Origin of the sequence: Streptomyces sp. NPDC097617 (assembly GCF_044761485.1) — a bacterium.
Taxonomy (GTDB): domain Bacteria; phylum Actinomycetota; class Actinomycetes; order Streptomycetales; family Streptomycetaceae; genus Streptomyces.
In genome coordinates, this window is record NZ_JBIWCL010000023.1 from 114642 (window position 1) to 164863 (window position 50222).

The following is a 50222-nucleotide window of genomic DNA, read 5'->3' on the forward strand; positions in this document are numbered from 1 at the left end:
CCGTCCGACTTTCGTCGTGCGGGACGCGACGAAAGAGGGCGGCCGGGGCATGGTGCGGGTGTCTAGGGTCGGGCGGGTGGATGCGAAGGCGAAGACGCGTGCCGGCTGGGACTGGCTGACGGGCCCGGAGCCGTGGACCCGGCGGATGCTGGTGGGGGATCTGGCCCTCGGCGGCGTACTGGCCATCCTCGGGCTGGGCGTCGAGGAGGTCAGCAACGCCTCCGGGCGGCGGATGCTGCTCGGAGCCGTGGCCGCGGTGGTGTTGACGCTGACGCGCCGCAGGCTGCCGGGGACGACGCTCGTGTTCGCCTCCGGCGTGGTCACCTTCCTGCCCGGCGCCTTTTTCGTCCTGCCCCTGCTGGGCTGGTCGGCCGGCCGGCGGATCGTCGGCGTGGGCCGGGCGCTGGCCGCCTTCACGCTGGCCTTCGTGGCGGCGATCGGCTGCAGCGTGGTGGACCAGTGGTCGCAGATGCAGCCCCTGCTGGTGATCGTGTTCTCCACGCTGATGTTCCTGGCGACGACCGTGATGCCGGGTCTGGCCAGCCGGTACTGGTCGCAGCGCCGCACCCTGCTGCGCGCGCTCCAGGAGCGCAACGGTCAATTGCTGCGCGAGCGGGCCATGGTCGCCGGGCAGGCGAGGCTGCGCGAGCGCCAGCGCATCGCCCAGGACATGCACGACAGCCTGGGCCACCAGCTGGCCCTGATCTCCGTGCACACCGGGGCGCTGGAGGTGGATCCGCAGCTCACGGACCGCCAGCGCGATGCGGTGGGGGTGCTGCGGCAGGCCTCGGTGGCCGCGATGCACGAGCTGCGCGAGGTCGTCGGCATCCTGCGCGACGGGGTCGAGGCGCCCGCGCCCGCGGAGGAGGCCCAGCGCGCGGCGCGCGGGGTGGCCGGTATCGCGGGGGTCGTGGAGGCGGCGCGGGGCTCGGGCACCGACGTACGGCTGACCACCTCGGGCCGGCCGAGGCCGCTGGTCGCTGCGTGCGACCACGCCGCCTACCGGATCGTGCAGGAGGCCCTGACGAACGCGTACAAGCACGCGCCCGGGGCGCCGATCGCCGTGGAGCTGCGGTTCGAGGACGACTCACTGGTGGTGGAGATCGCCAACGGCCCGTCGCCCGGCCCGGCCGCCGACGAGGTGGTCTCGGGCGGGCAGGGCCTGACGGGGCTGCGCGAGCGGGCCCGGCTGGTCGGCGGGATGGTGCACGCGGGCCCCGCCGAGGGCGGCGGGTTCCGGGTGGCCGGGGTCCTGCCGTACGGGGCGGAGCCGGCGGGCGTGGTGGACGTGGCCGACGACTTCGGGCAGCAGGCGCACGCGTACGCGCGCGGTCCGCTGCCGGTACGCGGCGGCGAGCAGCCGATGGACTGGGCGGCGGTGGACCGGGAGCTGGCCGTGCGCGTGCCCAGCCGCTCCGGTGGTGTCGCGGTGGGCTGCGGGATCGCGTTCGCGGCGGTGGTGCTGCTGGTGATCGTGTTCGGGGCCGGAGTGGTGCTGCTGGTGGACACGGCGAGCGACGCGATGATCGACCGGGACGAGTACGACGCCGTGCACGTGGGTGAGGCGGAGCAGAGCGTCCGCGACCGGCTGCCCGCCGGGGAGAACTTCATGACGGCCGGGGCCGCCAGGAAGGGCCCGTCGCGGCCGCTCGGCTCGGACTGTCTGGCCCTGCTGGCCGAGGACCAGCCGAGCGGCCTGGGAACGGACCGGATCTTCCGGTTCTGCTTCCAGGACGGCAAGCTCGTGGAAAAGCAGGAGTACGAGGTCAAGCAGTAGGAGCGCGGGGTGACAGCCGAAGTGATCAGAGTGGTGATCGCCGACGATGAGCCACTGATCCGGGCCGGGATCAGGATGATCCTGACCTCGGCGACGGACATCGAGGTCGTCGCGGAGGCGGCCAACGGCAGGGAGGCGGTGGACCTGGCCCGCTCGCACGCGCCCGACGTGGTGCTGCTGGACATCCAGATGCCGGTGATGGACGGGCTGACCGCGCTCGGGGAGCTGCGGCGGGCCGTGCCGGAGGTGCGGGCGCTGATCCTGACCACCTTCGGCGAGAAGGAGAACGTGCTGCGGGCGCTTGGCGAGGGCGGCGCGGGGTTCCTGCTGAAGGACTCGGCGCCGGGCGAGCTGATCGGGGCGGTCCGGGCGGCCGCGGCCGGGGACGCGTACCTCTCGCCGGGGGCGACCCGGCACGTGGTCGACCAGCTCGCGTCCGGGAAGGCCGCCGTGCGCGGGGAGGCGGCCCGGCGTCAGGTGGCGGAGCTGAGCGAGCGGGAGCGCGGTGTGCTGGCGCTGCTGGGCGAGGGGCTGTCCAACGCGGACGCGGGCCGGCGGCTGCACATGAGCGAGGCGACCGTGAAGACGTACGTGAGCCGCATCCTCGCGAAGCTGGACTGCGACAACCGGGTGCAGGCGGCGCTGCTGGCCAGGGACGCCGGGCTGTAGATACGGTCAGCCCGTTCGGGCAGGGATCAACGGGATCGACGAAGTGAACGGGTGGGGGCGGCGTCTATGGCGGCGATAGCGGGTCAGCGGATTCCGGACGTGGCGGGGTTCGCGCCGAGGGCGGCGGCCGGCTCTCCGAAGGAGGAGGGCAAGGCGCTGCGCGCCCGTGTGGCGAGGTCGGCGCACGCCGCCTTCACGGCGCCGGCCGACCGGCCGGACGCCGTGCGCGCCGTCGAGGAGTCCAACGCCGGGCGGGTGCCCGAGCTGACGCCGATACGGGTGGGCCGGATGGCCGCGAACCCCTTCGCCTTCCTGCGCGGTGCGGCCGGGCTGATGGCCCACGACCTGTCCGGCGGACCGGTGACCGGCGTCGGCGCGCAGATCTGCGGCGACGCGCACGCGGCGAACTTCGGTCTGTACGGGGACGCGCGCGGGCGGCTCGTCATCGACCTCAACGACTTCGACGAGACCGTGTTCGGCCCGTGGGAATGGGACGTGAAGCGGCTGGCGGCCTCGCTGGTGCTGGCCGGCCGGGTGGCGGGCGCGGACGAGGACACCTGCCGGGCGGCCGCCCTGGACGCGGTGGGCGCCTACCGGCGCACCATGCGGCTCCTGGCGAAGCTGCCCGCCCTCGACGCGTGGAACGCCATCGCCGACGAGGAGCTGGTCTCGCACACCGACGCCCGCGATCTGCTGGGCACGCTGGAGCGGGTCTCCGAGAAGGCCCGCAACAACACCTCCGCCCGGTTCGCCGCCAAGTCGACGCGGATAGGGCCCGACGGCGGCCGCCGCTTCGTCGACGCGCTGCCCGTGCTGCGCCGGGTCGGGGACGCGGAGGCCGCGGCCGTGGCGGCCTCGCTCGGCCCCTACCTCCGGACGCTCCAGGGCGACCGGCTGCCGCTGCTGGCCCGGTACGCGATCCAGGACGTGGCCTTCCGCGTGGTGGGCACCGGAAGCGTCGGCACCCGCTCGTACGTGGTCCTGCTGCTGGACCACCGGGGCGAACCGCTGGTGCTCCAGGTCAAGGAGGCCCGGCCCTCGGTGCTGCTGCCGCATCTGCCCGGGCTGGGCTTCGCACCGGCCCCGGAGCAGCACGAGGGCCTGCGGGTGGTGGCCGGTCAGAAGCGGATGCAGGTGGTCTCCGACATCATGCTCGGCTGGACCACGGTGGAGGGCCGCCCGTTCCAGGTGCGGCAGTTCCGCAACCGCAAGGGCAGCGTGGATCCGGCGGCACTGGCCGTCGACCAGATCGACGACTACGGGCGGATGACCGGCGCCCTGCTGGCCCGGGCGCACGCGCACAGCGTCGATCCGCGGCTGCTGGCCGGGTACTGCGGCAAGAACGACGAGCTGGATGTGGCGATGGCCGCCTTCGCCGTGGCCTACGCCGACCGCACCGAGGCTGATCACGCCGATCTGGTGGCGGCGGTACGGGCCGGCCGGATCGCGGCGGAGACCGGAGTCTAGGACGCGCGGGCCCCTTCGCGGCGGGCGATGTTTCACGTGAAACATCGCCCGCGCGGACGGGCCGTAGGCTGGCCGGGTGAGCGAGCAGACCGAGCAGCCTGAGCAGACCGTCCCCGGTGATTGCGGTGACTCCTCCGTCACGGGCGGGGAACACACCGAGGAGCGCCCCGAGGCGCGCCTGGAGCGGGCCGTACGGGCCGCTGAGCAGGCGCTGATCGAGTTCGAGATCGCGGTGGAGACCTTCCGGGTCGAGGTGGAGAATTTCTCCCGCCTGCACCACCAGAAACTCGGCCCCATGTACACGCGTCTCGACGAGCTGGACGCGTTGATCGCCGAGGCGAAAGCGTCCCGCAGCGGCGACCCCGAGGACCTGCGGCGGGCGAAGGAAGCGCGCTCGCTGGTCATGCCGATGCCCGGGGTGGACGAGCTGTTCCACGACTGGCTGGGCTCGGACGGTATCTCCGACGACGCCTCCGCGATGCTGACCGACCGCCCCGTGCGGCCGCCGGAGCGGGTGCGCCCCTCGGAGGAGGTCCGCCGCCTGTACCGCGAGCTGGTCCGCCAGGCCCACCCCGACCTCGCCCAGGAGGAGACCGAGCGCGAGCGGCGCGACGCCTTCATCGCGCGGGTCAACGCGGCCTACGGGCGGGGCGACGAGCGGCTGCTGCGCGAGCTGGCCGAGGAATGGGCGGCGGGACCGGCGCCCGAGGCCACGGCGCCGGGCGAGAGCGAGGAGCTGTACGCGCGGCTGGAGTGGCTGGCACGCCGCAAGGAGCTGCTGTCGCTCGTCGCGAAGGAGCTGGAGGAGAGCGCGATCGGGTCGATGCTGAGGATGGCCCCCGAGGACCCCGACCGGCTGCTGGAGGAGATCGCGGAGCAGCTGCTCGCGCAGGTGTCCGAGCGCGAGGCGGAGCTGGCCGAGGCGCTCGCCGCCGAGTGAGCCCGGTCTGCCCGTACCGGGTGGTCGGATAGGTTGTCAGCAGATCCGTGAAGAGAGAAGGCGACAGCTATGAACTTCGGACCGCTTCCCTCGGTGGACGCCGCCGCGGTGCCCTCCGAAGGCTTTGTCCTCGACGTCCGTGAGGACGACGAATGGGCGGCCGGCCACGTCGAGGGTGCCCTGCACATCCCGATGAGCGACTTCGTGGCCCGCTTCGGTGAACTGACCGAAGCCGTCGAGGACGGTCGCCGGGTGCATGTGATGTGCCGGGTCGGCGGGCGCTCCGCGCAGGTCACCCAGTACCTGGTGCGCCAGGAGATCGACGCCGTGAACATCGACGGCGGGATGCAGGCCTGGGACGGTGCCGGGCGCCCGATGGTGACGGACAGCGGGAACCCGGCCTTCGTGCTGTAGCCGACCCTGCCTGCTGCCTGCTGCCTGCTGCCCAGCGGCCCGCTGTCCGCGGCTCAGGCGAGGGGGTGGGCGGCCAGCAGGTCGCCCAGGGCCTCCTCGTGCGCTGCGGCCGGGCCGAGCTGGAGCTCCAGCTGCTTGGCCCAGGCGTGGTAGCGGTGCAGCGGGTAGTCGGTGTCGGCGCCGAAGCCGCCGTGCAGGTGCTGTGCGGTCTGGACGACCCGGCGCACGCCCTCCGAGGCCCAGATCTTGGCGACCGCGACGTCACCGGAGCTCGGCAGCGGTCCGCCGGCGCCGTCGGTCGCGGCATCGAGCCGCCAGGCGGCCTGCCACAGGGTGACCTCCATGGCGCGCAGGTCGATGTACCGGTCGGCGGCCTGGACGGCGACGGCCTGGAAGGTGGCCACGGGGAAGCCGAACTGCTCGCGCTTGGCGGTGTACTGGCTGGTCATGGTGAGGACGTTCTCGCCGAGTCCGAGCGCCAGCGCGCAGGTCCCGGTGGCGAGGAGCTGGCGGAGCCGCTCCCAGGCGCCCGGGGTCCGGATGAGGTGGGTCCCGGCCACCCGTACACCGTCGAGGGCGAGTTCGGCGAGCCGCTCCCCGCTGGTGGAGACCTGTTCGGCGAGGGCGAGGCCCCCGGCGGTGCGCGGGACGAGTGCGAGGACGGCCTCGCCCTCACCCGTGTGGGCGGGTACGGCGATCCAGTCCGCGCCGTGCGCCCAGGGGACGGCGGTCTGGGTGCCTTCCAGGATCCACGCGTCGCCGTCGCGGCGGGCGATGACGGCCAGTTCGGCCGGGTCGTGGCCGGAGCGCCCGTGGGCGGCGGCGGTGAGTACGAGCGTGCCGCGCCCGGCGCCCGGCAGCAGGGCGGCCGCCAGTTCGGGGCTGCCGTGGGCCTGTACGGCCATGGCGGTGGCGCAGTGCTCCAGCAGCGGGACCCGCGCCAGCACCCTGGCGGCCTCGCGGAGCACCAGGCACAGGGCGATGGCGTCCAGGCCCGCTCCGCCGTGCTCCTCGGCGAGGACCAGGCTCAGCACGTCCGACCCGGCGAGCTTGGCCCACAGCGGGCGGTCGAAGTCCTCGGCGACGGCCCCCGGGGTCAGCGCGGGGCTGGGCACGCCGTCGGCCGCGACGTCCGCGAAGACGGCCCGGGCCGCCTCGACGGCGGCCTGCTGCTCCTCGGTGAAGGTGAAGTCCACTGCCTGTCCTCCCGCACGTTCGGGTCTGACGGTGTCGCTTCTGACGGTCTCGCGTCTGACGGTGCGTCAAGATAGAACAAGTTCTTGAAAATGGACAGGCCTTGAAAACGGTCAGGCCCCTGTCGTGGGACAGGGGCCTGACCGGAGGGACCTCGTTCCGCTCAGCGGTCGAAGTCGATCTCCACTTCCTCGGTGACCGGGTGCGACTGGCAGGCCAGGACGAACCCGGCCTCCGTCTCCTCGGCCTCCAGCGCGAAGTTCCGCTCCATCCGCACTTCGCCCGAGACCACGAACGCCCGGCAGGTGCCGCAGACCCCGCCCTTGCAGGCGTACGGGGCGTCCGCGCGGTTGCGCAGCACGGCGTCCAGCAGGGACTCGCCGTCCTGGACCGGCCAGGTGCCCGAGCGGCCGTCGAGCCGTGCGGTGACCCGCCCGTGCGCGGCGGCCGTCCCGGCGGTGGCGCGGGCCGTCGGCGCGGTGTCCTCGACGTGGAAGATCTCCTCGTGCACCCGGGTCCGGGGGACGCCGAGCGCGGCCAGGGTCCGCTCCGCGCCCTGCACCAGGCCGTACGGGCCGCACAGGAACCAGCCGGTCACCTCCGTCACCGGCAGCAGCGCGGGCAGCAGGGCCGCCAGCCGCTCCTCGTCCAGCCGCCCCGAGGGCAGCCCGGACTCCTGCTCCTCCCGGGACAGGACCGTCACCAGCTGGAACCGCGCCGGATAGCGGTCCTTGAGGTCGGCGACCTCCTCGAGGAACATCGTCGAGGCCGCCGTACGGTCGCTGCGCACGAGGCAGAAGCGGGCGTCGGGTCGGGCGGCCAGCAGGCTCGCGGCGATCGACAGCACCGGCGTGATGCCGCTGCCGCCGACGATGGCCGCATAGTGCGCCGAGGCCGGGGCGGCGGTGGGCTCCAGCACGAAGCGCCCGGCCGGGACCATGACGTCCAGCACGTCCCCCGCGGCGATCTCCTTGTGCGCGAAGGTGGAGAACTCGCCGCCCTCCACCAGCCGCACCCCGACCCGCAGCCACGCCGGGCCGGGGCCGGCCGCGGACGGCGCCGCGGAGCAGATCGAGTAGGTGCGGCGGACCTCCATACCGCCCTCGGGGGCGGCGCGGCGCAGCGTCAGGTGCTGGCCCGGGGCGTGCCGGTAGTCCTCGCGCAGTTCCTCGGGAACGCGCAGGGTCAGTGCCACCGAGTCGTCGGTGAGCCGGTCGACTGCCGCCACCGTCAGCGGGTGAAACGCGCCGTGGCGGGGGGCGGCCATCTAGAGCTCCTTGAAGTGGTCGAACGGCTCGCGGCAGGCGGTACAGCGGCGCAGCGCCTTGCATGCGGTGGAGGAGAAGCGGCTCAGCAGCTCGGTGTCGGTCGACCCGCAGTTCGGGCAGCGGACCGACAGGGTGAGCAGGACCGGTCCGCCGGCCGCGTGCGGCCGGGGCGGGGCGATGCCGAACTCGGCGAGCTTGCGGCGGCCCTCCGCGCTGATGTCGTCGGTCGACCAGGCGGGGGCGAGCACCGTGATCACCCGCACCTCGGGGATGCCGTGGCCGGTCAGGGCCCGCTCGATGTCGGCGGACATGGCCTCGATGGCCGGGCAGCCGGTGTAGGTCGGGGTGAGGGTGACCTCGGCGTGGCCGTCCTCGTGCATCCGCACCCCGCGCACCACGCCGAGCTCCCCGAGGGTGAGCACGGGCAGCTCCGGGTCCGGGACGGAGCCGGCCAGCGTGGCCAGCTCCGCCTCCAGGCGGGTGGTTCCGGCGTCGGCGGTCACCATGACGCCCCCGGGTGGCTGCGGTGCAGGTGCTGCATCTCGGCGAGCATCCGGCCGAAGGATTCGGTGTGCAGGCCCTGCCGGCCGGCTCCCGCCGCCCAGGCGCCGGTGCGCGGTCCCTGGGGCAGGTCGAGCCCCGCCCGGTCCAGTACGCCGGTCAGGGCGGCCAGCCAGCGCTGCTCCAGGGCGGCCGGGTCCAGGCCGTCGAGTCCCTCCACCGGCTGGAACATCTCGCCGGTGAACTTCCACAGCGCGTCGAGGGCGGCCCGCATGCGGTTGCGGCTCTCCTCGGTGCCGTCGCCGAGCCGCAGGGTCCACTGCTCGGCGTGGTCGCGGTGGTACGCGGTCTCCTTGACGGCCTTGGCCGCCAGCGGGGCGAAGGGGCCGTCCCCGCGGGCGAGCTCCCCGTAGACCTCGTGCTGGTAGAAGGAGAAGTAGAGCTGGCGGGCGATGGTGTGGGCGAAGTCGCCGTTCGGCTGCTCGACCAGCTGGAGGTTGCGGAAGGACCGCTCCTCGCGCAGGAACGCCAGCTCGTCCTCGTCGCCGACGAGGGACAGCAGGATCCGGGCCTGGCCGAGCAGGTCGAGCGCGATGTTGGCGAGGGCGACGTCCTCCTCCAGGACGGGGGCGAACCCGGCCCACTCGCCGAGGCGGTGGGAGAGGATCAGCGCGTCGTCGCCGAGCGCCAGTGCCGCGGCGGCGGTGGCGCCGGTGAGGCCGGTGGTGGTGTCGGTGCCGGTCACAGGTGGCTCACCCCCTCCGGGATGTCGTAGAAGGTCGGGTGCCGGTACGGCTTGTCCGCGGACGGGGCGAAGAAGGGGTCCCGCTCGTCCGGCGAGGAGGCGGTGATCTCGGTGGAGGGCACCACCCAGATCGAGATGCCCTCACCGCGCCGGGTGTAGAGGTCGCGGGCGTTGCGCAGGGCCATCTCCGCGTCGGGGGCGTGCAGGCTTCCCGCGTGCGTGTGCGAGAGGCCGCGGCGCGAGCGCACGAACACCTCCCACAGGGGCCAGTTCTGCGTCATACCCGTGCCTCCTCGTTCTGTCCGGCGGGGTTCGCCGCTTGCTGTGCCGCTTGCTGTGCCGTCTGCTTCCGCGCGTAGGCCGCGGCCGCGTCGCGCACCCAGGCGCCGTCCTCGTGGGCCTTGCGCCGCTGGCCGATCCGCTGCTCGTTGCAGGGGCCGTTGCCCTTGAGCACCTCCCAGAACTCGGCCCAGTCGATGGCGCCGAAGTCGTGGTGCCCGCGCTCCTCGTTCCACGTGAGGTCGGGGTCGGGAAGGGTGAGGCCGAGGGACTCGGCCTGCGGGACGGCGATGTCCACGAACCGCTGGCGCAGCTCGTCGTTCGAGTGGCGCTTGATGCGCCAGGCCATCGACTGCGCCGAGTGCGCCGACTCGTCGTCCGGCGGGCCGAACATCATCAGCGACGGCCACCACCACCGGTCGACGGCGTCCTGGGCCATCGCGTGCTGCTCCTCGGTGCCCCGGGAGAGGGCGAGGAGCAGTTCGTACCCCTGGCGCTGGTGGAAGGACTCCTCCTTGCAGATCCGGACCATGGCGCGCGCGTAGGGCCCGTAGGAGCAGCGGCAGATCGGCACCTGGTTGGTGATCGCTGCGCCGTCCACGAGCCAGCCGATGGCGCCGACGTCCGCCCAGGTCAGGGTGGGGTAGTTGAAGATCGAGGAGTACTTCTGCTTGCCCGAGTGGAGCTTGTCGAGCAGCTCGTCGCGGCTGGTGCCGAGGGTCTCGGCCGCGCTGTACAGGTACAGCCCGTGGCCGGCCTCGTCCTGCACCTTGGCCATCAGGATCGCCTTGCGGCGCAGCGAGGGCGCGCGGGTGATCCAGTTGGCCTCGGGCTGCATGCCGATGATCTCGGAGTGGGCGTGCTGAGCCATCTGACGCACCAGGGAGGCGCGGTACTCGTCGGGCATCCAGTCGCGCGGCTCCACGCGCTCGTCGGCCGCCACGGCCGCGTCGAATGCCGCCGCGAGCTGTGCGCCCAGGTCAGCCGTCATGCCTGTCCCGTCCGTCCCGTCTGTCCCGAGGGCCGTGTCCGGCCCCGATTCCGGGGTCACTGCCACCATTCCGGCCCCCTCTGAGAGTCCGCTGTCCGCCCGACCGACCGATCGTTCGGTTCATCCGCTTCAATGGTGAGACGGCGGCCCGTAGGGTGTCAACCTCTGAGGTCAACCCTGTGGATGCCGGACGATCGGGTGGGGATGGATTCGAACGAGCACGAGCCCGCCGAAAGGGCCGCTCCGCCACCCCCGCGGGCGCCCGGAATGGCCGGTCTGTCCACCCCGTTCCGGGTCGTGGCAGCCCTGGCCCTCGGGGCGATCGGGGTGGCCGCCTGCGCGCACCTCGCGCTCGTCTTCCTGCACGTGGCCCCGACCAACACGCTGAGCAAGCAGCACGCGCAGACGATCGACGGCTGGATCTACCCAGAGTTCGAACAGAACTGGAAGCTCTTCGCCCCGAACCCGCTCCAGCAGAACATCGCGGTGGAGGCGCGCGCGGAGGTCCGCGGCGCCGACGGCGAGGTGACCGCCACGCCCTGGAGCGACCTGAGCGCCGAGGACGGTGCGGCCATCCGGCACAGCCTGCTGCCGAGCCACACGCGGCAGAACGAGCTCCGCCGGGCCTGGGACTTCTTCACCGGCTCCCACGACGAGGACAACAAGCCGAACGGCGATCGCGGGCAGCTGTCCGAGGAGTACCTGCGGCGGATCGCGGTGAACCGGCTCTCCCCCCGGTACCCGGACGGGACCGTGCTGCGGATCCAGCTGCGCTCGGCGACCACGGCGGTGCCCGCGCCGCAGTGGAGCACCGAGACCACCGACACCCAGACCTACTACCGGGAGCTGCCGTGGTGGACGGTGTGAGGCGCGCCCGCGAGGCGGCGGGCCGACTGGCCGCGCAGGTCACCGGGCAGGTGCTGGGCCCGTACCAGAGCGCCGTGGTCCGCATCGGCTTCGCCGCGACCTGGCTCTTCTTCCTGCTGCGGGAGTTCCCGCACCGGGCCGAGCTGTACGGGCCGGACGGGCCGTGGAGCTGGGCGCTGGCGGAACGGCTGATCGACTCCAACCACGCCTTCACGGTGCTGATGTGGTCCGACTCGGGACTGTGGTTCGAGATCGTCTACGCGGTGTCCGTACTGGCGAGCCTGGGGCTGCTGCTGGGCTGGCGGACGCGGGCGACCTCGGTGCTCTTCATGATCGGAGTGCTGTCGCTGCAGAACCGCAGCGTGTTCATGGGCGACGGCGGGGACAACGTCATCCACCTGATGGCGATCTACCTGGTGCTGACCCGGTGCGCGCAGGTGTGGTCGCTGGACGCGCGCCGGGCCCGTACCTGCGGCTCGGCGACGGCCGGGGCGGCCGGCCCGGTGCTGTGGGGCGTGCTGGGGGCGGTGTTCGCCTTCGGCGCGGCGACCGGGCGGTTCGGGTACGGCTGGCTGGCGGCGTTCGCGGTGGTGTGGGTGGGCTGCGGGCTGTGGTGGATGGTCGACCGCTACGAGCCGGAGGGCGAGGGGCGGGCGGTACTGGACGTCCTCGCCAACCTGCTGCACAACGCGGGCATGTTGGTGATCATGGCCGAGGTCTGCCTGATCTACGCCACGGCGGGCTGGTACAAGATCCAGGGCTCCCGGTGGCAGGACGGGACGGCCCTGTACTACCCGCTGGGGCTGGACTACTTCACCCCGTGGCCGGCGCTGTCGGCGCTGGTGGCGGGCAGCGGGACGCTGGTGATGCTGCTGTCGTACGGGACGGTGGTGGTGCAGGTGGCGTTTCCGTTCACCCTGTTCAACCGGCGGATCAAGAACGTGCTGCTCGCGGTGATGATGCTGGAGCACGCCGGGATCGCGGTGCTGCTGGGGTTGCCGTTCTTCTCTCTGGCGATGATCGCCGCGGACGCGGTGTTCCTGCCGACCGGGTTCCTGGTGTGGCTGGGGGTACGGGTCGCCGCGCGGCGGCGGCGTGCCGTGGAGCCGGCGGCGGATCCCGCCGAGCCGGTGCCCGTGGCGGTGCCGGGGCCGCGCTGACGGTGCCGCGCCGACGGTGCCCTGCGGCGCCGCTCCACCGGGCTCCGCCCCGGACCCCGCGCCTCAAACGCCGGCGAGGCTGGATGTGGCGGAGGGTTCCCGCGCGGACCTTAGGGTCGGGGTATGGACGAGACGGTGCGGGAATGGCGGGAGGCCGAGCGGGCGGGGGGTCTCGTGCTGCTCGACGGATTTCACGCGGTGAAGCACGCCCTGCGGTTCGGGGCCGATGTGCGGATGGTCATCGCCGAGGATCCCGCCGCCGTACGGGCACTGGCCCGGGAACTGGCTCCGGACGTCGAGGCCGCCGTGGAGCGGCTGGTGCGGCGGGCCGACCTCAAGGAGGTGCTGCCCCGCGTGCACCCCACCGGGGTCGCGGCCCTCGCGGTACGGCCCGACCGGGCGGCCGGCCTCGCCGGGCTGGGGCGGCTGCCCCGGCCGGCGCCCGTGGTCGTCCTCGACAATCCCCGCAACCTCGGCAACGTCGGCGCCGTCGTCCGGCTCGCCGCCGGCTTCGGCGCCACCGGCGTGGTGACCCGCGGCGACCTCGACCCCTGGCACCCGAACGTGGTCCGGGCCGGGGCCGGTCTGCACTACGCCACCACCGTCGAGCGCCTCGAGTGGGACGAGCTGCCGCCCGGCCCGCTCTACGCGCTCGACCCCGAGGGCGCCGACATCCGCGCCCTCACCCTCCCCGACGACGCGCTGCTGGCCTTCGGCTCGGAGCGCCACGGGATCTCACCGGAGCTGCGCGCCCGGGCCGACCACCTCGTCTCCCTGCCGATGCGTCCCCAGGTCTCCAGCTACAACCTCGCCACCAGCGTGGCCATGGCCCTCTTCCACTGGGGCGGCCCCCCGGCCGGCGAACAGGGCTGCGAGCACTCCTAGAGCGCCCCCGGCGACGATCGCCGCGGCCGCGCCGAGCGTGGTCCCGTCCGGGTGGATCAGCGCCTGGCCGCGCAGGGCCTGCCAGGTCACCAGCCCGAAGGTGGCCGCGTAGACCCCGGCCGCGACCAGGGTCAGGCGCAGCCGCACCCGTTCCGCGCGCAGCAGGGCGAAGCGGCCGCCGAGGGCGGCCAGTACGAGGACGAACAGGGGGAGCAGCTGCAGTGCGTGCATGCCGAAGAAGTGCGGGATGCGCAGGTCGCCGCCGGTGGTCGACCAGCCGGTGAGCGGCATCGCGGGTCCGCCGTCCGGCACTCCCACGTTGTGGGCGCCCACTACGGGTGAGTCCTCGGCCGCGAGCTGGGCCTCGGTCGGGATGGCCATCAGGAAGCCGAGTCCGGCGCCCGTGAGGGCGAGGACGGCGGCGATCCGGATCGACCAGGTGGTGGCCCGGTCGACCACGCGGGTGCGGAAGAGCAGTACGGCGATCACGAGCGTGGCCGTCCACAGGACGACGACGGTATTGGCCATGGCGCTGTAGATCTGCTCGTCGAGGGGTGTCCGCTGGTTGAAGTGGCTCTGCCTGCCCCGGATCACCTGGCCCGTGATGAGCAGCATCTCCACCAGGCTGGTCGCGACGACGACCGTACCGGCCCACCAGGCGGGCCTGCGCAGGCCGGGGCGGGCGGCGACGGCCAGCGAGATCATCCAGGCCAGGCTGAGGGAGTAGCCGACGAACGAGACGGCGAACTTGAAGGGCTTGGCCCAGATCGGCGCACCCACCAGCATCCGGTCGTCGACGGCGAGGCCCACGGCCGAGCCGACGGCCCACACCGCCATCACCCCGGCGAACAGGGTCAGTGGCCGGTGCCAGGTGCGTAAGGCGGACAGTGACGCGGATTTCGACGCAGGCATGGGCCCCCCAGAAGAATGGATAGTGACGCTCGCCGCTATCTGATAGCTCCACTATCTATGATGGGCCGGGAACGGGGCAAGAAGAAACGAGTGAACAGACCATGCGCATCGGAGAGTTGAGCCGCCGTACCGGAGTGCCGGTACCGACGATCAAGTACTACGTACGGGAGGGCCTGCTCCCGCCGGGCGAGCTGAGCAGCCCCAACCAGGCGAGCTACGGCGACGGGCACGAGCGGCGGCTGCGGCTGGTCCGGGCCCTGCTGGAGGTCGGCGGGCTGTCGGTCGCTGCCATCGGAGACGTCCTCGCGGCCATCGACGACAGGGAGCAGCCCGTGCACAAGCTGCTCGGCACCGCCGCCCGGCGGCTGGTGCCCGAATACGGCGACGGCGGGTCGTCCCAGGACGACGCCGAGGCGGTGCTGGCGCGGGAGCGGGTGACGCGGCTGGTCGAGGCGCGCGGCTGGCACGTCCACCCCGGCAACCGGGCGGCCGAGGCGCTTCAGGCCGCGCTCGCCTCACTCGCGCGGGTGGGCCACGGCTCCTTCGCCGAGCTGCTCGACGTCTACGCCGACGCGGCCGAGCAGGTGGCCCGGGCGGATCTGGACTACACCGCACGCCGGGCCGACCGCGAGGACCTGGTCGAGGCGGTGGTCGTGGGCACGGTGGTGGGCGACGCGATGTTCGCGGCCCTGCGCCGGATGGCCCAGGTGGACGCCTCCTCCCGCGTCTTCGGCCAGGCGGGGCAGGAGTAGCGGGAGCAGGAGGAGCGCGGTCCACCCGGGCCGGGTCGCGGCGCGCGGTTACGCCTGGCGGCGCACCTCCACCACGCGGAAGCGGTTGGCGACGAAGGCGCCGTCGCACAGGGCCGCGTTGGCCGCCGGGTTGCCGCCGGAGCCGTGGAAGTCCGAGAACGCGGCGGTCTGGTTGACGAACACCCCGCCGGTCAGGTTCAGGGAGAGCTGCGCGGACTCCTCCAGGCAGACCTCCTCGATCGCCCGCTCGGTGTCCGCCGACGTCGTGTACGCGCCCACCGTCATGGCGCCCTTCTCCCGCACCGTGCGGCGCAGGAGGTCGAGGGCGTCGGCGGTGGTGTCCACCGCGACCGCGAAGGAGACCGGGCCGAAGCACTCGGAGAGGTACGGCGCCTCCGGGTCGGGCTTCGCGGCGTCCAGCTTGACCATGACGGGGGTACGGACCACCGCGTCCGGGAACTCGGGGTTCACGACCTCCCGGGAGGCCAGCGCGACCTCGCCCAGGGCGGCAGCGGCCTCCAGCCGGGTCCTGACGTCCGGGTTGACCAGCGCGCCGAGCAGCGCGTTGGCCCGGGCGTCGTCGCCCAGCAGGCCGCCGACCGAGGCGGCGAGGTCGGCGACGACCTCGTCGTAGCTCTTGTGGCCGGCGTCCGTCGCGATGCCGTCGCGCGGGATCAGCAGGTTCTGCGGGGTGGTGCACATCTGGCCGCTGTACAGGGACAGCGAGAACGCCAGGTTGGACAGCATCCCCTTGTAGTTGTCGGTGGAGTCCAGGACGACGGTGTTGACGCCGGCCTTCTCCGTGTAGACCTGGGCCTGGCGGGCGTTGGCCTCCAGCCAGTCACCGAACTCGGTGGACCCGGTGTAGTCGATCAGCTTGATCTCGGGGCGGACCGCGAGGGACTTGGCGATGCCCTCGCCCGGACGCTCGACCGCGAGCGCCGCCAGGTTCGGGTCGAAGCCGGCCTCCGCCAGGACCTCGCGCGCGACCTGGACGGTCAGCGCGAGCGGCAGCACGGCCCGCGGGTGCGGCTTGACCAGCACCGCGTTGCCGGTGGCGAGGGAGGCGAACAGCCCCGGGTAGCCGTTCCAGGTCGGGAAGGTGTTGCAGCCGATCATGAGGGCGATGCCGCGCGGGACGGCGGTGAAGGTCTTGCCGAGCTCCAGCGGGTCCTTCTTGCCCTGCGGCTTGGACCAGTCGGCCTGGCCCGGGACCCTGGTCTGCTCCTCGTACGCGTAGGCCACGGCCTCCAGGCCGCGGTCCTGCGCGTGGGGGCCGCCGGCCTGGAACGCCATCATGAAGGCCTGGCCGCTGGTGTGCATGACCGCGTGCGCGAACTCGTGGGTCCGGGCGGAGATGCGGGCCAGGATCTCGATACAGACCAGGGCGCGCGCCTCGGGTCCCGCGTCGCGCCAGGCGCCCATGCCGGCCTTCATCGCGGGCAGCAGTACGTCCGGGTCCACGTGCGGGTACTCGATACCCAGCTCCGGGCCGAAGGGGGACACCTCGGCGCCCGTCCAGCCGTCGGTGCCGGGCTGGCCCAGGTCCAGCCGGGTGCCGCGGACGGCCTCGAACGCGGCGAGACCGTCGGCGGGCGCGGTCTCGCCGTACGCCTTGGGGTGCTCGGGATGCGGGGACCAATAGGCACGGCTGCGGATCGCCGACAGGGCCTGGTCCAGGGTGGGCCGGTGCTTGGCGGACAGCTGGGGGACGGTGAGCTCGGCGGCCATCAGGGACCAACTCCTCGTTGAGCCGGGCGAAGAACAGGAGACTGGAGTTAGAGTAACCGAACGATCGGTCGGGACAAGAGGGCCCGGCGGACCTGTGGATAAGTGTGTGCGGGAGGATCAGGACATGACAGCAATCGAGCGGTCCCGCACTGTGGCGGTCATCGGGGCGGGCACCATGGGCCAGGGCATCGCCCAGGTCGCTCTTCTCGCAGGTCACCGCGTGCTGATCTACGACATCAACGCCTCCCTCGCCGCCGACGGCGTCGGTTTCGTCCAGGACCGGGTCGAGCGGATGGCCGCCAAGGGCCGTCTGGACCGCGCCGAGGCCGAGGAGGCGATCGGCCGGATCGCCCCGGCCGGCGACCTCGCGGAGCTCGCCGGGGCCGCCCTCGTCATCGAGGCCGTGGTCGAGAACGTCACCGTGAAGCAGACGCTCTTCGCCGCGCTCGAGGAAGTGCTGTCGCCGGACGCGCTGCTGGCCACCAACACCTCCTCGCTCTCCGTTACCGAGCTCGCCGCCGGACTCGCGCACCCCGGCCGCTTCCTCGGCCTGCACTTCTTCAACCCGGCCCCGCTGCTCCCGCTCGTCGAGGTGGTCAGCGGCTTCGCGACCGATCCGGCCGCCGCCGAGCGCGCGTACCGCACGGTCCTCGGCTGGGGGAAGACGCCGGTCCGCTGCGCCGACACCCCCGGTTTCATCGTCAACCGGATCGCCCGCCCCTTCTACGCCGAGGCCTTCTCGGTGTACGAGGAGCAGGGCGCCGACCCGGCCACCATCGACGCCGTGCTCCGCGAGAGCGGCGGCTTCAAGATGGGCCCCTTCCAGCTGACCGACCTGATCGGCCAGGACGTCAACGAGGCCGTGACCCGCTCGGTGTGGGAGTCCTTCTTCCGCAGCCCGAAGTTCACCCCCTCGCTCGCCCAGCGCCGCCTCGTCCAGTCCGGCCGCCTCGGCCGCAAGTCGGGGCACGGCTGGTACCCGTACGGTCCGGACGCCGAGACCGCCCTCCCGCACACCGCCGCTCCCGAGAAGGCCCCGGCGATGGTCACCGTCGTCGGTGACCTCGGCCCGGCCGCCGGCCTGGTGGAGCTTCTGGAGGAGGCCGGGATCGCGGTCGCCGCCACCGAGCAGGGGGGCCCGTACATCCAGCTGCCCGGCGAGGGCCAGCTGGTCCTCGCCGACGGCAAGACCTCCGTCGAGTTCGCGGACGTCGTCTACTTCGACCTCGCGCTCGACTACCGGGGCGCCACCCGGATCGCGCTCTCGGCGAGCGCGGACACCAGCGAGCGGACCCTCGCCGAGGCGATCGGCCTCTTCCAGAAGCTGGGCAAGCAGGTCTCCGTGATCGGCGACGTCCCCGGCATGATCGTCGCGCGGACCGTCGCGATGCTGATCGACCTGACGGCCGACGCCGTCGCCCGCGGCGCCGCCTCGGCCGAGGACATCGACACCGCGATGCGGCTCGGCGTGAACTACCCGCTGGGCCCGACCGAATGGCACGAGCGGCTCGGCCGGGACTTCGCCTACGACCTGCTGCACAATCTCGACGAGCGCTGTCCCGGGGGCCGCTACGCGCCCTCCCTGGCCCTGTTCAAGCTGGGCTACGCCGCGGACGACGCGGAGGGGGGCGAATGACGACGGCCAAGCGGGACACCTACACCCCCGAGACCCTGCTGTCGGTCGCCGTCCAGGTCTTCAACGAGCGCGGTTACGACGGCACCTCGATGGAGCACCTCTCCAAGGCAGCGGGCATCTCGAAGTCCTCGATCTACCACCATGTCGCGGGCAAGGAGGAGCTGCTGCGGCGGGCCGTCAGCCGGGCCATCGACGGACTCTTCGCGATCCTGGAGGAGCCGGGCGCGGTCCGCGGCCGGGCCGTCGAGCGCGTCGAGTACGTCACGCGCCGCACGGTCGAGGTGCTGGTCGGCGAGCTGCCGTACGTGACGCTGCTGCTGCGCGTGCGCGGCAACACCCGCACCGAGCGGTGGGCGCTGGAACGCCGGCGCGAGTTCGACCACCAGGTCGCCGAGCTGCTCACGGCAGCCGCCGCGGACGGCGACCTGCGGGCGGACGTGGACATCCGCCTCGCCACCCGCCTCCTGTTCGGCATGGTGAACTCCCTGGTCGAGTGGTACCGCCCGCACTCGGGCACGGGCTCCGACCAGCTCGCCGACGCGGTCGTCCACATGGCCTTCGACGGGCTGCGCACCGTCCGCTGACCCCGCCGGACCTCGAACGCCCCGCTGGACCTCGAACGCCTCCGGTACGGCCTCACAGGCCGCGCCGGGGGCGTTCGTGTCACCCGGGCGGGCTAGTCCTCGGCGATCGACGGGGCGCCCCCGGCGGGGCCGGGTCCCGGGCCCGTGTCCAGGAGATCCGTTTCCTCGAACACCAGCAGGGTCCGCGTCGAGAGGACCTCGGGGATGGCCTGGAGCCGGGTCAGGACCAGCTCGCGCAGGGTCCGGTTGTCCGGCGTGTGCACCAGCAGCAGGACGTCGAAGTCCCCGCTGACCAGTGCGATGTGCGCGGCGCCCGGGAGCTCGCGCAGCTGCTCGCGGACCGTGCGCCAGGAGTTCTGGACGATCTTCAGGGTGATATAGGCGGATGCGCCCTGGCCTGCGCGTTCGTGGTTGACGCGGGCCGTGAACCCGCGGATTACCCCGTCGTCGATGAGCCGGTTGATCCGGGCGTACGCATTGGCCCGCGAGACGTGCACCTGCTCCGCCACGGACCGTATCGACGCCCGGCCGTCCGCCTGGAGCAGCCGCATGATCGACCGGTCGATCGGATCCAGGGGACGGGGTGTGACGGGCGGGACTCCGGAGGCCCCCGGTACGCCCCCCGGCGCAGCCGGTGCGGAACCCGGTCCGGCCATTTGTTCATCCGGCATTGCCCGATGCCTCCCTCTCCTGGACGTCCTGCATCCATACCAGGGCCCCGACGCCAGTTTGTCCACAGCCTGGAGTCGCCTGTAGCCAAATTGCGCAGACAACCGAACAATCGGTAGGTGAGGGGCCTCACACCCGGGGCACCCCCTGCCCGCTTCCCACGAGGAGGTGTACGCCGCCATGACGGTCCAAGAGCTGCCCGGTGCCGGTGCGTCCCACCGTCCCACCCCGCCGCCTGCCTGGAGGCCCCGTACGGATGCCGCCCCGCTGCTTCCGGACCCCGAGCCCTACCGGGTGCTGGGCACCGAGGCGGCGGACCGACTCGACCCGGAGCTGATGCGCCGCTGCTACGCCGAGCTCGTGCGCGGCCGGCGCTACAACGCCCAGGCCACGGCGCTCACCAAGCAGGGCCGGCTCGCCGTCTACCCCTCCACCGTGGGCCAGGAGGCCTGCGAGATCGCGGCCGCGCTGGTCCTGGAGGACCAGGACTGGCTGTTCCCGAGCTACCGCGACACCCTGGCGGCCGTGGCACGCGGACTGGACCCCGTACAGGCGCTGACGCTCCTGCGCGGCGACTGGCACACCGGCTACGACCCGCGTGAGTACCGCATCGCCCCGCTCTCGACCCCGCTCGCCACCCAGCTGCCGCACGCCGTGGGCCTGGCGCACGCGGCCCGGCTGCGCGGCGACGACGTCGTCGCCCTCGCCATGGTCGGCGACGGCGGCACCAGCGAGGGCGACTTCCACGAGGCGCTCAACTTCGCCGCCGTCTGGCAGGCCCCGGTCGTCTTCCTCGTCCAGAACAACGGCTTCGCGATATCCGTCCCGCTCGCCAAGCAGACCGCCGCCCCGACGCTGGCCCACAAGGCCGTGGGGTACGGAATGCCCGGCCGGCTGGTCGACGGCAACGACATCGCCGCGATGCACGAGGTGCTGACCGAGGCCGTCCGGCGGGCCCGGGCCGGTGGTGGCCCGACCCTGATCGAGGCCGTCACCTACCGGATGGAGGCCCACACGAACGCGGACGACGCGACCCGCTACCGCGGTGACGCCGAGGTCGAGGCCTGGAAGGCGCACGACCCGGTCGATCTGCTGGAGCGTGAGCTGACCGCCCGCGGGATCATCGACGAAGCGGCGATCCGGGCGGCGCGCGACGATGCCGAGGTGATGGCCGCGGCGCTCCGCGAGGGAATGAACGCGGATCCGGTGGTGGACCCGATGGACCTGTTCGCGCACGTGTACGCGGAGCAGACGGACCGGCTGCGCGAGCAGGCGGCCATGCTCCGTGCAGAGCTGGAAGCCGAGGATCAGGCGTGACGACGGTGGCGGCGAAGTCCGCGAAGTCGGGGGTCAAGCCCGCGACGATGGCGCAGGCCCTGACCCGGGCGATGCGCGACGCCATGGCCGAGGACCCGACCGTCCACGTCATGGGCGAGGACGTCGGGACGCTCGGCGGGGTCTTCCGGATCACGGACGGGCTCGCGAAGGAATTCGGCGAGGAGCGCTGCACGGACACCCCGCTCGCGGAGGCGGGCATCCTGGGCGCCGCGGTGGGCATGGCCATGTACGGGCTGCGGCCGGTCGTGGAGATGCAGTTCGACGCCTTCGCGTACCCGGCGTTCGAGCAGCTGATCTCGCACGTGGCGAAGATGCGCAACCGCACCCGCGGCGCGATGCCGCTGCCGATCACCATCCGTGTGCCGTACGGCGGCGGGATCGGCGGCGTGGAGCACCACTGCGACTCCTCCGAGGCGTACTACGTGGCCACGCCCGGCCTGACGGTGGTGACCCCGGCGACGGTCGAGGACGCGTACGGGCTGCTGCGCGCGTCGATCGCGAGCGACGACCCGGTGGTCTTCCTGGAGCCGAAGCGGCTCTACTGGTCGAAGGCCGACTGGCGTCCCGAGGCGCCGACGCAGGTGCCCGGCATCGGTAAGGCGCTGGTCCGGCGGACCGGCACCAGCGCCACGCTGATCACCTACGGGCCCTCGCTGCCGGTGTGCCTGGAGGCGGCCGAGGCGGCGCGCGAGGAGGGCTGGGAGCTGGAGGTCGTCGACCTGCGCTCGCTGGTCCCCTTCGACGAGGACACGGTCGTGGAGTCCGTACGCCGCACCGGGCGCGCCGTCGTGGTCCACGAGGCCGGCGGCTTCGGCGGACCGGGCGCGGAGATCGCCGCCCGCGTCACGGAGCGGTGCTTCCACCACCTGGAGGCGCCGGTGCTGCGGGTGACGGGCTTCGACATCCCCTACCCGCCGCCGATGCTGGAGAAGCACCACCTGCCGGGTGTGGACCGGATCCTGGACACCGTGGCACGCCTGCAGTGGGAGAACTGATGCCGCAGGTAATGGAATTCAAGCTTCCCGATCTCGGGGAGGGCCTGACCGAGGCCGAGATCGTCCGCTGGCTCGTGGCGGTGGGCGATGTCGTCGCCATCGACCAGCCGGTGGTCGAGGTCGAGACGGCCAAGGCGATGGTGGAGGTTCCGTGCCCCTACGGCGGTGTGGTCACCGCCCGCTTCGGGGAGGAGGGCACGGAACTGCCCGTCGGAGCACCGCTGATCACCGTGGCGGTGGGGGCGTCGTCGCTCCCGGAGGCCCCGGCCGCGCAGGCGGCCGAGGCCGAGGCTTCCGGCAACGTGCCCCGGCCTCTGATCGGCTACGGCGAGGACCACTCGCGCCCGGCGCGTCGGCGACGGGTGCGACCCGTCACCGCCGCGGTCTCGGCGCCCGTCGCGGCTCCGGCCCCCGTCGCCGCCCCGGTGGCTCCGGCGGCCCCCGCCGGGCCGGTGCCCGTGATCTCGCCGCTGGTCCGCAAGCTGGCCAAGGACGGCGGGGTCGACCTGCGCGCACTGCGCGGGTCCGGCCCCGACGGCCTGATCCTGCGGGCGGACGTGGAGGCGGCGCTCACCGCGCTGCGCGCGCCCGGGCCGGCGCCGGCCGCCGCGGTGGCGTCGCCGGCGGCAGGAGCAGCGCAGGGCGAGCGGATCCCGCTCAAGGGAGTGCGCGGGGCGGTCGCCGAGAAGCTGTCGCGCAGCCGCCGGGAGATCCCGGACGCCACCTGCTGGGTCGACGCGGACGCCACCGAGCTGATGGCCGCCCGGGCCGCGATGAACGCCGTGGGCGGACCCAAGATCTCGGTGCTCGCCCTGCTGGCCCGGATCTGCACGGCCGCCCTGGCCCGGTACCCGGAGCTCAACTCCACCGTGGACCTCGCGGCCAAGGAGATCGTCCGGCTCCCGTCGGTGCACCTGGGCTTCGCCGCGCAGACCGAGCGGGGCCTGGTGGTCCCGGTGGTCCGGGACGCGCAGCACCGCAACCCCGAGTCCCTGTCGGCGGAGTTCGCCCGCCTGACCGAAGTGGCCCGGGCCGGGAAGCTGACTCCGGCCGATCTGACCGGCGGGACGTTCACCCTGAACAACTACGGGGTGTTCGGGGTCGACGGCTCCACGCCGATCATCAACCACCCCGAGGCGGCGATGCTGGGTGTGGGCCGGATCATCGACAAGCCGTGGGTCCACGAGGGGCAGTTGGCGGTCCGCAAGGTCGTCCAGCTGTCGCTGACCTTCGACCACCGGGTCTGCGACGGCGGTACGGCGGGCGGCTTCCTGCGTTACGTCGCCGACTGCGTCGAGTCCCCGGCGGTCCTGCTGCGCAGCCTGTAGCCGTACGGCGCGGGTGCGGGTTCCGTTGCACGGGGCCTGTCCCCCCGCCCCGCCCTTGCGCCGTTTCCCGGGCGCTGCCCGGACCGGTCCTCACACGCCGGACGGCTGGAAGATCCAGCCTCGCCGGCGTGTGAGGCGCTGGGTTCGGGGCGGAGCCCCGGGAAACGGCGGGAGGGCGGGACCGGGGCGAGCTCCGCGCAGCGCAACCGCCCGGCCGTCAGACCGTGAGCAGCAGCTTGCCCACGTGCGCGCTCGACTCCAGCACGCGGTGGGCCTCGGCGGCATCCCGCATGGGGAAGGTCGCGTGGACCACCGGGCGGATCCGCCCCGCGGCCACCAGCGGCCACACGTGCTCGCGTACGGCGGCGATGATGGCCGCCTTCTCCTCCAGCGGGCGGGCCCGCAGCGAGGTGGCGGTGATCGCCGCCCGCTTGGCCAGCAGCGCGCCGAGGTTCAGTTCGGCCTTCACCCCGCCCTGGAGCCCGATCACCGCGAGCCGTCCGTTGACGGCCAGCGCGTCCACGTTCCGGGCGAGGTACTTCCCGCCCATGATGTCCAGGATCACGTCGGCCCCGGCCCCGCCGGTCGCCTCGCGCAGCGCGGCCACGAAGTCCTGCTCGCGGTAGTCGATCAGGATGTCCGCGCCCAGCTCCTTGCAGCGCGCCAGCTTCTCCGGGCCGCCCGCCGTCACGGCGACCGTCGCGCCCACCGCCTTCGCCAGCTGGATCGCCATCGTGCCGATCCCGCTGGACCCGCCGTGCACCAGCAGGGTCTCGCCGGGGCGCAGCCCGGCCACCATGAACACGTTGGACCACACGGTCGCGACGACCTCGGGCAGCGCGGCCGCCGTCACCAGGTCCACGCCCGCCGGGACCGGCAGCAGCTGGCCCGCCGGCACGGCCACCCGCTCGGCGTAGCCGCCACCGGCCAGCAGGGCGCACACCTCGTCGTCCACCGACCAGCCGGACACCCCCGGCCCGATCGCGGCGATCCGGCCGGAGCACTCCAGCCCCGGATGGCGCGAGGCGCCGGGCGGCGGATCGTAGAAACCCTGTCGCTGGAGTACGTCGGCGCGGTTCACGGCGCTCGCCGCGACCTCGACGAGGACCTCGCCCTCGCCCGGCACCGGATCGGGTACGTCGGCCCAGACGAGGGCCTCGGGGCCGCCGGGCTGCTCGATGGTGATCGCATGCATGGCCCGGAGGCTACGCCACGGAGCGGCTACTCGGCAGGTCCGAGCCTCACGTGCGGCGAGGTCCGCGGAACCGCCCGCACGATGGTGATGAGACGGTCCGTCAGCTGGATCGGGCTCGCGTGCGGATCGTCGTACGCGAGCAGCCGGTGGCCGCGCAGCACGCTCACCACCAGGTCCTCGGTGTCCCGTACCGACTTGCCGGCCTCGGACTTGCGGGCGGGGCGTTCGATGAGGTCGAGGCCGCTGCCCTGCTGGATCAGGTCCTCCATCACGGTGCCCGCGCTCGGGCTGAGGACCGACAGGCCCAGCAGCCGGCCGGCCGCGCTCGCACTCGTGATGACCGCGTCCGCACCGGACTGGCGCAGCAGTGGGGCGTTCTCCTCCTCGCGCACCGCCGCGACGATCTTCGCCCCGCGGTTGAGCTGGCGGGCGGTCAGGGTGACCAGGACCGCCGTGTCGTCCCGCTGGGTCGCGATGATGATCTGCCGGGCCTTCTGGAGCTCGGCGCGGAGCAGCACGTCGGAGCGGGTCGCATCGCCGACCACGCCCGTGAAGCCCTCCGCGTTGGCCATGTCGATCACCTTGGCGCTGGGATCGACGACGACGACCTGTTCCTTGGAGAGGCCGGTGGCCAGCAGTGTCTGCAGGGCCGAGCGGCCCTTCGTGCCGAAGCCGACGACGACTGTGTGCTCACGCAAGTTCTTCCTCCAGCGCTTCAGCCGCCACTCTTCCTTCGTCCGTTCCGTGAGGACTTCCAGGGTGGTACCGACCAGGATGATCAGGAACAGCACGCGCAGGGGCGTGATCAGCAGGATGTTGATCAGCCGTGCGCTGTCGCTGTACGGCACGATGTCGCCGTAGCCGGTCGTCGACAGCGTCACCGTGGCGTAGTAGAAGCAGTCGAGGAGATCGACCTGCTCGTTGGCGTTGTCGTGGTAGCCGTCGCGGTCCAGCCACACGATGAAGACCGTCAGGAAGAGCACGAACAAGGCCATCATCAGGCGCTTGGTGACCTGGCTCAGCGGCGCCTCGACGACCCGCTTGGGCAGCTTGATGCGCCGGGAGACGAGTTTCTCGTCGGCGCCGCGGGCCATGGAGTCCTGGCCGTGCAGTTTCACGTGAAACATCCTCCGGAAGCCCAGGGCAGATCGAGAATCTCCAGTTCCTGTCCCGATCGCGCGCCCTTCGGCGGTACGACGGCCAGCGCATCGGCGGCCGCCACTCCGCGCAGCATCGCGGGGCCGTGGTAGCGCAGCGGTACGGCGTGCTCGTCGCTCAGCTGGACCGGGACGAGCCGGGTGTCGTACGGATGGCCGAGTACGTCGCCCTGCACCGGCGCCGTGTAGCGGGGGCGGGCACGGCGGCCGGCGAGGGCGCGCAGCAGGGGGTCGGCGAGGGTCAGCAGCCCGGAGACGGCGGCGAGCGGGTTCCCGGGCAGTCCTACCAGGTGGCGCACCTGGTTCCCGTCGGGCGCCTCCGATCCCATGCGGGCCAGCAGCATCGGGTGCCCGGGGCGCACGGCGACCCCGTCGACCAGCAGTTCCGCGCCCGCCTTCCGCAGGACCGGATGGACGTGGTCGACCGGTCCGGACGCGGTGCCGCCCGTGGTGACCAGGACATCGGCGGTGCTCGTGGTGACGGCCTCGAGCAGGGCCGCGGCGCCCGCCGGGTCGTCACCGAGCCGCCGGGCGGCGATGACCTCGGCGCCGAGCCGCTCGATCCAGGGCCCGAGCATGGGGCTGAGGGCGTCGCGCACGAGCCCTTCGTGCGGGAGGCCCTCGGCGAGCAGCTCGTCGCCGAGCACCAGGATCTCCACGCGGGGGCGGGGCCGGGTGGTCAGCTCGTCGTACCCGGCGGCCGCGGCCAGCCCCAGGACGGCCGGGGTGACCAGGGAACCGGCGGGCAGCAGCAGGTCGCCGGAGCGGCACTCCTGGCCGCGCGGGCGGATGTCCTGGCCGGTGAGGACGGGCCGGTCGGCGAAGAGCTGGCTGCCGGCCTCGCGGCAGTGCTCGCTGCGGATGACGGCGGTGGTGTCGGCGGGGATCCGGGCGCCCGTGGCGATGCGTACGGCCTCGCCGTCCGTGAGGGGTTCGGGTCGCTCGGAGCCGGCCAGGACGCTGCCGCCGGTCCGCACGCTCCAGGGGCCGGGTCCGGCGACGGCCCAGCCGTCCATGGCGGAGGTGTCGAAGGACGGCAGGTCGGTCAGCGCGTCCAGGGGGGTGGCCAGGACCTCGCCGAGGGCGTCCGCGAGGGACACGCGGTGGGTTCGGGGCCGCACCGTGCTCCCGGCGTGGCCGGCGGTGTCCCGGGCCTGCGGCCAGGGGGCCGCGCGGTGGCCGCCGGCGCCGCCGGCCGCGGGGGCGCGGCTGACCAGGGCCAGGGCCTCGTCGAGGGCCTGCTCGGCGGAGTTCGTGGGGGTCATCCGGAGCCGTTCTGTTCTGCGGTGTCGGCGGCTGCCTCGTCGGCCCACCGCAGCGCCAGGTCGGCCGCCTTGCGGGAGGCCTCGGCGACGGCCTGGGCGGGGTCGGCGCCGGTGGCGGCGGCGTGGGCGGCCGCGTAGCCGACCAGGAAGGTGGTCAGCGGGGCGGCGGGGCGGGCGACGCCGTGGGCGGCGTCCCGGGCGAGGTCGAGCAGCGTAGTGGTGTCGACGGCGAGGTCGATGCCCAGCTCGCTCTTGACGGCGGTGATCCATTGCTCCAGCACGCCTCCATGCTCCCTGATCCGGGCGCGGGCGACGGCGAGATCGTCCCAGGTGTCGCAGTCGAAGGAGGCGAGTGGCCGGGAGGTGACGCGGGCGAGGTCCAGTTCGGCGGTCAGCGCGCGGAGCGGGAGCCCGGTGAGGTGGCCGTGCTCGGTGGCGAGCAGGGCGATCTCGCGGCGCAGGGGTTCGGCGCGGTAGGCGGCGACCAGGGGCTGGTCGCGGCCGTCGGGGTCCCGCAGCAGCGCGCCGTCCGCGCCGTTCGCGCCGGGGGCGCTGGGGGCGGGGGTGCCGGGTGCGGCGGCCGCGTCCAGCAGGGCCCGTACGGTCTCACGGTCGAGGAACGGCAGGTCGGCGGAGAGTACGAGGACCAGCTCGGCGGTGGTCCGGCGGAGCCCGGCGTCCAGTGCGGCCACGGGCCCGCCGCCGGGCGGGTCCTCGAGGGTCCAGTGGACCGGGCGGGCGGTGGGGCGGCGGCCGCCGACCACGACCGTGGTCCGGGCGTCGGGGCAGGCGTCGAGGACGCGGTCGAGGAGTGCGATGCCGCCGACGCTCAGCGCGGGCTTGTCGGCACCGCCGAGTCGTCGCGCGGCGCCGCCGGCCAGGACGATCGCGTCGTAGCTCATGCCCATGAGTATGCGGCGGCCATGTCCCTGGCGGGGAGCTGGGTTTATCGGGGGCCTGCTCGCGCGGGCCTGGTGTTCGATGCCGGGTGCGGCGCCGTTGCCGGGGGCGCTGCCCCCGGACCCCCGCGCCTCAAACGCCGGCGGGGCTGGGAGGGGCGCCTCGAACGCCGGCGGGGCTGGGAGGGGCCGGCGGGGCTTGGTGGGTGCCGGCGGGCTGATGAGGCGTCGGCGGCGGGATAGGAGAGCGGGTCCGGTGGGGGCCGGACCCGCTGGTTGTGCTGGGCGTCGGGGGTTAGAGGTACGGGCCCGAGCGGATCGCGCCGTGGCCGCCGTCCTCGTCGTCGTGCGGGCCGCCCGGCGGGAGGGCGCGGCGCATCTGCTCCAACTGGGCCCGCGCCGCCATCTGCTGTGCGAACAGGGCCGTCTGGATGCCGTGGAACAGGCCCTCCAGCCAGCCCACCAACTGTGCCTGGGCGATCCGTAGTTCCGCTTCGGAGGGAATGGCCTCCTCGGTGAACGGGAGGGACAGACGCTCCAGTTCCTCCACGAGCTCCGGGGCCAGGCCGTCCTCCAGCTCCTTGACGGAGGCGGCATGGATGTCCTTGAGCCGGACCCGGCTCGCCTCGTCGAGAGGCGCGGCACGTACCTCTTCCAGGAGTTGCTTGATCATGCTGCCGATCCGCATGACCTTGGCGGGCTGTTCGACCATCTCCGTCACCGGGACCTCGCGCGACTCGTCATCGGCGTCGCCGACCGCCGTCCCGTCCTGTCCCACGATCAGGACGTGCGGGGGGCTGTCCTGCGACCGTTCACTCCTCGGCATCTCCATGCCGTCATTCTCTCGCACACCTCCGTACTCACACGGTGTGCCCCCGTACAGTCGTGATCCAACCTGTACGGGGGCACCAGCCTGCTGAGGGACTACGCGGCGGCCCGGCGGGCCAGCGCGCCGCTGGAGCGGGTGACCAGGGCCGCCAGCAGGGCCGCGCCCAGCGGGACCAGGACGACCAGCGCTCCGAGGGTCTCCCACGGCACGGAGATCGGCACGTAGGGCAGGGGTTCTGTCGCCGAGGAGTAGCCCTGCTCGATGGCGTGCCGGTAGAGCGCGTCCATCTGCCGCTGCTCCGTCAGGCGCAGCCCGACGGCGGGCAGGATCCCGGCCGCCGAGCCCAGGACGACGCCCATCAGGGAGACCACCCCGCACTGGAAACCGCTCAGCGTCCGCCGCACGCGCGGCGCCGCGCCCACCGCGGCCAGTGTCTTCAGGTCGGCCTCGGCGTCCGCCTGGGCCAGCCCGGTGGCGATGCCGGCCGCGCCGATGGTGACGAGCCCCGCGAAGAGGGCGAGGGCGACCATGGCGAGGCTGTCGTTGCCCTGGTAGCCCGCCTCGATGCGCAGCGCGGCCTCCACGCCCAGCCGGTCGATCTCCCCGTCCAGCTTCTGGCGCTGTTCGGTGGTGGCCGCCCCGTCGAGGGTGAAGTACGAGCCCATGGGCGCGGTGGCCAGCCCGGCCGCCTTGGCCGCCGAGGGAGGCAGGATCAGGTCGATGCCCCAGCCGCGGACCGACTCGGGTACCAGGTGGACAGGCAGGACCTTGTCCTGGCCGGGCAGTTCCTCCTGGCTGCCGCGCACGCGGTCGGCGGCCGCCGAGTCGACGAGCCGGAGGGTGAGCTTGCCGTCCTTGACCTGCCGCTTGTCGAAGGCGACGGCCTGGCCGGCCTTGAGGGCGGACACGGTGCCCGGGTCGGTGACCGCGAGGATGCTCAGCACCTTCTCGTCCGCGACGATGAAGGAGTTCGCCATGCCGGACTGCAACTCCTGGCAGCGCCAGTCCTCTCGCAGTTCCCTGCGCTGGGCCTCGGTGAAGGCGTCCATGCCTTCGGGGTTCTCGTAGAGCGGGCAGCGCTGGTCCTTGGGCGTGATGATCTCGGCGCGGCCGCAGCCGGGGTCCGTGGAGTACGACTCACAGCCCGGCTTGCCGACGACCACCCGGTCGATGTCCACGCGCTGCGCCACGGGCAGGTCCCTGACGAGGGCTTCGCGCAGGGCGGGCAGCTCCTTGTAGGCGCTGTTCTCGGTGACCAGCTGCCCGGTGCCGTGCGGCATCTCCGCCTGGTACTCGTGGCGCATCTGGACGTCGTTGCTGTGCTGGTACGTGGCCACCGCGACCGTTCCGGCGACGGCGGCCAGTACGGCGGCCACGGCGGGTGCCGTACGCCCGCGGTTGCGGACGGCGTCGCGCAGCGCGAGCCGCGGCGAGAGCGGCAGCCACCGCCCGAGCCGGCCGAACAGGCCGACCAGGACCGGGGTGAGGGCGACGATGCCGAGCTCGGCGATGGCGCTGCCGCCCGCCACGACGGTGGTGCCCAGCTGCGAGGTGGTGCCGTAGAGGGCGATCGCGGCGCCGGCGGCGACGGCGATCAGGCCGATGACGGGCAGCACCCGGTTGGCGCGGCGGATGCCGCGGCGGCCGGTCAGCGAGGCCAGCACCGTCTGCCGGGAGGCGTTGACGGCCGGGACGATCGCGGCCAGCAGACCGGTGATCACGGCGAGCAGGGCGACGCCGGCCAGTTCCAGCGGGCGGAAGTCGTAGCCGCCGAAGCGCTCGCCGAGCTGCTCCTCCAGCATCGGCCGCAGCACGACGGTGAGCAGGATGCCGACGACGGTGCCGATGACCGCGGCGACGGCGCCGAGGACCAGGCCGCCGGAGAGCACGATGGAGCGGATGTGGCGCCGGTCCCCGCCGTTGGCGCCGACCAGGCCCAGCTGGCGGCGCGAGCGCCGGGCGCCGACCGCGAAGGCCGGTCCGGCGAGCAGGCAGATCTCCAGCATGGCCAGGCCCACCACGGTGGCCAGGACAGCCATCTTGACGGCCGAGTCGCCGTCGCGGCTGAACTGCTCCTTCGGCTCGTCCCGGTAGAGCGGGACGTCGGAGTCGGCCGGCGGGTCCAGCATGACGGCGCGAGAAATGACGATCATGCTCTTGGCGTTGGCCGCCTTGACCGCGTCCCAGGTGATACCCGCGCCGCCGACCTTGACCAGGTAGCTCTCGTCGGGCTGCACCGCGCGCCCTCCGGAGGTCTCCAGGGCCTTGTCGAGCGGGGCGAACAGGGTCCCGGGCGGGGCGATGATCTCGTCCCGGTCGAGGTTGTTCGGCAGCTCGTAGGCGCCGACGATCTTGTAGGGGGAGGTGGCGCCGCGGGGGGTGACCGAGGAGCCGACGAAGAAGCCGGAGTGATCCAGGAAGGCCTGGGTGGCGATGACCTCGCCCGGGCCCTCGGGCAGCCGGCCGCGGTCGAGCGTGATCAGGCCCGCCACCAGCGGGCTGTGCGCGTCGATTTCGCGCAGCTGGATGTCGAGCAGCCCGTGCGTGGTACGGACCTTGGCGTAGCCGCGGCTGTCCTTGATGATCTCCGCCCCGGCCGGGAAGGAGGACTGCGGCGGTTCCTGCGTGGTCTCCTGCGGGGACTTCGAGGGGTTGTAGTTCTTGTAGCCGCCGACGGGCGCGTGGCTCGTGCCGTCGGGGTTCTGGTTGACGGGTCCGTCCATCTGCGACCGGCTCACGCGGGCGTCGGCGGCGCCGATCGTGCGGGAGATGATCTGGTCGAGGGAGAGCTCGGAGCTGCGCAGGGTGAGGTCCGCGGCGCTCACCCCGACGATCGGCAGGGCGAGCATCGCGAGGACCAGGGCGCTGCGGCCCTTGGCGCGCCAGGCGTCGCGTCGCGCGATGCGCAGGGCCGCGACCCAGGAGTGGTACCAGCCCTGGAGGGGAGAGGTCACTGGCCGGCCGCCTGCCCGTGGAGGAGGGAGTCGGCGTGGCTGCGCAGGGTCTCGTCGACCACGCTGCCGTCGCGCAGGAAGACCACGCGGTCGGCCCAGGCGGCGAACCGCGGCTCGTGCGTGACGAGGATGCCGGCCGCGCCCGCGTCGCAGCGGTTGCGCAGCAGGGCGAGGACGGACTCGCCGGTCTCCGAGTCGAGGGCGCCGGTGGGCTCGTCGGCGAGGACCAGGCGGCGGTCGCCGACGAGCGCGCGGGCGATGGCGACGCGCTGCTGCTGCCCGCCGGACATCTCGTCGGGGAAGCGGTCGGCGAGCTGGCCCAGGCCCATCTCCTCGAGCGCGGCGAGCGCGGAGACGCGGGCCTTGCGGGCGGAGATCCCGTCGAGTTCCCGGGGCAGTGCCACGTTCTCGGCGGCGGTGAGGGCCGGGATCAGGTTGTAGTCCTGGAAGACGTACCCGATGCTGCGGCGGCGCAGGGTGGCCAGCTGCTTGCGGCTCGCGGTGGTGATGTCGGTGCCCTCGACTATCACGCGGCCGCTGCTCGGGGCGTCGAGGCCGCCCGCGAGGGTGAGCAGGGTGGACTTGCCCGAGCCGGAGGGGCCCATGACGGCGACGAGTTCGCCGGGGAAGACGGAGAGGTTGATCCCGCGCAGGGCGTGCACCTCGGTGGCGCCGCTGCCGTGGGTGCGGACGAGTTGGTCCAACTGCAGCACCGGCTGCTGGGACTTGCGCTGGTCAGGCATGGAGGGTCCCCCCTGGAACGGTGGTTCAGCCACGTCGCGAGCGGGCGGTACGGGGCCGGGTGGCGGTGGTCGGTGCCGGGGTCTCGGCGGCGGCCTGGGGTGGTTCGGGATCTGCGGCTCTCCGGTCGGCCGGCAGGGAGAGCCGGACGAGCCGGGCTTCGCAGTGGTCGAGCCAGCGGGCCTCGGCCTCGGTCTGGAAGATCAGCTGTTCCAGGACGAGCAGCCAGGCCACGTCGTCGCGTTCGCGGGACCGGCCGCTCTCGACCGCGGCGAGCGCGGTGGCCTTGAGCCGGGTGTAGTCCTGCATCGCCTTGATCGTGGCGTGCCGCTGGGACTGGATGACGGAGCGGATGTCGACACCGGGGGCGCCGACGGCCATGGCGAGCTTGATCGACAGCTCGTCGCGGGGCGGGTTGGCCCGGTCGACGGGGCGTTCGTACCACTGGAACAGCTCGGTGCGTCCGGTGTCGGTGATGGCGTACAGGGTGTGGCCGGCGGCGTCCTCGCCGTCGGGGGCGACGAGGCCGTCGCGTTCGAGGCGGGCGAGGGTCGTGTACACCTGCCCGACGTTGAGCGGCCAGGTGGAGCCGGTGCGGGATTCGAACTCGGTGCGCAGCTGCGAGCCGTACCGAGGACCCCGTTCCAGCAGGGCGAGTAGCCCGTGACGGATCGACATACCGAGTATGTATACCGAGTATGTTCACTCTCCGCAACCATCCTCAGGCCTACGCCTCAAGAGGGACGCCCCCCGGAGGAGGTCGGCCGGGCCCGCTCACATACCCCGGCGCAGTCGCATCCCGAGGTAGCCCAGACCCAGCCCCATCAGGGCGAATCCGGTGCCGAGCGGCAGTATGTGCGCGGCCAGGTCGGCGGCCCGGTCGTTCGTGTCGGTGCCGAGCGCGGTGACCGCCGACGGCGGGCGCTGCGGATCCGCCTGCGGGAACGGACTCGGAGCGACGGCGGTGGGCGGGGTGGGCGGGGTGAGCGGGGCGGGCTCGGTGCGCGGGCGCACCGGCAGCGGCCGGGAGGCCACCGTCAGCTCCGGATCGGCGGGCTCGCCGACCGGTCGCCCGGGGCGCTCGCGCCCGACGCCGGCGGCGCTGCCGGCCAGCTCCTCGTAGGGGTCGTCCGGCGAGGCGGGGGCGAGTGCGAGGCCGGGGGCGAGTGCGAGGGCGGAAGCGGCCGCGTGCCGGGCCGGGGCGAGGGAGGGGCCCGCGTACGCGGAGGCCGTGGGCACGAGCGCGGCGGCGGCCAGGGCAGCGCAGGCCAGCCAGTGCGGCGGGCGGAAGCCTTGGATCACGGGGAGCCCCTCCCGTCCCGAGCCGCCGAGCTGCTCGCTGCGCGTCAGAGATATGCGCCCAGGCTTACATAGTGGGGCAAAAGCGGCATCCCGGGCGCCCCATCAGGGTGCCCGGGATGTCGGTGTCTCGAAATGCGGCGCGCTATTCGGGGTTGCCGGTCGACACGGTCAGCGTGTACTCCGTGCCTTCCTTGTCGATCTTGTCGCTGGCGGCCGGAGTCTGGAACAGCACCGTGTCCTTGCCGTACACGGCCTCGTCCTTGTTCACGATCTTGTACTTGCCGCCCGAGGCCTGGATGCACTCCTTCACGGAGAGCAGGTTCTTGTACTTGAGGTCCGGCGCCATGTACTTGCCGGCCTCGCTGTAGTGCTTCACCGGCTCCGAGCACTTCTTCGGGTCGATCGTGCGCGTGGTGTCCGGACCCTTGAAGCCGGCCTTGGCGGAGGTGGAGGCGGACTCGGACGAACCGGGGTCGGCCGTCGTCTTCCCCTTGTCCTTGTTGTCGCCGTTCATCGCGATCGCCGCGATCAGGCCGCCGACGGCGAGCAGGGCCACCGCGATGGCGCCCACGAGCACCGGCATGTTCCGCCTGCCGCCGCCGCCGGCCGTCGCCGACGCGCCCGCCCCCCCGGTCGGGGAGATCGTGTACGGCGGCGGGGTCTGCGGCGCGTACTGCTGCTGCGGCGGGGGCGTGTGCGGGTAGGCGTAGCCGCCCTGCGCGTGCTGGGGGGCGGGCGTCGGCGCGTACGGGGCCGGCGTCGGGGCGTGCGGGGCCTGGTACGGCTGCTGCACCGACTGCGGCGGCGCCTGGTACCCGGACTCGACCGGCGGGAACACGGCCGAGGCCACGCCGGCGCCGCTGCTCAGTGGTCCGTGCCCCTGCACGATGACCGGCGCCCCGGTCTGCCCGGAGCCCAGCACCCGTGCGACCTCGTCGCCCATGGCCGCGGCCGTGGGGAAGCGCTCGTTCGGGTTCTTCTTCAGGGCCCGGGCAACGAGCGCGTCCATCGCCGGGGTCAGCGAGCGGTTGATGGAGGACGGGGCGACCGGCTCCTCCTGCACGTGGGCGTACGCGATGGCCAGCGGCGAGTCCGCGTCGAAGGGGATCCGCCCGGTCAGCAGCTGGAACAGCATGATGCCGACCGAGTAGAGGTCGGACCGGGCGTCGACGCCGCGCCCCAGGGCCTGCTCCGGCGAGAGGTACTGGGGGGTGCCGACGACCATGCCGGTCTGCGTCATCGAGGTGACCCCCGACTGCATCGCGCGGGCGATGCCGAAGTCCATCACCTTGACCACGCCGCGCTTGTTCACCATGACGTTGCCGGGCTTGATGTCGCGGTGGACGAGCCCCATCTCGTGGCTGGTCTCCAGGGCGGCCAGTACGTCGGCCGTCACCTTCAGCGCCCGGTCGGCGGGCATGGCCCCGTACTGGCGTACGTCCTCGTCCAGCACCGAGCCCAGCGGCCGGCCCTCCACGTACTCCATGACGATGTACGGCATCACCGCGCCGTCGCCGCGGGCGTCGCCGAACCTCACTTCGCCTTCACCGGTGTCGAATACCGAGACGATGTTCGTGTGCGACAGTTTCGCTACAGCCTGCGCCTCGCGGCGGAACCGCTCGCGGAAGGACTGCTCGCGGCCGAGGTCGCTGTGCAGGGTCTTGATGGCGACCTGCCGGTCGAGGGCCGAGTCGTACGCCAGGTACACGGACGCCATGCCGCCCGCACCCAGCAAGTCCCTTAGCTGGTAACGGCCGCCGGCCAGAGAGCCGCCCGCGTACTGGCCCTGAGTGCCGTCCTGGCTCATGACTGTTGCTTCCCCTCGGGATGTGTCCCCACGCCGCTGGCCGGGCGCATATGGCGCCCAGTCTGCCCGAGGGCAAGCACACGTCAAGCCAGGTGCCCGTTCCGTGACCACACGGGCACAGGTGGGCTTGGCCGAACGGTGACCGGTTCCGAGGCTGTAGCGTTCACCGGAGCACCGACGAAGACGACTACCGCTGAGCGGCGGCCGAGAGATACGACGGCGAGGACTGATGGCACCCGAACCCGATGGAAACGGCGCCGGGATGACCGATGGTCCTGAGCACTGGGGCGCAGGCGGCCTGGTGGGAGACGGTCGTTACCGGATGACGCACCGGCTGGGCCGCGGCGGCATGGCGGAGGTGTTCGCCGCCGAGGACGTGCGCCTCGGCCGCACCGTCGCCGTGAAGCTGCTGCGCGCTGACCTCGCCGAGGACCCGGTGTCCAAGGCGCGCTTCACGCGTGAGGCGCAGTCCGTCGCCGGACTCAACCACCACGCGGTCGTCGCCGTGTACGACTCGGGCGAGGACCGGGTCGGCCCGAACACCGTCCCGTACATCGTCATGGAGCTGGTCGAGGGCCGCACCATTCGCGACCTGCTGATGAGCGCCGAGGCGCCGGGTCCCGAGCAGGCGCTCATCATCACCTCTGGCGTGCTCGAAGCCCTCGCGTACTCGCACCAGCACGGCATCGTGCACCGCGACATCAAGCCCGCGAACGTCATCATCACCGAGACCGGCGCGGTCAAGGTGATGGACTTCGGCATCGCCCGCGCCCTGCACGGCGCCCAGTCGACGATGACCCAGACCGGCATGGTCATGGGCACCCCGCAGTACCTGTCGCCCGAGCAGGCCCTCGGTAAGGCCGTCGACCACCGCTCCGACCTGTACGCGACCGGCTGCCTGCTGTACGAACTGCTCGCGCTGCGCCCGCCGTTCACCGGAGAGACCCCGCTCTCGGTGGTCTACCAGCACGTCCAGGACGCACCGGTGCCGCCCTCGCAGCTGCCGGAGGGTCAGCACATCCCGCAGGAGCTCGACGGTCTGGTCATGCGCTCCCTCGCCAAGGACCCGGATGACCGGTTCCAGAGCGCCGAGGAGATGCGCGGGCTGGTCCAGTACGCGCTCCAGATGCTGCACGACCAGGGGCCGAACACCGGCACCTGGAGCACCGGCCCGGTCGCCATGGCCCTGCCGCACGGGCGCGGCGGCGCAGCCCCCACCACGGCCATGCCCATGAGCGGCAGCGGCGGTCAGCAGCAGTACGGGGCGCACGCCTCGACCTCGCAGTTCCAGCAGCCGATGGTGCCGGCGCTCAACCCGGACGACGGCTCGGCCTTCCCCGGCGGCGGCAGCGGCGGTTACGACCGCTACGACGGCTACGACGACCGCGGTGGCGGCGGCAGCCGCTGGAAGGCCTGGCTGTTCGCGGTCCTCGCGATCATCGCGGTGGCGGGCGGCGTGGCGTACGCCGTCAACACCGTGGGCAAGGGCGAGAAGAAGCCGGAGACCACCCAGAGCACCCCGGGCGGGCAGCCGAGCCAGTCCACCGCCCCGAACGTCCCGGCGTCCTCGCAGCCGCAGGAGCGCACCCCGTCCAACAACGACAACTCGCCCCTGCCGAGCCGCTCCCGGTCGCAGAGCTTCAGTCCGACGCCCTCGGCCACGGCGTCGCACACGCCGACGGGTTCGGCCTCGCCGTCCGCCTCGGCGACGAAGCCCACGACGTCGCCGTCGACCACGCCCTCGACGAAGCCCTCGACGAAGCCCACGGATACGACCGCGGGCGCCGGTGGCGGCGGCGGTGGCGGCGGTACCAACTCGGAGGAATGACCCGCTTCGGAGCGCGTGCCGGAAGGCGCGGTCCGGATTCCCGGCGAGCGGGTGCACGGTGATGAACTGAAGTTCGATACGCAGGTGGACGGGGTCGAAGATCTCGCCGTCGATGAAATGCGGAACCGGGCCGAAGAACTCCAGTTCGGCGATTGTCGGTTCGCTGACCTGCGCCGTTCCGGTGCACCGGACCGACCGGAGCTGCTGGTCACGGGAATTGAAATGATCGGCCCCGTACACCACGACACGACCGTTGCAGGCCTGGTGGTAGCCGAAAACCGGAATGCATTCTCAGGGAACGCCGCGGCCCGTGGATCCCGGGGATCCCGTGGATCCCGCGGCACCACGGAGCGTCACCGCCGTGGCGGCGGCGGTGGTCAGCGCCGCTCGGCCTGCAGGCGGGCCACGTAGGCGGCGGCCTGGGAGCGGCGCTCCATGCCCAGCTTGGAGAGCAGGCTGGAGACGTAGTTCTTGATCGTCTTCTCGGCCAGGTGCAGCCGCTCGCCGATGACGCGGTTGGTCAGGCCCTCGCCGATCAGGTCGAGGATCTTCCGCTCCTGCTCGGTGAGGTTGGAGAGGCGGTCGTCGCCCCTACCGCCCTTGCCCTCGCGCAGCCGCTCCAGCACGCGCGCGGTGGCGACCGGGTCGAGCAGCGACTTGCCGGCGGCCACGTCGCGCACGGCGCTCAGCAGCTCGTTGCCGCGGATTGCCTTGAGCACATATCCGGAGGCGCCGGCCATGATCGCGTCGAAGAGGGCCTCGTCGTCGGCGAACGAGGTCAGCATCAGGCACTTGACGTCCTCGCTCTGGGAGCGCACCTCGCGGCACACCTCCACACCGCTGCCGTCGGGGAGGCGGACGTCGAGGACGGCCACGTCAGGACGGGTGGCGGGGATGCGGACCAAGGCGTCCGCGGCCGTACCGGCCTCGCCGACGATCTCGATGTCGTTTTCGACCGACAAGAGCTCATGGACGCCCCGACGTACCACTTCGTGGTCGTCCAGGAGGAATACCTTGATTTTTCCGTCTTCGCGCACGAAGTCAGTTTCACACACTCACCTCTTCCCTGCCGGAGTTACCCGGGATAACGTGCCGTTGTTCCCGGCCCCTGCAAGGCTGTGACCAGTGGTTGTTCCCGCCACTGCGGATTTACTTGGAAATCCAAGCAAAAACGCAGGTCAAACGGGGTTTCGCAGTTATGCGGCGCACTGGGTAACGTGCATTGCGCAGGGCACTCGCCGGGGCACCTGTCACGCCTGAATCCCCGTACGCGACGCGCACCCACCCCGTGCGCTCGTTACGGATACAGGTGAGCCGCACTGGACCCCGGAGAACCCGGGTGCCGGACCGACGGAGGAGCACACGTGACCGTGGAGAGCACTGCCGCGCGCAAGCCGCGACGCAGCAGCGGCACCAAGCGGGCGGCAGGCGCGGCGAACGCCGCCGCCAAGCCCGCCGCTGCCACTGCGCAGACGCAGGACGCCGTACCTCAGCTCGTACAGCTGCTGACGCCCGAAGGGGACCGCGTCGACAACGCGGAGAACGCCGAGTTCGCCCCCTTCGTCGCCGACATCACCACCGAGGACCTGCGCGGGCTGTACCGCGACATGGTCATGACCCGTCGGTTCGACGGCGAGGCGACCGCCCTGCAGCGTCAGGGCGAGCTGGGCCTGTGGGCCTCGCTCCTGGGCCAGGAGGCCGCGCAGATCGGCAGCGCCCGGGCGCTGAACGACGAGGACTACGTCTTCCCGACCTACCGCGAGCACGGCGTGGCCTGGTGCCGCGGGGTCGACCCGACCAACCTGCTCGGCATGTTCCGCGGCGTGAACCACGGCGGCTGGGACCCGAACATCAACAACTTCCACCTGTACACGATCGTGATCGGCTCGCAGACGCTGCACGCGACCGGTTACGCGATGGGTGTGGCCAAGGACGGCGCGGACTCCGCGGTCATCGCCTACTTCGGCGACGGCGCGTCCAGCCAGGGCGACGTCGCCGAGGCGTTCACCTTCTCCGCCGTCTACAACTCCCCCGTGGTGTTCTTCTGCCAGAACAACCAGTGGGCGATCTCCGAGCCGACCGAGCGCCAGATGCGCGTGCCGCTCTACCAGCGCGCGCAGGGCTTCGGCTTCCCGGGCGTCCGCGTCGACGGCAACGACGTGCTGGCCTGCCTGGCCGTGACCCGCTGGGCCCTGGACCGCGCCCGCCGCGGCGAGGGCCCGACCCTGGTCGAGGCGTTCACCTACCGCATGGGCGCGCACACCACCTCCGACGACCCGACCAAGTACCGGCGGGACGAGGAGACGGCGGCCTGGGAGGCGAAGGACCCGATCCTGCGCCTGAAGGCCCACCTGCTGGCCACCGGAGGCGCCGACGAGGCGTTCTTCACGGAGCTGGAGGCGGAGAGCGAGGCGATGGGCAAGCGGGTGCGCGAGGCCGTGCGCGCCATGCCCGACCCGGACACCATGGCGATCTTCGAGAACGTCTACGCGGACGGGCACGCGCTCGTCGACGAGGAGCGCGCCCAGTTCGCCGCCTACCTCGCGTCCTTCGAGGAGGGTCACTGATGGCTGTCGAAAAGATGTCGATCGCCAAGGCGCTCAACGAGTCGCTGCGCAAGGCGCTGGAGCAGGACCCCAAGGTCCTGATCATGGGTGAGGACGTCGGCAAGCTCGGCGGCGTCTTCCGGATCACCGACGGCCTGCAGAAGGACTTCGGCGAGGAGCGGGTCATCGACACCCCGCTCGCCGAGTCGGGCATCGTCGGTACCGCCATCGGCCTGGCCCTGCGCGGGTACCGGCCGGTCGTGGAGATCCAGTTCGACGGGTTCGTCTTCCCCGCGTACGACCAGATCGTCACGCAGCTCGCGAAGATGCACGCCCGCGCCCTGGGCAAGATCAAGATGCCCGTCGTCGTGCGCATCCCGTACGCGGGCGGCATCGGCGCGGTCGAGCACCACAGCGAGTCCCCCGAGGCGCTCTTCGCGCACGTGCCGGGCCTCAAGGTGGTCTCCCCCTCGAACGCGAGCGACGCCTACTGGATGCTCCAGCAGGCGATCCTCAGCGACGACCCGGTGATCTTCTTCGAGCCGAAGCGCCGCTACTGGGACAAGGGCGAGGTCGACTTCGACGCCATCCCCGGTGAGCTGCACAAGGCGCGCGTGAGCCGCGAGGGCTCGGACGTCACCCTGGCCGCCTACGGCCCGATGGTGAAGGTCTGCCTGGAGGCCGCGGCCGCGGCCGCCGAGGAGGGCAAGTCGGTGGAGGTCCTCGACCTGCGCTCGATGTCCCCGGTCGACTTCGACGGGATCCAGGCCTCGGTCGAGAAGACCCGCCGGCTCGTGGTCGTCCACGAGGCGCCGGTCTTCCTCGGCGTGGGCGCGGAGGTCGCCGCCCGCATCACGGAGCGGTGCTTCTACCACCTGGAGGCGCCGGTCCTGCGCGTGGGCGGTTTCCACGCCCCGTACCCGCCGGCCCGCCTGGAGGACGAGTACCTGCCCGGCCTGGACCGGGTGCTCGACGCCGTCGACCGCTCGCTGGCGTACTAGGAGACCCGCGTCATGACCATCCGCGAATTCAAGATGCCCGATGTGGGCGAGGGCCTCACCGAGGCCGAGATCCTCAAGTGGTTCGTCCAGCCCGGCGACACGGTCACCGACGGCCAGGTCGTCTGCGAGGTCGAGACGGCCAAGGCCGCCGTGGAACTGCCGATCCCGTTCGACGGTGTCGTGCACGCCCTCCTCTTCGAGGAGGGCACCACCGTCGACGTCGGCCAGGTGATCATCTCGGTGCAGACCGCGGGTGACGCCGGCGCCGAGGCGGCGGTGGCCGCCGTTCCCGAGGCGGCCGCGGCCGTCGTCGCCGAGGCCCCGGCCGAGCCCGCCCCCGAGGCGCGCCAGCCCGTCCTGGTCGGCTACGGAGTCTCCACCGCCTCCACCAAGCGCCGCCCGCGCAAGGCTCCGGCCGGCACGGCCGCACAGAACGGCTCGGCCGCCCCGGTGGCCCCGGCCGCCCCCGCGGTCCCGGCCGCACCGGCGCCGCTTCCCGCCGTTCCGGCGCAGCCGACCGGTGAGCGGCCGCTGGCCAAGCCGCCGGTGCGCAAGCTCGCCAAGGACCTCGGCATCGACCTGGCCTCGGTGGTTCCCACCGGCGACGGCGGGGTCGTGACCCGGGAGGACGTCCACGCGGCGGCCGCCGCGGCGCTCCCCGTGCAGGCCGTCGCCCCCGCCGCGGCTCCGGCGCCGGCGGTCGCGCCCGTCGCGGTCGTCGCCGCTCCCGCGGCCGACGCCTCGGCGCGGGAGACCCGTATCCCGGTCAAGGGCGTCCGCAAGGTCACCGCGCAGGCGATGGTCCAGTCGGCCTTCACCGCGCCGCACGTCACCGAGTTCGTCACGCTCGACGTGACGCGCACGATGAAGCTGGTCCAGGAGCTCAAGGACGACCCGGACCTCGCGGGGCTGCGGATCAACCCGCTGCTGCTCATCGCGAAGGCCGTCCTGGTGGCCATCCACCGCAACCCGGACGTCAACGCGTCCTGGGACGAGGCCGCCCAGGAGATCGTGCTCAAGCACTACGTCAACCTGGGCATCGCGGCGGCCACCCCGCGCGGGCTGATCGTCCCGAACATCAAGGACGCGCACGCCAAGACCCTCGGCGAGCTGTCGGAGTCGCTGTCCTCGCTGGTCGCCACGGCCCGCGACGGCAAGACCTCCCCGGCGGACATGCAGAACGGCACGATCACCATCACCAACGTCGGCGTCTTCGGCGTCGACACCGGTACGCCCATCCTGAACCCGGGCGAGTCCGCGATCCTCGCGGTCGGTGCGATCAAGCTCCAGCCGTGGGTCCACAAGGGCAAGGTCAAGCCGCGGCAGGTCACCACCCTGGCGCTGTCGTTCGACCACCGCCTCGTCGACGGCGAGCTCGGATCCCGCTTCCTGGCCGACATCGCGGCGGTCCTGGAACACCCCCGCCGCCTGGTCACCTGGGCGTAGCGGACACCTCACGACACCCACCGATGGCCGGTCTCCTCCCAGGGGCCCGGCCATCGGCCGTTCCCGGGCCAAGTCCCTCGTAGGGGGCGGGCGGGTCATGTGATCATCACCGGATGATCTTTCGAGCCGCCACCGCGGACCCCGCAGACCTGGACCGCGCCGTCGCCCATCCCGCCGACGGTCCCGTGCCCGCCCTGACCGCCGAACGGATCCGTGAGGAGCTCGCCGGGAACCGGTTCCGCCCCGAGTGGATCTGGCTCGCCGAGGACGAGGACGGGCGGATCCTGGCCCGCGCCCTGTGGTGGGGGCGTGCCGACAGCGACCGCCCCGTGGCGCTCGACTGCCTCCAGGTGCGGGCGGGCGTGGCCGATCCGGCCGCAGTGGCCGCCGGGCTGCTGGAGGCCGGTCACGCCGCCCTGGGGAATCGGCCGGGCTACAACCTCTCCCTGCCCCGAGGCTGGCGGGCCGATCCGGAGCTGGCCGCGGCCGTCGCCTGGCGCCAGGAGGCCGCGGCAAGGACCGGGCTGACGCGCGAGATCGAGCGCCTGCGCTACGAGTGGACCCCGGACGCCGGCACGGCCGGGCCCACCGGCCGGCTCGTCTTCCGCGAGGGCACCGACGAGGAGATGCTCGACGCCTTCGCCCGCCTCTCCCGGGGCAGCCTGGACGTGACCACGCAGCAGGAACTGGAGCGCCGCCTGGTGCTCGAAGCGCCATCCCGGTGAACCGGGGTGCCCCCGGGAGGTAACCTCCGCCCGGGAAGGGGGCCGGGGTGTCCATCGCCGAATTGCAGGTGTACTCCGTCGAGGAGGCCGACGTCACGGGCGGCGTGTGCGTGGTCCGGTGCGTCGGCGGGGTGGCGCGGGCCGGACAGGTCTACGCCGTCGGGGAGTCCAGGATCGGCCTGCGCCACATCGAGCGCCACGGGCGGGTCGTCGGCTCCTTCGACGCCGGGCACATCGCAAAGGTCCACCTCGCGGGTGCCATGGTCGCGCTGCTCACCCGGGGCCAGGTGCTGACCTCGGTACCGCCCGACGGGCACTCGCTGGAGGACCTGGAGGCCTGGCTGGCCGCCGACCCGCCGCTGCGGGAGGAGCCGCACCCGCGGACCCTGCGGGTCCTGGCCGGCGTGCGGATGCGGGACGAGCGGCTGCCGGACGGGATCCGGCTGCGCTGGGGCCGGATCGCGCTGACCGCCACCCACCGCTGCGCGCGGGCCGAGGGCGTGCCCGATCTGCTCAGGGCGCCCGAACTGGCCTGTGTACAGGCGTACTTGATCCAGCAGTTCGGCCCGGACCGGGGCGGCGACCCGGCCGCCTTGTGCCAGGAGCTGCTGGAGCTGATGGACCTCACCCCGGAGCACGCCGCGGCGCAGGGCGGCGTCTGGCGCGACCTCCCGTACCACCGCATCCGGCATCTACGCCGGATCAAGGGCCTGATCCCGTGGCTGGTCCTCGTCCGCCCCCACCTCGCGGACGCCGACCCCCTGGCGTCCGCGGTCGACGCCTGGGCGGCGGTCCGGCCGCACCTTCCGTAGTCCGGGAAAAGATCGCGTGACATCGACTTTCGGACGCTGGATACTGAACGCAGTACGCGGGGGGCTGCGTGCGCCCGACTGTCGCTGGGGGAACAGGACGTCTACCGGTCGTGCGGCGCCGCAGGAACCTTCGTGACACCACGCCTCTCTCCACGAAGGAACCCCACTGGTGCGTCCCACTCGCACGACGGTCCTGCTGACCGCAGGTCTCGTCACCCTTCTCGGTGTTCCGGCGGCCGCGGCCGCCGAGACCCCGACCAGCCTCTACGTGAACAACCGCGACGGCTCCAACTGTTCCGACACCGGAGCCGGTACGCAGGCCGTCCCGTACTGCACGATCTCGGCGGCCGTCAAGGCCGTGGCCCCGGGGCAGACCGTCCGGATCAAGCCGGGGAGGTCGTACGACGAGGCCGTCACCATCGACCGCTCGGGAGCGCCGGGCAAGCCGATCAGCTTCGTCGCCGAGGACGAGTGGGAGGGCCAGCAGGCCGATCTCGGCAAACTGCTGACCGTCCGGGGTGCCTCCCACGTGCAGTTCGGCAGCCTGTTCGCCCGCGGCGGCGTTCAGATCAGCGGTTCCTCCGATGTCGGGCTGGACCGGATCCGTGCCGTGCGGGGCCGGCTCGATTCCGTCGTGGTCGACGGGGCGAGCAAGGACGTCCGCATCGGCCGGAGCGATCTGGTCGGTGTCCGGATCGAGGGCGGCTCGCGGGGCACCGTGCTCAGCCGCAATCGCATCACCGGCGCGGCACAGCCGGCGGTCGCGGCGGTCGACGCGCCCGGCACCGTCGTCACCAACAACACGGTCTACGGTTACTGCGCGACCGCCCTCTCGATCGGGGGCGGTTCGACGGGCTCCGGTCTGTTCAACAACGTGGTCCTGACCGAGGTCCGCAGCAGCTACTGCAAGACCGACGAACCGCGCAACGCCATCCTGGTCGCGCAGAGCGCCACCGCGGGCACCGTAGCCGACTACAACCTGGTCACCGGCGTTCCGGTCGCCCCCGTGCAGGTGCCGTACAGCTGGGCCGGCAGCACGTACCCGGACCCGGCGGCGTTCCACGCCGCGACCGGTCAGGGCGGGCACGACATCCTGACCCCGGGTCAGGACGGGGTCGGTCCGGTCGAAGGCTCCCCGACCATCGATTCCGGCGACCCGACCGCTCCGGGCGTACTGCCGAGCGACATCAACAGGACACCGACCGGGGACGACCCCGGGGTGCCCAATACGGGGAAGAACGGCGGGTACATCGACCGCGGCGCCTACGAGACCGACGACGGCCTGAGCCAGACCTGGCTGCACGTCGACCAGACCTGGGCGCCGGTCGGCACGAAGGTGGAAGTGCAGGCCGTCTCAGACAGCCGCTGGCCCACCGAGATCAGCTACCACATCGACTTCGGCGACGGGACGGAACCGGTCGTCACCCGGCAGGGCGCGGGCGCCCACGGCCTGGCCACGCACGTCTACGGCAAGCCGGGCGACTACGTGATCGGGGTGACGGCCGTCAACGGCGCCGGCGAGAAGGTCACCGACCGAAAGACGGTCAAGGTGACCCCGGCGACCCCGCTGACGGCGGTCTTCACGGACACGCCTGTCCTGCCGGGCCCGGCCGACACAGGCCACCTCCCCCCACTGACCGTCTCCTTCGACCCCTCGGCCTCGGCGACGCCGTGGCCGGTGGAGCGCACCGAGGTGGACTACGGCGAGGGCTACTACGAGCGGTTCGACGGTCTGGCCACCGTCAAGCACAGCTACACGCGGCCGGGTGACCACCAAGTGACCGTCAGGCTCTTCGACGTCAAGGGCAACCAGGCCACGACGACCCGGACCGTGCGCGTGGACTACGCCCGCGCCGGTTACGTGGCCACCGCGCCCTTCCGTCTGCAGGACAGCCGCATCAACCACGGCGTCAGCCTGCAGGGCGGAGTCTCCACCCCGGTCGGCATGCCGATCGGGGTCAACCCGGCGGGCAGCGCCTCGGGCGCCATGTCCGCGGCGGTCATCAACGTGACCCTCACCAACGTCACCCAGGACGCCTTCCTCAACGTCACCCCGGCGCGCGAGGACCGGCCGACGACCTCGAACCTCAACGCCCGCGGGGGCGGCACCGTGTCCAACACGGTGACCGTCCCCGTCGGCAAGGACGGCCAGGTCTGGTTCTACCTCAACGCGGGCAAGGCCGACGTGATCGTGGACTTCGTCGGCTACTACCAGCCGGGCACCGGGGAGAAGTTCAGCCCCGTCGCCCCGGCCCGGCTCGCGGACACCCGCACCCCGGGCGCGGGCGGCGCGGTGGCCGGCGGCACCACCCGTACCGTCAAGGTCGCGGGCGTCGCCGGGATCCCGGCCGACGCCAAGGCCGTCGCGGTGAACCTGACGAGCACCGAGGCCACGCAGAACTCGTTCGTGGTCGCCTACCCCGACCCGGCGAAGCGGCCCGAGCCTGCGTCGAACCTGAACCCGGAGCCCGGCAAGGCCAAGTCGAACCAGGCCATCGTGCCGGTCGGCCCGAACGGGACGATCACCCTGTACAACCACGCCGGTTCCGCGCACCTGATCGTGGACGCGGTGGGCTACTACGGCAAGGACGGCAAGGCGCTGTACATGCCGGTCGTGCCCAAGCGCCTCGCGGACACCCGTACGACGGGCAAGCTCGCCGCGGGCGCGACCACGACCGTGTCCGGCGTGCCGGCCGGCGCGGTGGGCGCGGTGGTGAACCTGACGGCGACCGAGAGCACCGGCGCCGGCTTCCTGACCGCGTACGGCTTCGGCTCGGCCCGTCCGGAGGCGAGCAGCCTGCAGACGCTGCCGGCTCTGACCGTCCCGAACCACGTGACGACCCCGGTCGCGGACGGCAAGTTCACCGTCTACAACGGCCCCTGGGGCGGTCCCAACCACGTGATCGCCGACCTGCTCGGCTACTTCACCCAGGGCTAGGACAGCACGGAGCCCCGGCCCCCGCCGTGTGCGGGGACCGGGGCTCCGTGCTGTCCGCGTTCGGTTCAGCGGCGCCGCGACGAGCGGCTACCCGAGGTTCCAGGGAATGTTGCGCCAGGGGCTGGCCGGGTCGTTCGTCAGCGCGAGGTGGGCGACGAGGGCGGTGGTGTACCAGGTGCCGAACTCCTCCTCGTCGAAGTGCAGGCACCGGCCGAGGACGTACCCGGCGGAGAACTCCTCCCACGAGCGGTACGTGTCCCGGGCCGCCTCCCCGGCGCGCAGTACGGCCCGCTCCGCCTCGGCGACTGTCCCGTAGCGGCAGCCGACGCCCCAGCGGGCCATCTGCGAGGCCCGGCCGATGTCCCAGCCCTCCACCGAGCGGACCCAGCCGTCCTCGGGCAGCAGTCCGTCGGCCCGGAAGCGCTGCTCGTAGCGGGCGATGCGGCCGATGAGGCGTCTGACGCCTGCTATCTCCCCCTCCACCTCCGCGGTGGGGCGCGGCTGCGCGACGGTCACCCCGTCGGGGGTGAGCTGCGGCTCGGCGGCGCGTTCGGCGTTGCGGCGCAGGCTCGCCTCGGCGGCGTGCCGCCAGTGCTCCACGTCCACGGCCCCGGCGAAGTCGGAGGCGAGGGCGCGGCGGACGCGGAGCGCGTACTCCCAGACGGGGCTGACCATCTCCGCGGTCAGCAGGGTCTCCAGGGTGGACAGCCAGTCGGAGCGTTCGGTGATGCTCCAGCTCTTCGCCACGCGGCGGCGCTCGTACTGGTAGCCGCTGCCGTGGTAGGCGAGGGAGTTCCAGAACTCGCCGTTGGTCACGGCGAGATGGCTGCCGACGGCGAGGCCGTGGGCGACTGGCCCGTGCAGCGGGCCGCCGGTGAAGAGGGCGTGGACCTTGCCCTCGGGCAGGCCGTAGTGGGCGGAGCCCTCGGCGTGCGCGCGCCAGCGGGCCAGGTCGGCCGGGGTGGTGGTGAGGTAGGCCTCGGAGGGGGACTGCGGGTTCACGGCGAGGAAGGCCGGGTCGTCGGCGGCCCAGACCTCGGCGAACCAGCGCAGGCTGCGGGACTCGAAGACCGTCTCGGGGGTGGGGGCGGGCAGCATGCCGGCGGTGTGGACCACGAGCATCCGGTCCGGGGTGGCGTGGAAGAACACCGAGCCGGGGTGCGCGTCGGACTGCCCGCGGGGCTGCGCCACGTACAGCGGCGTACGGGCCAGCACGTCGAAGTACGCGGCCCAGTCACCGGCGGCCTTGGCCTCGTACAGCTCTCTCTCGATGACGCTCGGCGCGATCCAGGTCCCCATACGGCCGAGCCTAGCCTTCGATCACGGGGGTCAGTCCGTCGAGGAGGGCCCCGAGGCCCAACTCGAAGAGCGCGTCGAGCCGCAGGTCGTAACCGTCCTCGAAGGATCCGACCACTTTGGCGAAGGTCGGGAAGCGGCCGGAGTCCACCAGTTCCCGCAGGACGGGGGTGCGGCTGTCCATCCACTGGTCCTCCGACTGACCCGTGGCGGCTTCGGCGTCGGACTCCATCTCCAGGTGCACCGCCATGCCGTGTACGTGGCTGTAGAGCAGGACGTGGATGTCGAAGAGGGTGGTCGGGTCGAGCCCGTGGCCGTCGAGGGCGCCCAGGATCCACTCGCCGTGGACCAGCAGGTTGGGCAGGAGCAGCGGGCGGGTGAGGGAGCTGATCCTGCTCAGCCACGGGTGCTTGCGGTACAGGCGCCACAGGGTCCGGGCGCCGACCTCGATGCGCGTCCGCCAGTGCGCGGGGGCGTCGGCGGGATACGACTCCTCGCCGAACGCGGCGTCGGCCATGAGCAGGAGCAGGTCCTCCTTGCTCGGGACGTACCGGTAGGTCGACATGGCGGCGACGCCGAGCCGGGCCGCGACACTTCGCATGGACAGCGCCGCGAGCCCTTCGGCGTCGGCGATGGCGATGGCGCTGCGGACGATCCGTTCGAGGGTCAGCTCCTGCTCGGTGTCCGGGGCGGGTGCGGGCCGTCCGGGGGGTGCGGCGGCGGGGGCGGTGTTTCCCGCGACGACCGTGCCGATCCGGGGACGGGCCTCGACCAGACCCTCCAGGCGCAGGGTGGTCAGGGCCTTGGTGGCGGTGGCGAGCGCGACGCCCCACTGCGCGGCGATCTGCCGGGTGGAGGGGACCCGGTCCCCGGGGGCGAGTTCACCGTCCGCGATGCGCCGCCGGATCGTGGCGACGATGCGCAGGTAGGGGGGATCCCCGGCCGCGCCTGTGGTGTGCGTCACGTTCTGCCGCCCTTCGCTTCTGTACTAGTGCAGAGGTTAGCAGCGGCGATGCCTGCCGGAGCCTATCTGACCTAGTACAGGCGGGTCATTTCGGTGATTGAGGACCCTGTGCGTACGTCGTACATTCAGTGTGCGTACAGCGTACAGACCAGGTTCTGATCAGCGAAGGAGCACCTCATGCGGACCGTACTCGTCTCCGGCGGCGGGATCGCCGGGCCCGTCCTCGCCCACCGCCTGCGCCGGCACGGCTTCGAGCCCACCGTCGTCGAGCGCGCCCCCGGCCCGCGCGCCGGCGGGCAGGCCGTGGACATCCGCGGAGTCGCCCTCGAGGTCGTGGACCGCATGGGCCTGCTGGACCGGGCGAGCCGCGTACGCACCCGGATGCGCGGCATGTCGATCCTCGGCCCCGACGGCAGCGAGGTGGACCGCTCCACCGAGTCGACCTTCAGCAGCGGCCGGCTCGACGGCGAGGACATCGAGGTGCTGCGCGAGGATCTGGTGCGGATGGTTCACGATCACACCCGCGCGGACGTCGAGTACCTCTTCGGCGACAGCGTCACCGGGCTCGACGAGGACGCGAGCGGCGTACGCGCCCGGTTCACGCACGCGGCGCCGCGCACCTTCGACCTCGTCGTCGGGGCGGACGGCCTGCACTCGACCGTGCGGCGCCTGGCCTTCGGTCCCGAGGAGGACTTCGTCCACCACCTGGGCAGCTACCTCTCGGTGTTCGGCGCGGACAACTTCCTCGCGCTGGAGGACTGGCAGATGTGGCTGCGGGACGGGGACATGGGCTTCGGCATCATGCCGGTGCGCGAGAACACCGAACTCCGGATCGCCTTCGGCTTCGAGTCCACCCCGCTGCCCCCGGAGCTGCGTCCCGCCGACGCCCTGCGGCGGATCGTCGTCGAGAGGCTGCAGTCGCTGCGGTGGGAAGGGGCCCGCCTGGCCGAGGCCGCCCGCAAGGCACCCGACTTCTACTGCGATGCGATGGCCCAGATCCGCATGGACACCTGGTCACGGGGCCGGGTGGCCCTGCTCGGCGACGCCGGTTACTGCCCCTCCCCCCTCGCGGGGCAGGGCACCAGCCTGGCCCTGGTGGGTGCCCACGTCCTGGCCGACAGCCTCGCTCGGACACCGGGCGACCACCTCACCGCGTACGCCCGCTACGAGGAGCGGATGCGCCCCTTCGTCACCCTCAACCAGGCGCTGGCGACGGAGAACCCGGGCGCCCCCGCCCCGGAGGAATCGGTGACCCGGGCCAAGAACGCGATCTCACTGGACGGTTGAACCAGCGGGAGGCGGGCGGGCGGGAGGGCGGGCGGCCGCCGCACGGTCGCGGGGGGGGGGGGGGGCCGCGGCCCCCCCCCCCCCCCCCCGCCCCCCCCCCCCCCCCCCCCCCCCCCCCCCCCCCCCCC

Annotated in this window: 44 protein-coding genes and 1 pseudogene; 23 read left to right on the forward strand and 22 right to left on the reverse strand. The window is 72.7% G+C overall.

From position 1 onward, the window contains the following. Nucleotides 1–49 precede the first annotated feature (49 nt). From ACIQZO_RS30330 to ACIQZO_RS30350, 5 genes are all read left to right on the forward strand, one after another. Nucleotides 50–1777: a sensor histidine kinase gene (locus ACIQZO_RS30330; RefSeq protein ID WP_403632079.1), complete on the forward strand. Its 1728-nt coding sequence runs from the start codon at nucleotides 50–52 to the stop codon at nucleotides 1775–1777. 9 nt (nucleotides 1778–1786) lie between these two features. Further along, nucleotides 1787–2446, forward strand: a complete 660-nt coding sequence (locus ACIQZO_RS30335) for a response regulator (protein ID WP_403632082.1) — start codon at nucleotides 1787–1789, stop codon at nucleotides 2444–2446. A 66-nt stretch (nucleotides 2447–2512) separates the two neighbouring features. Continuing rightward, the gene (locus ACIQZO_RS30340; RefSeq protein ID WP_403632085.1) at nucleotides 2513–3913 is read left to right on the forward strand and encodes a DUF2252 domain-containing protein; all 1401 of its coding nucleotides are present in this window, start codon (nucleotides 2513–2515) and stop codon (nucleotides 3911–3913) included. 178 nt (nucleotides 3914–4091) lie between these two features. Continuing rightward, entirely contained in the window at nucleotides 4092–4853 is a 762-nt protein-coding gene (locus tag ACIQZO_RS30345) for a hypothetical protein (protein ID WP_403632197.1), read from the forward strand. A gap of 69 nt (nucleotides 4854–4922) precedes the next feature. Next, nucleotides 4923–5267, forward strand: coding sequence for a rhodanese-like domain-containing protein (locus ACIQZO_RS30350; protein ID WP_403632088.1), 345 nt, complete (start codon nucleotides 4923–4925; stop codon nucleotides 5265–5267). Nucleotides 5268–5320: 53 nt separating this feature from the next. On the opposite strand, the gene ACIQZO_RS30355 is transcribed toward ACIQZO_RS30350, so the two are convergent. The 6 genes from ACIQZO_RS30355 to paaA all read right to left on the reverse strand — a co-directional run bounded on the left by ACIQZO_RS30355 (nucleotide 5321) and on the right by paaA (nucleotide 10314). Next, on the reverse strand, nucleotides 5321–6463 hold the full coding sequence (locus ACIQZO_RS30355; protein WP_403632091.1) for an acyl-CoA dehydrogenase family protein: 1143 nt from the start codon (nucleotides 6461–6463) through the stop codon (nucleotides 5321–5323). Between the two features lie 161 nt (nucleotides 6464–6624). Then, the gene (locus tag ACIQZO_RS30360; RefSeq protein WP_403632094.1) at nucleotides 6625–7728 is read right to left on the reverse strand and encodes a 2Fe-2S iron-sulfur cluster-binding protein; all 1104 of its coding nucleotides are present in this window, start codon (nucleotides 7726–7728) and stop codon (nucleotides 6625–6627) included. After that, the gene (gene paaD / locus ACIQZO_RS30365; RefSeq protein WP_403632097.1) at nucleotides 7729–8235 is read right to left on the reverse strand and encodes a 1,2-phenylacetyl-CoA epoxidase subunit PaaD; all 507 of its coding nucleotides are present in this window, start codon (nucleotides 8233–8235) and stop codon (nucleotides 7729–7731) included. Further along, the gene (gene paaC / locus ACIQZO_RS30370; RefSeq protein ID WP_403632099.1) at nucleotides 8229–8975 is read right to left on the reverse strand and encodes a 1,2-phenylacetyl-CoA epoxidase subunit PaaC; all 747 of its coding nucleotides are present in this window, start codon (nucleotides 8973–8975) and stop codon (nucleotides 8229–8231) included. The genes paaD and paaC overlap by 7 nt, the downstream gene beginning before the upstream one ends. Beyond that, nucleotides 8972–9256 carry a 1,2-phenylacetyl-CoA epoxidase subunit PaaB gene (paaB, locus tag ACIQZO_RS30375; protein WP_030009045.1) on the reverse strand — a complete coding sequence of 95 codons (285 nt, stop codon included), beginning with the start codon at nucleotides 9254–9256 and terminating at the stop codon, nucleotides 8972–8974. The genes paaC and paaB overlap by 4 nt, the downstream gene beginning before the upstream one ends. Next, the gene (gene paaA / locus ACIQZO_RS30380) at nucleotides 9253–10314 is read right to left on the reverse strand and encodes a 1,2-phenylacetyl-CoA epoxidase subunit PaaA (RefSeq protein WP_403632102.1); all 1062 of its coding nucleotides are present in this window, start codon (nucleotides 10312–10314) and stop codon (nucleotides 9253–9255) included. The genes paaB and paaA overlap by 4 nt, the downstream gene beginning before the upstream one ends. 135 nt (nucleotides 10315–10449) lie before the next feature. On the opposite strand from paaA, the gene ACIQZO_RS30385 reads away from it, so the two are divergent. From ACIQZO_RS30385 to ACIQZO_RS30395, 3 genes are all read left to right on the forward strand, one after another. Further along, on the forward strand, nucleotides 10450–11112 hold the full coding sequence (locus tag ACIQZO_RS30385) for a DUF5819 family protein (protein WP_403632104.1): 663 nt from the start codon (nucleotides 10450–10452) through the stop codon (nucleotides 11110–11112). Beyond that, on the forward strand, nucleotides 11109–12272 hold the full coding sequence (locus tag ACIQZO_RS30390; protein WP_403632199.1) for an HTTM domain-containing protein: 1164 nt from the start codon (nucleotides 11109–11111) through the stop codon (nucleotides 12270–12272). The genes ACIQZO_RS30385 and ACIQZO_RS30390 overlap by 4 nt, the downstream gene beginning before the upstream one ends. 123 nt (nucleotides 12273–12395) lie before the next feature. Continuing rightward, nucleotides 12396–13157 (forward strand): TrmH family RNA methyltransferase, encoded by a 762-nt coding sequence (locus ACIQZO_RS30395; protein WP_403632106.1) that lies wholly within the window; start codon nucleotides 12396–12398, stop codon nucleotides 13155–13157. On the opposite strand, the pseudogene ACIQZO_RS30400 reads toward ACIQZO_RS30395, so the two are convergent. Further along, nucleotides 13113–13994: pseudogene (locus tag ACIQZO_RS30400) on the reverse strand (hypothetical protein); the annotation flags it as partial. The gene ACIQZO_RS30395 and the pseudogene ACIQZO_RS30400 overlap by 45 nt on opposite strands. A gap of 176 nt (nucleotides 13995–14170) precedes the next feature. Here ACIQZO_RS30400 and ACIQZO_RS30405 point away from each other — a divergent pair. Further along, a complete protein-coding gene (locus ACIQZO_RS30405; protein ID WP_403632109.1) occupies nucleotides 14171–14821 on the forward strand; it encodes a MerR family transcriptional regulator in 651 nt (216 codons plus the stop codon). A 48-nt stretch (nucleotides 14822–14869) separates the two neighbouring features. Here ACIQZO_RS30405 and paaN read toward each other — a convergent pair whose 3' ends face one another. Beyond that, nucleotides 14870–16552 carry a phenylacetic acid degradation protein PaaN gene (gene paaN, locus ACIQZO_RS30410; RefSeq protein ID WP_403632112.1) on the reverse strand — a complete coding sequence of 561 codons (1683 nt, stop codon included), beginning with the start codon at nucleotides 16550–16552 and terminating at the stop codon, nucleotides 14870–14872. 124 nt (nucleotides 16553–16676) lie between these two features. Between paaN and ACIQZO_RS30415 the strand changes: the two genes are divergently transcribed. Next, the gene (locus ACIQZO_RS30415; RefSeq protein ID WP_403632115.1) at nucleotides 16677–18188 is read left to right on the forward strand and encodes a 3-hydroxyacyl-CoA dehydrogenase; all 1512 of its coding nucleotides are present in this window, start codon (nucleotides 16677–16679) and stop codon (nucleotides 18186–18188) included. Continuing rightward, complete coding sequence (locus ACIQZO_RS30420) at nucleotides 18185–18772, forward strand: TetR/AcrR family transcriptional regulator (protein WP_403632117.1); 588 nt, start codon at nucleotides 18185–18187, stop codon at nucleotides 18770–18772. The genes ACIQZO_RS30415 and ACIQZO_RS30420 overlap by 4 nt, the downstream gene beginning before the upstream one ends. Before the next feature lie 92 nt (nucleotides 18773–18864). On the opposite strand, the gene ACIQZO_RS30425 is transcribed toward ACIQZO_RS30420, so the two are convergent. Further along, on the reverse strand, nucleotides 18865–19443 hold the full coding sequence (locus ACIQZO_RS30425; protein WP_403632119.1) for an Lrp/AsnC family transcriptional regulator: 579 nt from the start codon (nucleotides 19441–19443) through the stop codon (nucleotides 18865–18867). A 178-nt stretch (nucleotides 19444–19621) separates the two neighbouring features. Here ACIQZO_RS30425 and pdhA (ACIQZO_RS30430) point away from each other — a divergent pair, with 178 nt between their 5' ends. From pdhA (ACIQZO_RS30430) to ACIQZO_RS30440, 3 genes are read left to right on the forward strand one after another with little or no spacing between them, the layout of a single operon-like run. Further along, complete coding sequence (gene pdhA, locus ACIQZO_RS30430; protein WP_403632122.1) at nucleotides 19622–20758, forward strand: pyruvate dehydrogenase (acetyl-transferring) E1 component subunit alpha; 1137 nt, start codon at nucleotides 19622–19624, stop codon at nucleotides 20756–20758. A gap of 47 nt (nucleotides 20759–20805) precedes the next feature. Beyond that, nucleotides 20806–21774 (forward strand): alpha-ketoacid dehydrogenase subunit beta, encoded by a 969-nt coding sequence (locus ACIQZO_RS30435; protein ID WP_403632202.1) that lies wholly within the window; start codon nucleotides 20806–20808, stop codon nucleotides 21772–21774. Next, nucleotides 21774–23102, forward strand: coding sequence for a dihydrolipoamide acetyltransferase family protein (locus tag ACIQZO_RS30440; RefSeq protein WP_403632125.1), 1329 nt, complete (start codon nucleotides 21774–21776; stop codon nucleotides 23100–23102). Before ACIQZO_RS30435 ends, ACIQZO_RS30440 begins: the two co-directional genes overlap by 1 nt. Before the next feature lie 217 nt (nucleotides 23103–23319). Here the strand turns inward: ACIQZO_RS30440 and ACIQZO_RS30445 are convergent, their stop codons facing one another. The 10 genes from ACIQZO_RS30445 to ACIQZO_RS30490 all read right to left on the reverse strand — a co-directional run bounded on the left by ACIQZO_RS30445 (nucleotide 23320) and on the right by ACIQZO_RS30490 (nucleotide 35251). Further along, on the reverse strand, nucleotides 23320–24297 hold the full coding sequence (locus ACIQZO_RS30445; RefSeq protein WP_403632128.1) for an NAD(P)H-quinone oxidoreductase: 978 nt from the start codon (nucleotides 24295–24297) through the stop codon (nucleotides 23320–23322). A gap of 26 nt (nucleotides 24298–24323) precedes the next feature. Beyond that, the gene (locus tag ACIQZO_RS30450) at nucleotides 24324–25424 is read right to left on the reverse strand and encodes a potassium channel family protein (RefSeq protein WP_403632131.1); all 1101 of its coding nucleotides are present in this window, start codon (nucleotides 25422–25424) and stop codon (nucleotides 24324–24326) included. Further along, nucleotides 25412–26719 (reverse strand): molybdopterin molybdotransferase MoeA, encoded by a 1308-nt coding sequence (locus tag ACIQZO_RS30455; protein WP_403632134.1) that lies wholly within the window; start codon nucleotides 26717–26719, stop codon nucleotides 25412–25414. Before ACIQZO_RS30455 ends, ACIQZO_RS30450 begins: the two co-directional genes overlap by 13 nt. Further along, nucleotides 26716–27621: an NTP transferase domain-containing protein gene (locus ACIQZO_RS30460; RefSeq protein WP_403632136.1), complete on the reverse strand. Its 906-nt coding sequence runs from the start codon at nucleotides 27619–27621 to the stop codon at nucleotides 26716–26718. The genes ACIQZO_RS30455 and ACIQZO_RS30460 overlap by 4 nt, the downstream gene beginning before the upstream one ends. A 292-nt stretch (nucleotides 27622–27913) precedes the next feature. Further along, nucleotides 27914–28450 carry a bacterial proteasome activator family protein gene (locus tag ACIQZO_RS30465; protein ID WP_314243029.1) on the reverse strand — a complete coding sequence of 179 codons (537 nt, stop codon included), beginning with the start codon at nucleotides 28448–28450 and terminating at the stop codon, nucleotides 27914–27916. A 92-nt stretch (nucleotides 28451–28542) separates the two neighbouring features. Then, nucleotides 28543–31296, reverse strand: a complete 2754-nt coding sequence (locus tag ACIQZO_RS30470) for an ABC transporter permease (RefSeq protein ID WP_403632205.1) — start codon at nucleotides 31294–31296, stop codon at nucleotides 28543–28545. 101 nt (nucleotides 31297–31397) lie between these two features. Then, entirely contained in the window at nucleotides 31398–32144 is a 747-nt protein-coding gene (locus ACIQZO_RS30475) for an ABC transporter ATP-binding protein (RefSeq protein ID WP_403632139.1), read from the reverse strand. Between the two features lie 25 nt (nucleotides 32145–32169). Continuing rightward, a complete protein-coding gene (locus ACIQZO_RS30480) occupies nucleotides 32170–32820 on the reverse strand; it encodes a PadR family transcriptional regulator (RefSeq protein ID WP_403632142.1) in 651 nt (216 codons plus the stop codon). 96 nt (nucleotides 32821–32916) lie between these two features. After that, nucleotides 32917–33444, reverse strand: a complete 528-nt coding sequence (locus tag ACIQZO_RS30485; protein WP_403632144.1) for a hypothetical protein — start codon at nucleotides 33442–33444, stop codon at nucleotides 32917–32919. A gap of 142 nt (nucleotides 33445–33586) precedes the next feature. After that, nucleotides 33587–35251, reverse strand: a complete 1665-nt coding sequence (locus tag ACIQZO_RS30490; protein WP_403632146.1) for a protein kinase — start codon at nucleotides 35249–35251, stop codon at nucleotides 33587–33589. A gap of 229 nt (nucleotides 35252–35480) precedes the next feature. On the opposite strand from ACIQZO_RS30490, the gene ACIQZO_RS30495 reads away from it, so the two are divergent. Next, nucleotides 35481–37079 (forward strand): protein kinase, encoded by a 1599-nt coding sequence (locus tag ACIQZO_RS30495; protein ID WP_403632149.1) that lies wholly within the window; start codon nucleotides 35481–35483, stop codon nucleotides 37077–37079. A 15-nt stretch (nucleotides 37080–37094) separates the two neighbouring features. Continuing rightward, on the forward strand, nucleotides 37095–37490 hold the full coding sequence (locus ACIQZO_RS30500; RefSeq protein WP_403632152.1) for a hypothetical protein: 396 nt from the start codon (nucleotides 37095–37097) through the stop codon (nucleotides 37488–37490). On the opposite strand, the gene ACIQZO_RS30505 is transcribed toward ACIQZO_RS30500, so the two are convergent. Then, nucleotides 37457–38116, reverse strand: coding sequence for a response regulator (locus tag ACIQZO_RS30505; protein ID WP_403632154.1), 660 nt, complete (start codon nucleotides 38114–38116; stop codon nucleotides 37457–37459). The genes ACIQZO_RS30500 and ACIQZO_RS30505 overlap by 34 nt on opposite strands. A gap of 327 nt (nucleotides 38117–38443) precedes the next feature. Between ACIQZO_RS30505 and pdhA (ACIQZO_RS30510) the strand changes: the two genes are divergently transcribed. The 6 genes from pdhA (ACIQZO_RS30510) to ACIQZO_RS30535 all read left to right on the forward strand — a co-directional run bounded on the left by pdhA (ACIQZO_RS30510) (nucleotide 38444) and on the right by ACIQZO_RS30535 (nucleotide 46547). Continuing rightward, nucleotides 38444–39646: a pyruvate dehydrogenase (acetyl-transferring) E1 component subunit alpha gene (gene pdhA / locus ACIQZO_RS30510; protein WP_403632156.1), complete on the forward strand. Its 1203-nt coding sequence runs from the start codon at nucleotides 38444–38446 to the stop codon at nucleotides 39644–39646. Next, complete coding sequence (locus ACIQZO_RS30515) at nucleotides 39646–40626, forward strand: alpha-ketoacid dehydrogenase subunit beta (protein WP_403632158.1); 981 nt, start codon at nucleotides 39646–39648, stop codon at nucleotides 40624–40626. Before pdhA (ACIQZO_RS30510) ends, ACIQZO_RS30515 begins: the two co-directional genes overlap by 1 nt. A 12-nt stretch (nucleotides 40627–40638) precedes the next feature. Continuing rightward, nucleotides 40639–42072 carry a dihydrolipoamide acetyltransferase family protein gene (locus tag ACIQZO_RS30520; RefSeq protein WP_403632161.1) on the forward strand — a complete coding sequence of 478 codons (1434 nt, stop codon included), beginning with the start codon at nucleotides 40639–40641 and terminating at the stop codon, nucleotides 42070–42072. A gap of 113 nt (nucleotides 42073–42185) precedes the next feature. Continuing rightward, nucleotides 42186–42797: a hypothetical protein gene (locus ACIQZO_RS30525; protein ID WP_403632163.1), complete on the forward strand. Its 612-nt coding sequence runs from the start codon at nucleotides 42186–42188 to the stop codon at nucleotides 42795–42797. A gap of 47 nt (nucleotides 42798–42844) precedes the next feature. Continuing rightward, nucleotides 42845–43609: a hypothetical protein gene (locus tag ACIQZO_RS30530; RefSeq protein ID WP_403632166.1), complete on the forward strand. Its 765-nt coding sequence runs from the start codon at nucleotides 42845–42847 to the stop codon at nucleotides 43607–43609. Between the two features lie 169 nt (nucleotides 43610–43778). Next, nucleotides 43779–46547 (forward strand): PKD domain-containing protein, encoded by a 2769-nt coding sequence (locus tag ACIQZO_RS30535; protein WP_403632169.1) that lies wholly within the window; start codon nucleotides 43779–43781, stop codon nucleotides 46545–46547. Nucleotides 46548–46634: 87 nt separating this feature from the next. Here the strand turns inward: ACIQZO_RS30535 and ACIQZO_RS30540 are convergent, their stop codons facing one another. Next, nucleotides 46635–47846 (reverse strand): DUF1266 domain-containing protein, encoded by a 1212-nt coding sequence (locus ACIQZO_RS30540; protein ID WP_403632172.1) that lies wholly within the window; start codon nucleotides 47844–47846, stop codon nucleotides 46635–46637. Nucleotides 47847–47856: 10 nt separating this feature from the next. Next, nucleotides 47857–48807: a GntR family transcriptional regulator gene (locus ACIQZO_RS30545; RefSeq protein WP_403632175.1), complete on the reverse strand. Its 951-nt coding sequence runs from the start codon at nucleotides 48805–48807 to the stop codon at nucleotides 47857–47859. 177 nt (nucleotides 48808–48984) lie between these two features. Between ACIQZO_RS30545 and ACIQZO_RS30550 the strand changes: the two genes are divergently transcribed. Then, on the forward strand, nucleotides 48985–50094 hold the full coding sequence (locus ACIQZO_RS30550; RefSeq protein ID WP_403632178.1) for an FAD-dependent monooxygenase: 1110 nt from the start codon (nucleotides 48985–48987) through the stop codon (nucleotides 50092–50094). The last annotated feature ends 128 nt before the right edge of the window (nucleotides 50095–50222 follow it).

What these genes read in the sequence shown, in the direction of transcription:
- ACIQZO_RS30520 (WP_403632161.1), top strand. Translation starts at nt 40,639, where the DNA reads ATGACCATCCGCGAATTCAAGATGCCCGATGTGGGCGAGGGCCTCACC.
- ACIQZO_RS30350 (WP_403632088.1), top strand. Translation starts at nt 4,923, where the DNA reads ATGAACTTCGGACCGCTTCCCTCGGTGGACGCCGCCGCGGTGCCCTCC.
- ACIQZO_RS30450 (WP_403632131.1), bottom strand. Translation starts at nt 25,424, where the DNA reads ATGTTTCACGTGAAACTGCACGGCCAGGACTCCATGGCCCGCGGCGCC.
- ACIQZO_RS30425 (WP_403632119.1), bottom strand. Translation starts at nt 19,443, where the DNA reads ATGCCGGATGAACAAATGGCCGGACCGGGTTCCGCACCGGCTGCGCCG.
- ACIQZO_RS30420 (WP_403632117.1), top strand. Translation starts at nt 18,185, where the DNA reads ATGACGACGGCCAAGCGGGACACCTACACCCCCGAGACCCTGCTGTCG.
- ACIQZO_RS30395 (WP_403632106.1), top strand. Translation starts at nt 12,396, where the DNA reads ATGGACGAGACGGTGCGGGAATGGCGGGAGGCCGAGCGGGCGGGGGGT.
- ACIQZO_RS30405 (WP_403632109.1), top strand. Translation starts at nt 14,171, where the DNA reads ATGCGCATCGGAGAGTTGAGCCGCCGTACCGGAGTGCCGGTACCGACG.
- paaA (WP_403632102.1), bottom strand. Translation starts at nt 10,314, where the DNA reads ATGGTGGCAGTGACCCCGGAATCGGGGCCGGACACGGCCCTCGGGACA.
- paaD (WP_403632097.1), bottom strand. Translation starts at nt 8,235, where the DNA reads ATGGTGACCGCCGACGCCGGAACCACCCGCCTGGAGGCGGAGCTGGCC.
- ACIQZO_RS30440 (WP_403632125.1), top strand. Translation starts at nt 21,774, where the DNA reads ATGCCGCAGGTAATGGAATTCAAGCTTCCCGATCTCGGGGAGGGCCTG.
- ACIQZO_RS30330 (WP_403632079.1), top strand. Translation starts at nt 50, where the DNA reads ATGGTGCGGGTGTCTAGGGTCGGGCGGGTGGATGCGAAGGCGAAGACG.
- ACIQZO_RS30360 (WP_403632094.1), bottom strand. Translation starts at nt 7,728, where the DNA reads ATGGCCGCCCCCCGCCACGGCGCGTTTCACCCGCTGACGGTGGCGGCA.
- paaN (WP_403632112.1), bottom strand. Translation starts at nt 16,552, where the DNA reads ATGGCCGCCGAGCTCACCGTCCCCCAGCTGTCCGCCAAGCACCGGCCC.
- ACIQZO_RS30385 (WP_403632104.1), top strand. Translation starts at nt 10,450, where the DNA reads ATGGATTCGAACGAGCACGAGCCCGCCGAAAGGGCCGCTCCGCCACCC.
- ACIQZO_RS30515 (WP_403632158.1), top strand. Translation starts at nt 39,646, where the DNA reads ATGGCTGTCGAAAAGATGTCGATCGCCAAGGCGCTCAACGAGTCGCTG.
- pdhA (WP_403632122.1), top strand. Translation starts at nt 19,622, where the DNA reads ATGACGGTCCAAGAGCTGCCCGGTGCCGGTGCGTCCCACCGTCCCACC.
- ACIQZO_RS30495 (WP_403632149.1), top strand. Translation starts at nt 35,481, where the DNA reads ATGGCACCCGAACCCGATGGAAACGGCGCCGGGATGACCGATGGTCCT.
- ACIQZO_RS30490 (WP_403632146.1), bottom strand. Translation starts at nt 35,251, where the DNA reads ATGAGCCAGGACGGCACTCAGGGCCAGTACGCGGGCGGCTCTCTGGCC.
- ACIQZO_RS30470 (WP_403632205.1), bottom strand. Translation starts at nt 31,296, where the DNA reads ATGCTCGCCCTGCCGATCGTCGGGGTGAGCGCCGCGGACCTCACCCTG.
- ACIQZO_RS30465 (WP_314243029.1), bottom strand. Translation starts at nt 28,450, where the DNA reads ATGGAGATGCCGAGGAGTGAACGGTCGCAGGACAGCCCCCCGCACGTC.
- ACIQZO_RS30415 (WP_403632115.1), top strand. Translation starts at nt 16,677, where the DNA reads ATGACAGCAATCGAGCGGTCCCGCACTGTGGCGGTCATCGGGGCGGGC.
- paaB (WP_030009045.1), bottom strand. Translation starts at nt 9,256, where the DNA reads ATGACGCAGAACTGGCCCCTGTGGGAGGTGTTCGTGCGCTCGCGCCGC.
- ACIQZO_RS30550 (WP_403632178.1), top strand. Translation starts at nt 48,985, where the DNA reads ATGCGGACCGTACTCGTCTCCGGCGGCGGGATCGCCGGGCCCGTCCTC.
- ACIQZO_RS30460 (WP_403632136.1), bottom strand. Translation starts at nt 27,621, where the DNA reads ATGAGCTACGACGCGATCGTCCTGGCCGGCGGCGCCGCGCGACGACTC.
- ACIQZO_RS30480 (WP_403632142.1), bottom strand. Translation starts at nt 32,820, where the DNA reads ATGTCGATCCGTCACGGGCTACTCGCCCTGCTGGAACGGGGTCCTCGG.
- ACIQZO_RS30525 (WP_403632163.1), top strand. Translation starts at nt 42,186, where the DNA reads ATGATCTTTCGAGCCGCCACCGCGGACCCCGCAGACCTGGACCGCGCC.
- ACIQZO_RS30435 (WP_403632202.1), top strand. Translation starts at nt 20,806, where the DNA reads ATGGCGCAGGCCCTGACCCGGGCGATGCGCGACGCCATGGCCGAGGAC.
- ACIQZO_RS30475 (WP_403632139.1), bottom strand. Translation starts at nt 32,144, where the DNA reads ATGCCTGACCAGCGCAAGTCCCAGCAGCCGGTGCTGCAGTTGGACCAA.
- ACIQZO_RS30540 (WP_403632172.1), bottom strand. Translation starts at nt 47,846, where the DNA reads ATGGGGACCTGGATCGCGCCGAGCGTCATCGAGAGAGAGCTGTACGAG.
- ACIQZO_RS30340 (WP_403632085.1), top strand. Translation starts at nt 2,513, where the DNA reads ATGGCGGCGATAGCGGGTCAGCGGATTCCGGACGTGGCGGGGTTCGCG.
- ACIQZO_RS30455 (WP_403632134.1), bottom strand. Translation starts at nt 26,719, where the DNA reads ATGACCCCCACGAACTCCGCCGAGCAGGCCCTCGACGAGGCCCTGGCC.
- ACIQZO_RS30445 (WP_403632128.1), bottom strand. Translation starts at nt 24,297, where the DNA reads ATGCATGCGATCACCATCGAGCAGCCCGGCGGCCCCGAGGCCCTCGTC.